The following is a 50,587-nucleotide window of genomic DNA, read 5'->3' as shown; positions in this document are numbered from 1 at the left end:
ATTGTGATCAGCAATGAGGTTTCTACGCTATCGAGAAAATCAGTGGCCGAAGTGTACAAAGGGGATCTGAAAATGAAAAACCAAAATGTGGCCGCGGTGAATTAATTAGGTTATTTTATAAAAAAAACAGTGCTTACTTCGAAACAAAAAAACAGCTCCTGTTTGGGGCTTTTTTTTGTTTGCAGGGAAACTAGATTTAATTTATAAGAACAAAAACCGTTCTGAAAACGTCTTTGCATGAGGGATGGGAATGGCATCCTTTTGCTTTCCTTTTTCAGGAAAGCAAAAGATACAATGGACAGCCCGACCCGTAGGGACATGCCATAAATACTTTTAAATTTTATAAATTCGGTTTAATAAAAAAGCCACCAAAACTTAATTCGGTGGCTGATTTAAAATAAGCTAATCAAAAATAATTTTCATTTTAATTTATTGTTTGATAAACTTCATGACTTTTATTTGATTTTCTTCGTTGTAGACCTTAACAAAATACATTCCGCTATCTAGATCACTTACGCTATATTGATGATCTTTGGATTGGCTTTTGTTGAAAGTTTTGACTAATTGACCTCTTACAGAATAAATTTGAACTTTCGCAGTAGCAGTATTTAATGTAAAATAACTAGAAGCCGGATTTGGATAAATATAGATATCTTTTAAAACTTCAAAATCTGTAGTCGCCAAAGTGGTTGCTTTATTTCCGTAAATTCTAAACTCACCGGGTTGCAATGTGATAGTCGCATTAGCATCGGTTACTGCGTATGGAGTATTATCCATTAAATTGTACCATGATCCAGTATATTGGAAACCAGTAGCTACATTTTGTGCGTTTACGTCAAAATTGGCAATGATAAGCACATCTTTAAGAGCAGTATTGGGCAAGCTACTATTTGTGATTTTAATGTTTGGGGTCAGAGTGGATCCTGATGCAATAGTTGCTGTTCCGGAAAATACAGTTTCGGTCGTCTTTAAACCAATCATTCTTGCCCAGTCATAATAAATTTTATTTCTTACGTTGTCTCCCAACCAATTATTAGCCCATTGAGGTTGTGGTTTTTTGTCTAATTTACAATCTCCAGAAGTAGCATCAGAAGAAGTATTTACAGTTCCGTCGTTGCAAGTATAAATAGAAGAATCCCATCCTAATTCACCAAAGTGCCATATCATTTTTGGACCAGGAATTAATAAGGAAACGGCTCCTATTGCTGACATTCTTGATAAAGCCACGTTAAGATTTTTTACATTATGGGAAGAGTTTGTACTGTTTCCGTTTTGTAAATTTTTATACATTAATCGCTCTTCATCATGACTTTCAGCATAACCCATAACTCTATTTCCTAGAAAACCACTGTGCTTTGGTCCATACATTCTTGAAATATCATTATTTGAATTATAACCCATTGATAATTGGTTGTAATTGTTGTTAAAATTCCCCCACATCATTACTCCTTTACTTGGTGTTTCAGCAAATCTGTAATTAGCCCATTCTTTTTCTTCGTTATCGTTACCTAAGTGTTCAAAAATAGTATAATGAGTTGGGTCTAATGCCCAAGAAGCATCAGCATATTCTTTTAAAATATCAACCCTGTCCTGTTGGTATTGTCCTGTACAAGTCTCGTCGCTAGCAGTACAGTTTTGTGTAAATCCTTTGGTTAAATCCCAACGGAAACCATCAATTTTATACTCTTCAATCCATTGTTTGACAACTCTTTTTACATAATTTTTAGTATAAGTTGATGAATGATTAAAATCCTCTCCTACACTATAAGCATGTTTAGCAACGGTATTGAAATAAGGATTTTCGCTTGTTGGAGAACCATATCCATCACCATCAGGATCATTCATCCACATACGAATCATTGGATTTCTTCCGAAAGCATGATTTAGGGCTACATCCAGAATAACTGCAATACCGTTTTGGTGGCATAGATCAATTAACTCTTTAAGTTTTGTTGAAGGACCGTAAAATTTATCTAATGCCATGTGAAAGGATGTATTATACCCCCAACTTTCATTGCCTTCAAATTCCATTACTGGCAGTAATTCAATAGCATTGATTTTTAAATTTTTAAAATAATCAATACGATTGATTATATCTTGGTAATTTCTGTTGGCATCAAAATCCCTTACCAAGAGTTCGTAAACTACGAGTTTATCTTTTTCTGGTTTTACAAAATTGGTTGTTGCTGTACTCCAAGCATAAGGAGTTTGCCCAGTTTGTAATACCGTTACTTCCTTATCTTGGCCTGCAGGATAAACTGGCATATTAGGATAAGTCGTTGCAGGAATTCCTAGATCTTCATTAGGCGACAGCACTAAAGTTGAATAAGGATCGGCTGCTTTTACAAGTGCCGGTGAATTTGCTATTGGAGTTGTCTCTCCAACCCAATATTGATATGTATAATTTGTTCCTGATACTAATCCTGTCAATTCTATCCAAAATTTTGTGGAACCAGCCGTTGCATCTTTTTTCATAGTATAGGATGTGCCAGGTTGCCAATTGTTAAAACTTCCTGCTACATAAACAAAATCTTTTAAAGGTGCGTCTAAAACTAAAGTCGCTTTGGTGGCATCAGTTGGATTGTAATTGATTCCGTCGACCATACCCGCAGGAATGGTTTCCGAAACTGTATTTGGATTTATAACTACGCTAAATTTTTTAATTATCGTAGTTGCGCCTTGAGTTACTTCCAATTCGTAGTTTTGATTGTCAGTAATGTTGGTGTGGGTGAATGAATAACTTGAAGTACTCACATTAGCATTGATACTAACTCCATTTGATTTTAAATTGTAACTCGCAGCACCATTGGTATTAGTCGCTGCAATTGAAAGACTTCCGCCAGAAGTTAAAATAGTGGTGCTATTTTGGGAAGGTGATGTGAGGGTAACTTGAAATGCACCAACTTCTGCAAATATATCTTGAGATTTTTTGTCTCCTGTTCCATTTTTTGCTTTAATCAAAAAACCAATTTTACCAATATTGGTAGTGTTATAATATGTGGTTGGAACAAATGTCTTAGTATAAGTGTCGCTTCCTGAATTGTAGGTAAATTTACTTGCTTCATCTGAGGCTTCCCATGTACCATTAAGAGGAGTTCCGTTATTTGTGGTATCATCAAGCCCGAAAGCCCATGCCCATAAATAGAGTGCATTACCTGTTACACCCCAAGTGCTTTCATTGATGCTGCTACCATTTATGGTAATTGTGATAGAAGTTGTTTCCTCAAAATTAGTAGGACTAATGGAATAGGTTGCTGTTTGTATCTGAGCAAAACTTCCCAATGACATAAAGAGGAATAATAAAAGTAAAATTTTTTTCATGGTTTTAAATTAAGTCAATTTATATTATTTAAAGATAAGGTTATTAGGTTGTTAAATAAAATTGGATACTCTTAAAGAGTAACGACAACGTTGTAGTGTTTAAAACTTTTTAACGAGGTTTTTAAAAAGTTTATTTTTCTTGTAAAAAAAAAGGGCTATCGATTAAAGATAGCCCTTTTTGAAATGAAACTAAAATTAGTTTTTAGTAATAGTGTATGTTTTAGCTGTAAAATCAATAACAATTGTATAGTTTCCTGCAGTAGTGATAGGAATATTTGCCCCACCAGGTTCTAGGGTTAGGTCGTTACCATCATCACCGTAGTTAACATCCCAGCCATTGTCTTTTCTGAATTTGTACTCACCAACGGCTAATGCACCGTTATATGTGTATTTTTTAGTCGCTAAATCATAATCTAAATCTGTGTCAGCATCCCATCCGCCTGGAGTAGCACTACCGATGATTCCCCAATCATCCCATGCTGGGTAAGGAGTAACTTTTATTTTAATCACATTAGAGTATTGAGGAATTCCACTCGTACCAATAACTGATTTGATACGGATTTCCGCTTCGTTCTCTACATTAGGTTTTAATCCTGAATCTAAAGCAGCCTGATTTAATTGAGCAACAGTTAGAGCTACAATACGTTCAGTAGTTTTTGAAATAACATTGATTACTTTAAAATCAGTACCGGCTTTTGCCATTTCAACTTCATAGTTAATTACTGTTTGAGTCCCTTCGTATTTAGCATAATCCCAAACAATTGTAGCTGCCTGGTTTTCTGGTTTAGATTTGTCTAGAATAAAAACTGAACCATCAACAGGAGCAAGTAATTCAGGAGTTTCAGATGGTACCATTACGGTTAAATCACTATCTTCAGTTGGCACACAAGACACAACTGTCATAAAAAGCATTGCTATTGCACTTTGTTTGAATATATTTTTCATTGTTTTTTAGTTTAAAATTAGTAACCTGGGTTTTGAGTTAAATTAGGATTTGATTGTAAGGCAGTTGTAGGAATTGGGTATAATTTGTATGTGTCAGGAATTGAAATACCGTTTTTGACCCCACCTTTCCAAGGCCATAAATAAGAACCTCCGGTAAATTTTCCAAAACGAATTAAATCCGTTCTTCTTTGTCCTTCAAAATTTAATTCTCTTGCTCTTTCATCAATGATAAAATTCAAGTTTAGTTGAGAAGCTAAAATCGCATCACCTTGGGATCTTGTGATTACTGCATTTACATAAGTTAAGGCTTGACCTATATTTCCACCTGTCGCACCTCTTAACACACATTCTGCATACATTAAATAAGCATCAGCCAATCTAAATAATGGAAAATCTGTATTTGAGAAACTTGTAGAACTACTTGTTCCACTATAATTAGAATTTCTAAACTTAACACTTGGAAATCCATCTGTCCAAGTTTTGTAATTATTCATTTCATAAGAATGACCAGAAGTCCAGAATAATTTGGCTCTTACATCATTTGAGGCTGCTAAATCTCCACCATTGAACAAACCATACCAAGCTTTCGTAGCTCTATGTCCACCCCAACCATCTTTTGCACCAAATAAATTTGGATCTAGGGTCTCGGTACTTAAACTTCCATTAACAATGTATGTTGTATTTCCATAGCTTTGACTCACGACAGCATCAGCAATTAAAGTGTAGATAATTTCAGGACTAGTATTATTATCTCCAGAAAATACACTTACATAATTTGGAGCTAATGAATATTGACTATCTGATAATACTTTATTTACATAAGTAAGAGCGTCATTGTATCTTGCAGTTCCTGTGAAAACTTCTGCATTGAGGTATAGTTTTGCAAGTAACATTTGAACCGCTGCTTTGTTTGCTTTACCATATGATTTTGTAGCAGTAATAGTTTGCTCTGCTTCCAACAAATCTTTTTCAACAAAATCAAACAATTCTTTTCTTGTTGATTCTTTTTTAGGAGTTGTTGTATTGATATCATCTTCAGTTACAAGAGGTCCTTTTCCAAAACAATCAATAACATAATAATAAGCCAAACATCTTAGAAAACGTAATTCCGCAATATGATTTTCTCTGTCTGGAATTTCAGTTTTAGTTTCTTTTAAAATTTTTATTAAGTTATTACTTTGAGGAATTGTATAATAAGCCCTGTCGAACAAGTATCTAAAGAATTTATTATTTGGGTTCCATCCACTAGTTGTGGTAAGTTGGTCTAGACCATCATCTCCCCAGCGGTTTTTTACCGCGTCTGCAGAAAAATCTTCAAGGTTAATGATTCCTCTCAAGAATGCCGCTTCACCAGCATCTTTTGTAACAACATCCGTAGACCCTGGTCCATCAGGTCCAGAAAGCGCAAATGTTCCGTAAATTTTAGAAACCAATCCCTCAACAGCTTGAGGATCTTGTTCCAATAATTTATCTAGTGTTAGTTCTACTTTTGGCTCAGTATTCAAATCATCAACGCATGAAGCGAAAAAGATTAGCATAACAGCAGCTCCTATAATTTTAAATTTATTCATTTTCTTTCTTTTTTGTATTAAAAATCTAGATTCATACCAAAACTAAACACTCTTGGTCTAGGATAGAAATTATTGTCAATTGCATTGAAATTTTCTGGGTCTGTACCAGAGTAGTCAGTTGCAAGAAATAGGTTGTTAACAGATGTATATAGTCTTAAAGATGCTCCTTTGATTACATTGTCCATTTTATAACCAATTGTTACATTTTGACAACGTAGGAAACTTGCGTCTTCTAAATAGTAGTCTGAAAATGGCACGTTACCATTAATAGTTTGAAATACGTATTCAGTATCCAACATATTGGTTAATGCATTTGAATTTGCAGGAAGCGCATGGTCAATAAATCCGGATTGCAATTTTCTGGCATTGTAGACTTTTCCTCCGATTTGACCATTGAATGTGGTAGATAAATCGAATTGTTTATAAGAAGCTGTTAGTCCAAAGCCGTATGTCCAATTTGGTCTTAATGCTACATAGTGACGATCTAGGTCAGTAATTTGACCATCTCCATTTTTGTCAACAAAGGCATTTTCGATAGGCTTTAAATTTGAATCATAAATTTGTTCAAAAACCCACGCTGAATAAGGCTGCTCTCCTACCGTATTGTAAGCGATTTTTTGCCCTGTTCCTACTGGAATTCCAGAATTATTATCAACATTTGTAGTTCTATTGTTTAGATCTGTAATTTCACCAAGATTAAAAGCCATGTTTCCATTAATCGCCAAATTGAAATCTTCAGTGCTTACAACTTTAACGTTTAAACTAGCTTCCATACCTTTGTTTTCCATCTCTCCAACATTCGAAACAAATTCATTTGTCAATGCTTGACCAGGCGCAGCAGATACCATAGAAAGTAAATCGGTAGTATAACGTTGGTAAGCATCGAAACTACCAGATACTATATTGTTTGCAAATAAGCTAAAATCTACTCCAATATTGTAAGTTGTAGTTTTCTCCCATGTTAAATCTGGGTTGTAAGGAAGGGCATAATATCCATTTACACCAGGAATATAAGTACTAGAAACACTTGTTGGAGCAAAAAGAGGAATATATGGATAAGAATTAGATACACCACTAATATCTTGTTGTCCAGTAATACCATATCCTAATCTAAGTTTTAAGTCGCTAAATGTATCTGAATCTTTTAGGAATGATTCGTCTTTAACTTTCCAAGCAAAACCTACTGCAGGGAAATAGCCCCATCTTTTACTTTCTTCAAATAAAGAAGATCCATCCGCTCTTAAAGTAAATGTAAATAGATACTTGCTTAATAAATCAACGTTTGCTCTTCCGAAAAATGATTGCAAGTTTCTTTCGTTGAAGTATCGGTTATTAGGATTTGATGGATTAGGAGTTTGTTCTCTTATACCAGTACTTGTATTATATCTGTAGATTTCTTTGTTGCCATCCACTTTAAAGTTTTGATAGTTATAACCAGCTTGGGCATCAAATTTAGATACAAAACCTGTCAATTCTTTAGTGTACTGTAAATAAGCATCAAATGTCTGGTTGTTGATTGTTTGATTTTCTGCATAATTTAATCCTGGATTAAACACATATGTAGGAGGAGTTGTTCCTGCAGAGTTGTCTATTTGATAAGTTGCTAATGAATTATCAGAATATATTTCTTCAATTTTAGATTTTGAAGATTCAATACCAAAATTAGTTACTGCTCTTAATTCTTCTAAAAATGGCATTTTATAGTCTAATTGAATGTTTGCTAAAACTTTTTGCACTTCTTCAGGACGAGTTCTTTGATTTAATAACGCCAACGGATTTGATTGTCCGTTTATAGAATTATTCGCATTTAAAGATTGGTAATATCCTCCAAATATATTGCTTGCTGAATTGTCATATGCTGGTTTAGTTGGGTCCATTCCTAAAGCCCCACCAATTACCCCTCCTTCATCAATTGCATTTTTCTTAGATGATATACCTTTTGCATTGATGTCAATTTTTAGATGATTTTCTAATAATACTGGAGAAAATTTAACAGATGCAGTATATCTATCTAAATCATTTGTTTTTACTACACCTTCATTTTTAGTGTATCCAACAGAAGCTCTAAAAGGAATTTGGCCGAATAAATTAGCTCTCGCACTAAATGAATTGTCCGTTGAGAAAGATTCTCTATATATTAAATCTTGCCAATTAGTATCTGATAAAATTCTACCTTCAATTTGAGGTGTTGATAAATCATCTGAAGTTCCAGAACCATCACTTACACCTAAAAGATTGGTATACCCAGGGTGGTATTTTTGAATGAACGAAGTAAATTCTTTACCACTTAACATATCAACGGGATTATTAACCTTCCCAATAGATACATTTGATGAGAAGTTAAATTGAGGTTTCCCAGAAGATCCTTTTTTAGTAGTTATGATTATAACACCATTAGAAGCTCTAGATCCATAGATTGCTGTAGCAGATGCATCCTTTAAAATAGTAAAGGAATCGATATCGTTTGGATTAATTAAAGTCAATGGATTTGAAACACCAGCAGGGTTTACATTATCCAATGGAACACCATCTACAATTATTAATGGGTTATTGCTTCCTGATAATGAAGCCCCTCCTCTAATTCTAATATTGGGATTAGAATCCGGTTGACCTCCGTCAGAAGTTATTCTAACTCCAGGAGCTCTACCAACTAATAATTGATCCGCTGAAGCAATTGGTCCTTTGTTAAAATCTTTTGCGGACAATACAGTAACGGCACCGGTAGCATCTTTTTTCTTAACGGAACCGTATCCTACTTGTACAACAACCTCTTTTAATTGATTAGAATCTTCTTGAAGTTTAATTGTTAATGAGGTTTGAGATCCAACAACAACAGTCCTAGTAGAGTACCCTACATAAGATATGCTTAGCACATCTGTAGGTTTTACATTGGTCAATTGAAATTTACCGTCAAAACCTGTTGAAGCACCTGTGGCACTTCCTTCTATTTTTACATTTACTCCCGGCATGGGTTGGCCTGATATATTATCAACCACCGTTCCCTCAACTTTGTTCTGGGCCATTGCACAAAACGGAAGTAGGAGTAATAAAAATAACAACTTTCTATAAATTGTTTTCATACTTTTTGTTTAAATTAATTGTTTTTTTGGTTAAGTTTTGTTTAAGTTTTTTTACTTCGAATTTCAAAATTAAGAATTAATTAACACGCCCGACATGACGGAAATCATACTACTCTACGAAAACGTGATAGTGTTGAAAACTTTGCTTTTTATATTTATTTTTATGCGAATATTTACAATAAATAAAAAATTATGTTACCTTTATTAAGAAATGATTAGTACAATATAGTAATGCCACATTTATGAAGAAAAAAATAACTCTAAAGCAAATTGCTAAAGAATTGGATGTTTCAATTTCTACTGTTTCAAAATCTCTTAGAAATAGCCCAGAAATAGGTGAAGAAACTAGATTAAAAGTTCAAGCATTTGCTAAATTTTACCATTATAAACCCAATAATATTGCCCTTAGCCTTAAAAACCGAAAAACCAAAACAATCGGTATCATAATCCCGGAAATTGTACACCATTTTTTTTCCACAGTTATTAATGGTATTGAGCAAATAGCTAATGAAAATGGATACAGCGTAGTTATCTGTTTGTCCGATGATTCTTTTGATAAAGAAGTATTGAATATGGAGCTTTTGGCTAATGGAAGTATTGATGGTTTCATTATGTCATTGTCTAAAGAGACTCAATTTAAAGGAGATTTTCACCATATTACTGAAGTAATAAATCAAGGGATGCCTGTAGTAATGTTTGATAGGGTTACCAATGAAGTATTGTGCGATAAAGTAATTATTGATGACAAACAAGCTGCCTATGAAGCAGTACAAAGTTTGATTGATAAAGGACGAAAAAAAATTGCACTGGTTACTACCGTTGATTATGTAAGTGTCGGAAAATTGAGAACTGACGGATATGTTAAAGCGTTATTGGATAATAATTTGCCGTTTGATGAAAGCTTAATCATTAAAATTGAAGATATTGATACTTGCGAAATCATTATTGGTAAATTACTGGAAGATGAGGCTATTGATGCTGTTTTTGCTGTAAATGAAATTTTTGCCGTAACCTGTATCAAAACTGCTAATAAAATTGGATTGAATGTGCCAAAGGACCTTGCAGTAATTGCTTTTACGGACGGTATGATTTCCAAATATTCAACTCCAACCATTACGACAGTGAGTCAAAGCGGTATAAAAATGGGAAATCGTGCCGCCAAAATTATTATCGACCGATTGGAATCTGAAGATGAAAATGAATCAGAGAATTACATAACTGAGGTGATTGAAACTTATTTGGTAGAAAGAGAATCTACAGGTTGATTTTTTAGAAAACCGAAAGTATTGTTTTTAATTACTTATCCTTTTAATAACTTTAAAATAAATCAGTATTTAATCATTTGCTTTTGCGATCGAATACAAGAATTTAAATCGAATGGATTCAACTCTGTTCGATTTTTTTGTTTTGTCAATTCTAAAATAATTTGCAAAAAAAATACGTATTTTATTAATTACTACAACCTTGTAGTTAAAAAAAATGATTATTTTTAGGTTTTATTGAATATATATAAAAAAGATTTTTATATATTTACTCCCCGTTTATAGCTTTTCTTTTACTTCGAAAATAAGATGAGTTTTTTTATAGCGATAATTTGGTCGTGTTTTATTTGTCCCAATATGATGAAATCTTAAAAAAAGAAATTCATAAATTGTATTGTGATTTAATGAATTTTTACAAGTGTATGGTTAATGAATTTTAAGAAAGTTTATCTATTAAGGATAAATCTCTTTAAGTATTCCATGTTATTATCAAAGCAATTTTTTAGAGAAACAATTAAATTCAGAAACGACTATTTTCAGTCATTTTTGAATTTAATACTAGATGTTAATTATTAAAAATAATAAACAGATTTGTTTCAATTTGGGAGTCAGTTTTGATAGCAATAATTTGAGCCAAACTTCATTTTGTATTATTTGTAAATTTTCATTATCAATTTTTGTTGATATAATCAAAAAAACTATAGAGTAAACAGTTTGTTTATCAAGTAAATAAGTAAATTTTTAATAATGGAAAAACCGAAATTAAGTTTTTGGCAGATATGGAATTTAAGTTTTGGATTCTTAGGGGTTCAGATAGGCTATTCTTTGCAAAATGGAAACACAAGTAGAATATTAGAAGCATTAGGTGCCGATGTTCATAGTATAGGTTATTTTTGGCTGGCAGCACCTTTGGCAGGTTTGATTGTCCAGCCCATTATTGGCCTTTCGAGTGATAAAACTTGGACCAAATTAGGAAGACGTATTCCTTTTATATTTTTTGGTGCGATTGTTTCTGCAATGGCAATGTTCTTTATGCCAAATGCAGAGTACTTCACATATCTATTGCCACCATTGGTTTTTGGAGCTGTAATGTTGTTGTTAATGGATACATCATTTAATGTTACCATGCAACCATTTAGAGCTCTTGTGGGAGATATGGTAAATGATGAGCAACGCAATCTTGGATATTCACTTCAAAGTGCTTTAATCAATTTTGGAGCAGTTTTCGGATCATTATTGCCTTGGATTTTAGTTAAAATAGGGATGTCTAATGTGCCTGCAGCCGGTGAAAAAGTAGCCGAATCAGTAATCTGGTCTTTTTATATTGGAGGTACCATATTATTAGGAACAGTGCTTTGGACTGTCTTAAGAACCAAAGAATATGCCCCAAAAGAGCATGCTGAATATAATAAAATTGACTTGAATGCTCCCGAAAAGAGTGAAAAAACAAGCATTTTTACTTTAATCGGAAATGCACCAAAAATCTTTTGGCAATTGGGAATTGTTCAATTTTTCTCTTGGTTTGCTTTGTTTTTAATGTGGGTTTACACCACAAGAGCAATCGCGAATCAAGTTTGGGGGCATGGTATTGCTCTGGATGCAAAATCAGTTGGTTTCAACGAAGCTGGGGATTGGACTGGAGTAATGTTTGCTTTCTATAGTGGAGTAGCAGCGGTGTTTTCCTTGCTGATTCCTTCGATTGCAAAATCAATTGGAAGAAAAAAAACCTACAGTTTTTCACTTGTATTAGGAGGATTAGGATTGATCTCTATGTTTTTAGTAGAGGACAAAAACATGCTGTTGCTTTCTATTTCTGGGGTAGGATTGGCTTGGGCCGCTATTTTGGCGATGCCTTATGCAATGTTATCAGGCTCATTGCCAGCAGATAAAATGGGAGTGTATATGGGACTTTTTAATGCAACAATAACAATACCTCAAATTGCAGCAGGTGTATTAGGGAGTACTTTGATTGCTCTTTTTGGAGGTAATCCAATGGCAATTATTGTAATTGCTGGAGCATCTATGTTGATTGCAGGAACTGCTGTATTTTTTGTAAAAGAAAAAGTGGCAACGATTAAATAATAAAGAAGTAGTATAATGGAAAAGAGAAAAGGATTTATTTTTGATTTAGATGGTGTCATTGTAGATACAGCCAAATATCATTTTTTAGCATGGAAAAAAATTGCGAATGGATTAGGAATTGAATTCACACTAGAGCATAATGAATTGTTAAAAGGTGTGAGCCGTGTTCGTTCCTTAGATATAATTTTAGAATTAGGAAAAGTTGAAGCATCCCAAGAGGATAAAGACAAATGGTTACTCCAAAAAAATGAAGATTATCTTTCGTATTTAGTAGATATGAATGAGACTGAGATTTTGCCTGGTGTCATGAAAGTTTTAAAATTTTTAAAAGAACACAATCAGCCTATTGCTTTGGGTTCAGCGAGTAAGAATGCTAAGCCTATTCTTGAAAAAACGGGTACCCTCGCTTTTTTTGACGTGATTGTTGATGGAAATGATGTTGTAAACGCTAAGCCAGATCCTGAAGTTTTTCTTCATGCTGCACGATTATTAAATGTGAACAATGAAGATGCAATTGTTTTTGAAGATTCAGTTGCTGGAGTTCAAGCTGCCAACATTGCCAAAATGATAAGTATTGGTATTGGTGAAGAAGAAACACTGCATGAAGCAGAATATATCTTCAAAGATTTTACTCAAATAAGCACCACATTTTTGGAATTATTAATAAACAACTAAAACAAAAAAATAAGGTTAAAGAGGAATGAAGCAAAGAGGTGTTTTATTCTTAAACTTCAAACCTTACCCTTAAATTTAAACAGAAAATGAATCAAGATTATATAAAACCAGATAATTGGTCTATCATTGAAGAAGGATTTGATAGAGAGAGTGTAAAATCATCTGAAAGTCTCTTTAGTATCGGAAATGGTGCTATGGGCCAAAGAGCTAATTTCGAAGAGAATTATTCGGGAGAAACTTTTCAGGGAAGCTATATTGCAGGAATTTATTATCCAGACAAAACCAAAGTGGGTTGGTGGAAAAATGGATATCCTAAATATTTCGCCAAAGTTTTGAATGCACCAAATTGGATCGGAATTAATATTGAAATCAATGGAGAAGATTTTGACTTGAATACCTGTATTGAAGTTAAAAACTTCCGACGTGAATTGAACATGAAAGAGGGTTGGTACCATCGTTCTTTTCAAGCCACTTTGAAAAACGGAACTGAGGTAGAGGTTGAAATCCGTCGTTTTCTTTCTCTAGATTTAGATGAAGTTGGGGTGATTAATTATGAAATTACGCCTTTGAACAAAGATGCCAAAATCATTTACAAGCCTTACATAGATGCAGGTGTAACGAATGAGGATGCCAACTGGGAAGAAAAATTTTGGGAACCATTGGATGTTAAAAAATCAGGGAATGAAGCTTTTGTTACGGCTCAAACCTTCAAAACGCATTTTAAAGTAACTACCTTTATGCAAAACACGATTTATGCAAAAGGAGAAAAACAAAATCTATCACCAACTTCTGTAGATACAATTGCTGATAAAATTTTATTTTACTATGATGTTATTGTAGCCAAGGGAGAAAAATCAGGAATTCAAAAAATAGGAGGTTACACGGTTTCGTTAAATCATACAGACACGATTTCGGCGGCTGAAAATGTTATCCAAAAAGCTTTGGCAAAAGGATACAATCAATTATTGCAAGATCAAATTGATGCTTGGGCAAAAATTTGGGAAATGTCGGACATCACTATTGATGGAGATGTAAAAGCACAACAAGGAATTCGGTTCAATATTTTTCAATTGAATCAAACCTACTTAGGAAAAGATTCTCGTTTGAATATTGGACCAAAAGGTTTTACCGGAGAAAAATATGGTGGATCTACTTATTGGGATACCGAGGCATATTGTATTCCATTTTATATGGCTACAAAAGACCAGCAAGTAGCCCGTAATTTATTGACCTACCGTTACAATCAATTGGACAAAGCCATTGAAAACGCTGAAGTAAACTTAGGTTTCAAAAATGGGGCAGCTTTGTACCCAATGGTTACCATGAATGGTGAGGAATGTCATAACGAATGGGAAATCACGCATGAAGAAATCCACAGAAATGGAGCAATTGCTTTTGCAATTTACAATTATCACCGTTTTACAGGTGATTACTCTTACATTCCTGAAAAAGGATTGGAAGTATTAATCGGGATTGCTCGTTTTTGGCACCAAAGAGCTTCGTTCTCCAAAAACAAAAATCAATATATGATTTTGGGGGTAACCGGGCCAAATGAATACGAAAACAACATTAACAATAATTTTTATACCAATTATATTGCAAAATGGTGTATTGATTATGCTTATGAGCAAATTCAAAAAGTTTCATTAGAATATCCTTCAGACCATAAACGTATTATGGAAAAAGTGAAATTATCCGAAACGGAGTTGCAGGAATGGAATAAAGTGGCAGGTAATATGTACTTTCCAAAATCAGAAGAGATGGGAATTTACTTGCAGCAAGATGGTTTCTTGGACAAAGAGTTAGTTCCTGTTAAAGATTTGGACCGTTCACAAAGACCAATCAATCAAAAATGGTCTTGGGACAGAGTATTGCGTTCACCTTATATTAAACAAGCGGACGTTTTGCAGTGTTTCTATTTCTTTGAAGATCATTTTTCTAAAGATGAATTGGAACGTAATTTTGATTTCTATGAATCATTTACGGTCCACGAAAGTTCACTTTCTCCTTGTGTACACTCGATTCAAGCTGCTTTGTTAGACAAAATGGATATGGCGTATGCCTTTTATTTAAGAACGTCTCGTTTGGATCTTGACGATTACAACAAAGAGGTTGAGGAAGGTTGCCACATCACATCGATGGCTGGGACTTGGATGAGTATTGTTGAAGGATTCGGGGGAATGAGAGTGAAAAATGATGCATTGCATTTCTCTCCAAAAATTCCAAAAGAATGGGGTGGCTATTCCTTTAAAATCAATTTTAGAAATCAGATTTTAAAAATTGCGGTAGACCATAAGGAAACCAAATTATCATTAGAAGGTAACAAAGAGTTAACTGTTTATGTAAACGGCACACCAGTTTTGGTTCAGCCAAAAAACTAAAATCAATCAATATCAAACCCTTTCAAAGTTTTACTTCGAAAGGGTTTTAAAATTATAGACGAAATGAAGAAAATAATCATCTTATTATTTTTTATCTCTACATCAATTTTTGCACAAATTGATAGAGTTGAACCACCTTTTTGGTATGCAGGAATGCACAATCCGGAATTGCAGATTATGTTTTACGGTAAAAATATTGCTGAAAATGAAGTGACAGTATCCAATAATATCGTGATCAAAGATGTTAAAAAAACAGAAAACCCGAATTACCTTTTTGTTACCATTGACACTAAAGATGTAAAGGCACAAGATTTTGTTTTTTCATTTTCTAAAAACAAAAAAGTTGCTTTTACCAAAAAATACAGTTTAAAACAGAGAAGGGAAAATTCAGCTTCCAGAAAAAGTTACGATGCTTCCGATTTGATTTATCTGGTGATGTCCGATCGTTTTGCTAATGGAAACCCTAAAAATGACAGTGATAAATCGGTTTTTGAAAAAGGAAACAGAACACTTCCAGGCGGAAGACACGGTGGAGATATTGCCGGAATGATTCAGTACTTGGATTATATCAAGGAATTGGGCGCCACGGCACTTTGGCCAACTCCTCTTTGCGAAGACAACGATAAAGCCTATTCATATCACACTTACGGACAATCTGACGTTTATAAAATAGATCCCCGCTTTGGAACCAATGAAGAGTATGTGCAACTTTCGTCCGAATTACACAAACGCGATATGAAACTCATTATGGATTATGTGACAAACCATTGGGGAGCTGAACACTGGATGATGAAGGACTTGCCAACGTATGAATGGATTCATCAATTTCCAGGTTATGCACAAACGAATTACAGAATGACAACACAGTTTGATCCAAATGCGTCCCAAATTGATGCCAAAATGTGTATGGACGGTTGGTTTGTAAAATCGATGCCGGATTTGAATCAGTCGAATCCATTGGTGAATACCTATTTGAAACAAAACGCCATTTGGTGGATTGAATATGCCAATTTAGATGGTTTCCGTGTGGATACCTATTCCTACTGCGACAAAAAAGGTATTGCCGAATGGACAAAAGCAATAACCGATGAATATCCAAATTTTAATATCGTTGGTGAAGTTTGGATGCACGATCAGGCACAAATGGCGTATTGGCAAAAAGACAGTAAAATAGCGGCTATAGAAAATTATAATTCGTATTTGCCATCTGTTATGGATTTTACATTGACAGAAACTCTAGCTAAAGTATTCAATGAAGATAATGGCAAGTGGAATGAAGGAATGGTAAATGTTTATGAGAATTTTACCAATGACTTTTTATATCCGAATATCAATAGTATTATGACTTTTGTTGAAAATCATGACACCAACCGATTCAATGAAATTTACCAAAAGGATTTTTCGAAATATAAAATGGCTATGACTTTGTTGGCAACCGTTCGCGGAATTCCCCAAGTTTATTATGGATCCGAAATTGGAATGGCAGGAAGTAAAGACAAAGATGGTGATGCTGCAATTAGACAGGATTTTCCAGGGGGTTGGGCTGGCGACAGTAATAATGCTTTTGCAAAGACAGGAAGAACTGCTGAACAACAACAATTTTTTGATTTTTCAGCTCAATTATTCAACTGGAGAAAAACCAATGATGCCGTACATTTTGGAAAAATGAAACATTATATTCCTGAGAACAATGTGTATGTCTATTTTAGATATACCGATTCGAAATCAGTAATGGTGGTCATTAATAATAATAAAGAATCTAAAACGTTTCCAACCAATCGTTTTCAGGAAAGTATTTTGAATTATAAAACAGGAAACGATGTCCTTTCTGGAAAAACTAATGATTTGAAAAATGATATTACTATCGAAGGAAAATCGGTTTTGCTTTTAGAATTGAAGTAAAATAAAATTTAAACATATAAGTAATGTAAGTTCATTTAAGAATATGTATTGAAAGAAATTCTGAAAATGCAAAAGTGAGTCAAATTTTTCGCTTCAATCTGAATAAAACGGAGGCCTTAAATGAACTTATATGCCTTAAATGGTTCAAAAAAAAAAACAGCTATGAAAAAAATAGTTCTATTTCTTTTAATTTCAAGTTTTTCCTTTGCCCAAAATGCGAACCGAAAATTTGAAAGTTATAAAGTAGTCCAAAACAACTTGGAAATTAAAACATCGGATGGGCAATATTTCATTAAACCCTATTCGGATAAAATAGTTGAAACCACTTTTTTGCCAACAAGCGAAAAATTGAATTCCAATTCGCATGCCGTTGTTTTAGCTCCTGCGAAATCGGTTTTTAAAATAAAGCAAAGCCAAAACGAGCTAGTGTTTTCTTCTAATGGAATTACGGTTTCTGTTGTGAAAAGTCCATTCCAAATTAGCTATTTGTACAAAAAAAAACCATTGATTTCTGAAAAAAATGGATATGTGCAACGAGAGAATGCTAGCAAAGAACAGCCAAAAGAAACGTTTGAGTTTAATCTGGAAGCAACCGAAGCGCTTTACGGTGCTGGAGCCCGTGCATTGGGGATGAACCGTCGCGGTAATCGTTTGGAACTGTACAACCAAGCAGACTATGGATATGGAACGCATTCGAAAAAAATGAATTTCTCTATTCCGTTGGTAATGTCTTCCAAAATTTATGCCGTTCATTTTGATAACGGAGCTATTGGTTATTTGGATTTAGACAGTAAAAAAAACAACACATTAGTTTATGAAACCATTTCGGGCAGAAAAACATATCAGGTAATAGCTGGTGATTCTTGGGCTGATTTGACTTCAAATTATACTTCATTAACTGGGAGACAGCCTCTAGTTCCTCGTTGGGCTTTGGGGAATTTTTCCAGTCGATTTGGATATCATTCCCAGGAAGAAGTAACCAAAACCATTGACAAATATATCAAAGATGAAATTCCTGTAGATGCCATAATATTGGATTTGTACTGGTTTGGAAAAACGGTTCAGGGAACAATGGGGAATTTGGATTGGGACAAAGACAATTTCTCCGATCCCAAAAAAATGATAACCGATTTGAACGGCAAAGGTGTTAAGACCATTCTGATTACGGAACCTTTTATTTTAACGACATCTAGCAAATGGCAAGAAGCAGTAGATAAAAAAGTACTGGCAACAGATCAAGCCGGAAACCCATTCAAATATGATTTTTATTTTGGAAATACTGGTTTAGTGGACGTCTTTAAACCCGAAGGAAAAACGTGGTTTTGGAATATTTATAAAAATTTAATCAACCAAGGTGTTGGTGGTTGGTGGGGCGATTTGGGAGAACCCGAAGTATTTCCATCGGCAGCATTTACAGCTCAAGGACCTGCCGATGAAGTGCATAATATCTATGGGCATAATTGGGCTAAAATGATTCGGGATGGTTATACAACCGATTTTCCAAGGGTGCGTCCATTTATTCTAATGCGTGCTGGATATTCTGGTTCTCAACACTACGGAATGATTCCGTGGTCTGGCGATGTAAGTAGATCTTGGGAAGGATTACAGTCACAACCTGAAATTGCATTGCAAATGGGAATGCAGGGAATGGCCTATATGCATTCAGATCTAGGCGGATTCGCAGGTGATTATTTTGACAATGAATTATATATTCGTTGGTTGCAATATGGTGTTTTTCAGCCTGTTTATCGTCCACATGCGCAGGAAGATGTACCGTCAGAACCTGTTTATAAAGATATCGTAACTAAGGCCAAAGTTAAAAAACAAATCGAGTTGCGTTACCAAATGTTACCGTACAATTATACATTGGCTTTTGAAAATAATAACAAAGGTTTACCTCTGATGCGTCCTTTGTTTTTTGAAGAACCAACGAACGAAAAGCTGTTGAATTCTTGTGATTCGTATTTGTGGGGGAATGATTTTTTGGTGACTCCAATTACTAAATCCGGAGTTATAAACACAACTATTTACTTTCCAAAAAGCAATAATTGGTATGATTTTTATACAGGAGAAAAACACCAAGCAGGCGTAACTGAAACAATTGCAGTTTCGGCGGATAATATTCCGGTGTTTGTTCGTGGAGGTGCTTTTATTCCGATGATTAAAACGATTCAAAATACAACCAAATATTCGTTGGCTAATTTTGATTTACATTTTTATTATGATGAAAAAACTACTTCAAGTACAGGTAAATTGTACAACGACGACGGAATAACACCCAATGATTTTGAAAAAGAAGCTTACGAAATATTAAATTTTTCGAGTAATGTAACGGCTAAAGTAATTACGGTAAAAATAAATACTAAAGTTGGGAAATCGTTTACTAGTACTGATAAAAATATTACTTTGTTAGTTCATAATATCGCTGAAAAATCAAGCAAAGTGATTGTAAACGGTGTAAATGTAGATTTTAAAACAAATGGTAATATTCTCGAAATTCCAATAGTGTTGAAAAAAGGTATAGATAACGAAATTAAAATACAATTATAATATGAGAAGTAGAAATATAACATTAACTCTGGTTTTTTTAGTAGCAACCACTTTTGTTAGTGCTCAAGTAAAAAAAGAATCAAAAATCAATTCAAACGTAAAAACAGAAAAAACTCCCTTTGTCTGGGAAGGAGCGAATTTGTATTTTTTGATGACCGACCGTTTTAATAATGGTAATAAATCGAATGATGTAAATTATAACAGAACCAAAACCACTGGGAAACTTCGTGGTTTTGAAGGTGGAGATATCAAAGGGATTACCCAAAAAGTAGATGAAGGTTATTTTACAAAATTAGGAATCAATGTGATCTGGTTCACACCAGTGGTTGAGCAAATTCACGATGGCGTAGATGAAGGAACAGGATTGAGTTATGGATTTCATGGCTATTGGGCGAGAGATTGGACGGCTTTAGATCCAAATTTTGGAACCAAAAAAGAATTGGCTGAATTAGTAAAGAAAGCCCATGCCAAAGGAATTCGTATTATGCTTGATGGCGTGATTAATCATACTGGGCCAGTTACAGAAGTAGATACTGTTTGGCCAGAAGGATGGGTACGTACAGGACCACAATGTCAATATAACAATTTTGAGAACACAACAGCCTGTACATTAGTGGCTAATTTGCCGGATGTAAAAACAGAAAGTAAAGAAGAAGTGGCATTGCCTCCTTTTTTGGTTGAAAAATGGAAAGCCGAAGGAAGATATGATAAAGAAGTGGCTTCACTGGATGCCTTTTTCAAAAGAACAGGCTACCCAAGAACACCTAAATATTACATTATAAAATGGTTGACGGATTATATTACGGAGTTTGGAATCGATGGTTACAGAGCAGATACCGTTAAACATACGGATGAAAGTGTTTGGGCCGATTTCAAAACACAATGTGATTATTCTTTTGCAGATTGGAAAAAAAAGAATCCAACCCAAGTTTTAGACAATAATCCATTTTACACTATAGCCGAAGTCTATAATTACAATATTAGTAATGGGCAACTATTCGATTTTGGAGACAAAAAAGTAAATTATTATGAGAACGGTTTTACAGGAATGATCAATTTTGAATTCAAAAGTGATGCCCAAAAAGACTATGCTACTTTATTTTCAAAATACTCAAATTTGTTAAACAATCAATTGAAAGAATACAGTGTATTAAATTATTTGTCTTCGCATGATGATGGTGGACCATTTGATGCCAATAGACAAAAGAGTTTTGAAAGTGGAACAAAATTACTCTTGACTCCTGGTATTTCACAAGTTTATTACGGCGACGAATCGGCTCGTTCCCTTGTGGTCGAAGGAACTCAAGGCGATGCAACATTGCGTTCGTTTATGAATTGGGATGCAATAAAAAACGATGCAAATACTCAAAAAGTGCAATCGCATTGGCAAAAATTGGGACAATTCAGAAGAAATCATCCTGCTGTGGGAGCTGGTGTGAATGTTGAAATTTCGGCCAAACCTTATGTTTGTTCTAGAACTTTTTCTAGAGGAAAATATTCAGATACCGTAGTTATTGGACTGGATTTAACTAAGGGTAAAAAAGGAATTCCAGTAGGTGCTGCATTCAAAGAAGGAGCAAAAGTAAGAGATTCCTATTCCGGTAAAATGGGGACGGTTGCAAATGGAAAAGTAGTAATCGATAGCGAGTTTGATATCGTATTATTAGAATTAAGAAAATAGTTAGTTAGTTGTTTATTAGTTTTGAATTGAAACGCCTTTAGAAATGAAGGCGTTTTTTATTTTCTTACTTTTGTATAATATGAATAAAGTACTTAAAATTGGACATCGCGGAGCCAATGGATACGAACCCGAAAATACACTGATTTCTTTTGAAAAAGCAATACAAATGGGTGCTGATGGAATTGAACTGGATGTACATCTCAGTTTAGACGGTCATTTGATTGTAATTCATGATGAAACCATTGATAGAACGACCAACGGTAAAGGTGTTGTAAATCAATTGACATTACAGGAAGTAAAGTCTTTTAGAATAAATGATGAGCAAGAGATTCCAACATTAGAAGAAGTTTTGGATTTGGTTAATAGAAGGTGTTTTGTAAATATTGAATTAAAAAATCAGGATACCGCAGAGAAAGTCGTTCAATTAATAGAGCATTATATTTTAGATAAAAATTGGAATCATGCTCACTTTTTGGTATCCAGTTTTGATTGGAATGCCCTGCAACAAGTCCGATTTTTAAATGAAAATATTCGAATTGGAGTTTTGACAGAAACCGATTTGGATCTTGCTATCTCTTTCGCCCGATTCTTGAAAGCCGAAGCGTTACACCCCGATTTTCAATTATTGACTAATGAATATACAACCAAAATTCAGGAGAAAGGTATTCAGGTTTTTCCTTGGACAGTAAATGAAAGAGAAGATATCCAAAGGATGAAATCATTCAAAGTAAATGGTATAATCACCGATTTTTTGGATCGAATTTAAAATAAATTTGACACAGATTCCAAAAATTTGCACAGATTAATTTGTGATAATTAGTGGAATCTGTGTCAAACAAATAATAATGACTTATAATAATTTATTTTTTTAACTTTTGCATTTGCCTTAGAGTTGAACTTACATTCTTTCAGAAACGAATGCTTACCTTTGCATTCCATTTTATTCCTTTTCACAATCATGAATCAAAATTTTGACATACTCGTTGTTGGCGGTGGCGCTGCCGGTTTTTTTACGGCTATCAATATCGTTGAGAAAAACCCAAAAACTAAAGTAGCCATACTCGAAAGAGGAGCCGAAGTATTAGGAAAAGTTCGTGTTTCTGGAGGAGGACGTTGCAATGTGACTCATGCTTGTTTTGAGCCCAATGAATTAGTGAAATTTTATCCGCGAGGCGAAAAAGAATTGCGCGGTCCTTTTCATCAGTTTTGTTCGGGAGATACTATTGAATGGTTTGAAAAACATGGTGTTGATCTTAAAATTGAAGAGGACGGGCGTATGTTTCCTGTTTCCAATTCATCACAAACCATTATTGATTGTTTTGTGAAAGCAACCCAAAAGCTTGGAATTGCTGTTCTCACAGGACAAAGTGTTCAGTCCATTTTCAAAAAAGACAATTTTTGGAAAGTTGAAACGCAAAACGATAATTATATTGTTGAGAAATTGGTTCTTGCCACTGGAAGTAATCCTAAAATTTGGGAAATGCTTCAACAGCAAGGTCATGCAATCGTAAGTCCAGTTCCTTCGTTATTTACTTTTAACATAAAAGATTCTCGAATCAAAGAATTGCCGGGTGTAGCGGCTCAAGTTACCGTAAAAGTAAAAGACACGAAATTAACTTCAACCGGGCCATTGCTAATCACACATTGGGGAATGAGCGGCCCAGCAATCTTGAAATTATCGGCTTGGGGAGCGCGAATTTTATTCGATAAAAACTATCAGTTTACTATTTATGTGAATTGGTTAAACGATATGGATACCGAAGATGCTGAGAAAATTCTAAAAACTTTAAAGCAGGAGCATGCCAAAAAAGCGATTTCCAAAAAATCACCTTTCGATTTTCCAAACCGTCTTTGGGAAAGTTTAGTTTTAGCATCAAATATTGAAGCCGAAACCAAATGGGCTGATTTATCCAAAATGCAATTACAAAATTTAGTTCAGCAATTGACTAATAGTACATTTCAAGTCAATGGCAAAAGCACTTTCAAAGAAGAGTTTGTTACTGCAGGTGGAATCGATTTAAAACAAATCAACTTCAAAACGATGGAAAGCAAACTGCATGAAAACCTCTATTTTGCTGGTGAAATTGTAAACATAGATGCCATTACAGGGGGGTTTAATTTTCAAAATGCCTGGACTAGCGGGTTTATTGTGGCGAATGCTATTTAATTAATTAACATAAATTTACACCAAATCTATGTTTTCTTTAGGAACTATTAGAATATATTTACTTTCAATAAATTCTTATAAATGAAAGTAAAATTACTCACTGCGTTATTCTTAATTGTATGCCAATTTAGCTTTTCACAAACTGAAAAACTTCTTAAAGGAGTCGTTACATCAGACAATTTATTGCTGCAAAATGTGGAGGTAATCAACAAAACATCTAAAAAAAGCACCACTACAAATGACAGAGGAGAGTTTTTAATTCAAGTTAAAGTCAATGACAGTCTGCTTTTTTATGCAAAAAATTTTAATTGGAAAAGGTTGAAAGTATCTAAAGAGCAGATTGAGTTAAATAATCTACAAGTTGTAATGTTTAAAAAAGCAGAAGAATTAGATGAGGTGGTAGTTGCAAAAAAGCAAAATTTAAAATTAAGCAAAGACAAAAAATACGAGCAAAGTAAACTAGATGAATATGCCACCGAAAAATTCGACAATAACGAGGGATATCAAGCGATGAGAAATGGGACGTTTGTTAACGGGTTAAATTTTGTTACAATTGGCAAAAAGCTTTTAGACTTATTCTCAAAAGAAAAAGAAACAGAAAAAGAATCTTCTCCAGAAATTGAATTTGCAATATTGGCAAAAAACACCTGTGATCAAAAATTCTATCTTGAAACTTTAAAATTGAAATCAGATGAGATTGACCTTTTCCTTCAATTTTGCGATACTGATCCTAAATCAAAAGCACTAATAAAAAATCACAATATACTCAGCATGATGGATTTTTTATCAGCCAAAAACATTGAATTTCAAGAGCTAAAAAAATTATAAAGTAATTTTTCAGTACAAAATCCAAACTGCAAACTACCTATTCAGCCACCAGATGCTTCCGTTCAAAATTGCAGCAAAACTTACCCAAAGTAAATAGGGAATAAATAAATAACCAGAAATTTTGTTGATTTTGGAAAATTGAATGTAAGTCTCATAAATCATTAACCATAAGATGATGATTTCCAAACCGGCTAGCATTGGGTTTTTTAGCCCAAAAAACAAATACGACCACAAGGCATTTAATGCCAATTGAATCGCGAAGAACTGCAACGCTTTTCTAACGCTTTCTTTTTCAAAATCAATTCTGTCCCAAACGAGTCCTGCTGCGAGTCCCATCATAATATAGAGCATACTCCAGACAGGGGCAAAAATCCAATTGGGCGGATTAAAACTTGGTTTAATCAAAGTAGGATACCATGTTGTAATTGCTGATCGAGTAACCATTCCGGAAAAATAACCCACAACAAGACAAGTAACAACAATCGATAATATTCGGGTGATCTTATTCATTTATTTGTTTTTAGAGAAGTCAAAAATACTTAAAAACTTTCGAAGGAATGCAAATAAAGAAATAAACGATTTAATCAAAAAAAGTATCTTTGCCGAAAACTATTATTTATGTTCGCAGTTAATGATTTTATACTATCCAAATATACTCATTCTATTGACCAAGGAAGTTTCAGTTGGAGTGCCCCCAGTAATATTGCCTTAGTAAAATATTGGGGTAAAAAAGACAAACAGATTCCTGCAAATCCATCTGTGAGTTTTACTTTAAGTAATTGCAAAACGATTACAACTTTGGCTTTCGCGCGAAAACAAAACAATGGCAATTTTTCTTTTGATTTTTTGTTTGAAGGGAAACCAAAAGAGGATTTCAAGCCAAAAATCCAAAATTTTTTGGAACGAGTAGAAGCATATTTGCCTTTTTTGAAAAACTATCATTTTACAATTGAAACCGTGAACACATTTCCTCATAGTTCTGGAATAGCTTCATCCGCATCGGGAATGGCGGCTTTGGCAATGAATTTCATGAGCTTGGAAAAAGTATTGTATCCGGACATGACCGAAGATTATTTCTTTAGCAAAGCTTCATTTTTGGCAAGATTAGGATCAGGAAGTGCCTGCAGAAGCGTAAAAGGACAAGTGGTCGTTTGGGGAAATCAGGCGAATATAAAAGGAAGTACCGATTTGTATGGTGTAGCATATCCGTATGCGATTCATGATACTTTCAAAAATTTTCAAGACACGATTCTGTTAGTGGACAAAGGCGAAAAACAAGTTTCCAGCACGATAGGACATGATTTGATGCACGAACACCCATTTGCCGAAAAGCGATTTGCTCAAGCGCATGAAAATCTTGATAAACTCATTCCTGTTTTTAAGAATGGAAACCTAGAAGAATTTATCAAGATTGTGGAAAGCGAAGCTTTGACTTTGCATGCAATGATGATGACTTCATTACCCTATTTCATTTTGATGAAACCCAATACTTTGCAAATTATAAATGCGATTTGGAAATTTAGGAATAAAACTAAAACACCTGTTTGTTTTACTCTGGATGCGGGTGCCAATGTACATGTTTTGTATCCAAATGAGGTAAAAGAAAAAGTGTTGCAATTTATTAAAACAGAATTAGTTGGCTATTGCCAAAATGGTCAGTACCTTTGCGACGAAATTGGAAATGGTGCATCGTTAGGTTAAAGCTTTTTTTTCGTATCTTTAGTTCTTAATTAATCGTGATTATGGACTTCAATGCCGAAAAATTGGAATTAATAAAGAAGATAGCGAAGACTAAGGATATAAATATTCTGAAGAAAATTAAGGCTATTTTTGAAGACAGAGAAAAAGAAGTTTGGAAAGAATTAACTCCCGAACAGCAGGAAGAAATAAACATAGCAATACAAAATGAAAATCGCGGTGATGTAGTCGATTTTTGAAATAAACAACACTAATTACCAACCCCAAATTGATAATTAAACAATAAATATCCCAAATGAAAGGACCTTTATTTTACTCAAAAATATTACTCTTTGGAGAATACGGAATTATTCGTGACTCGAAAGGCTTGTCAATTCCCTATAATTTTTACAATGGAGCTTTGAAGAAAGATGCTAATCCTTCTGCAGAAGCTATACAGTCAAATGGTCATTTGAAACGATTTGTTACTTATTTGGAACAATTACAAAAGAATCAACCTGATTTGGTGACTTTTGATTTAGAGACTTTAAATAATGATGTTCAAACTGGAATGTATTTTGATTCCAGTATTCCACAAGGATATGGAGTTGGTAGTAGCGGTGCACTGGTAGCGGCTATTTATGATAAATATGCACAACAAAAAATCACGGTTTTAGAGAACTTAACACGTGAAAAATTATTGACTCTTAAAACTATTTTTTCTCAAATGGAAAGTTTTTTCCACGGAAAAAGTTCGGGACTTGATCCATTGAACAGTTATTTGAGCATTCCGATTTTAATAAATTCAAAAGACAATATTGAAGCTACCGGAATTCCTACCCAAAGTTTTGACGGAAAAGGAGCAGTGTTTTTATTAGACTCTGGTATTGTGGGTGAAACTGCACCAATGGTTAATATTTTCATGGAAAATCTAAAAGACAAAGGCTTCCGTACGATGTTAAAAAACCAATTTGTAAAATATACGGACGCTTGTGTGGAGAATTTTTTGGGAGGAGACATTAAGTCTTTATTTGAAAATACTAAACAATTATCAAAAGTGGTCTTAAATAATTTTAAACCAATGATACCGGAACAGTTCCATGGTATTTGGCAAGAAGGAATAGATTCAAATGATTATTACTTGAAATTGTGTGGATCTGGTGGAGGTGGTTATATTTTGGGATTTACCGAAGATTTGGAACGAGCCAAAGCCTCTTTAAAAGATTTTAAATTGGAAGTTGTTTATCAGTTTTAATTTAAGATAGAACAATTAAGAATCCCTATTTATAAATTCTAAACAAACTCCATGTTAAGCAGGAAGCATAAACTATTTGTATTAAAAATTGTGAGTTTGTTCTCTGTGGTTAGAGGTTATAATATTCCTATTATTGCTTTAGCTCAATATTTGTCGGCTATTTTTATATTGGCACCAGAGAAAAGAGCTTTGTCTATTTTACTTGATTTTCAGATTTTTATAATCGTTTTGGCGTCAAGTTTGACTATAGCTTCTGGGTATATTATCAATAGTTTTTATGACAGTAAAAAGGATTTGATAAATCGCCCCAATAAATCACAATTGGATCGTTTGGTAAGTCAAAAAACGAAGCTCCAAGTCTATTTTAGCCTTAATTTTTTCGTGGCTTTAATAGCTTTTTTTGTTTCTTTTAGGGCCGTTATGTTCTTTTCAGTTTATATTTTCCTGATTTGGTTTTATTCCCATAAAATAAAAAGATACCCTCTTATTGGAAATTTGATGGCAGCATTTTTGGCAGTTCTTCCTTTTTTTGGAATTCTGCTGTACTTTTATTTAAAAATGCCATTGTATGAAATTGAAAATAATAGTGGTAAACTCGCTGTTATTGTTTCGCATGCCGCTTTCTTGTTTTTGTTAATTCTAATTCGGGAGATGATAAAAGATCTTGAAAACTTAAAAGGAGATTTAGCTAATGATTACAAAACAATCCCTATTATTTACGGCGAAGGTGTTTCTAAGAAAATAATTACTGGATTGACGCTGCTAACCGTAATTCCCGTTTATTTTTTGATTAATGTTTATGATGTTGGGTATATGGATATTTATTTTTATTGTGGTTTTATAATCATGATTTTTTTCTTGCTTTATTTGTGGAAATGGCAAACAAAAGAAGGATATGTAAAGCTTCACAATGTATTGAAGTTTCTCATAGTACTAGGCGTTTTTTGTATCGTTTTGATTAATCCAAGTGTTCTGTGGCATGGTAAAAAAGTATTGATGACTATTTAATTTTTTTCAGGTGATTAAATACTATTTACTAATCTTGTTGTGATTAACATTCGTTTAATTAAGCAGTTAGCTTTTTCTAATTACCAAAAATCGTTTCCCAATGATATAAATAGTATCTTTGCAGCAAATTATAGAATATTATGAACAATAAGGAAGGCAATAATAAAAGAAGTGGTGCTAGACCAACAAGCTCTAGACCAAGTTCGAATAAGCCAAAACCTGCGATGCAAAAAAGGGCACAAGGGCCAAAAAAAGTAAAAACAATTGTAAAAGTTGCCGATACTACTGATAAAGTAGAGAAAAAACCAAATCAAGCGCCTAAAAGACCTAAAGTAAAAGATGAAATTCGTTTGAATAAATACATCTCAAATTCAGGGACTTGCTCTAGACGTGATGCTGATATTTACATTCAATCAGGAAATGTAAAAGTTAATGGTATTCCTGTTACCGAAATGGGTTATATGGTAAAACCAGGTGATGTGGTTAATTTTGACGGAGTGGTTTTGACACCGGAGAAAAAAGTGTACATCTTATTAAATAAGCCTAAAAATTTCACCACAGCACTTGATGAAGGTCAAGAATATCGTAATGTTTTAGAACTGGTTAAGGGTTCTACCAATGCGAAAATTGGACCAATAGGTAGAATGGATAAAAATACAACGGGACTTTTGTTGTTTACCAATGATACGGACATGATTCGTAAATTTACATTACCGAATCAAAAATCTTCCAAAATCTATCAGGTTTCTTTAGATAAAAATTTAAAATTTGAAGATTTAGAAAAAATAAACAAAGGACTTGTTCTTGATGGACACCGCGTTTATGTAGAGGATGTCAGCTATATTGAAGGAGAAGCAAAGAGTGAAATTGGACTTCAATTGAGATCTGCAAATGTAAAAGTAGTGCGTTCCATTTTTGAACATTTCAATTATGATGTTCTTAGAATTGACCGTGTGGCTTTTGCAGGATTAACCAAGAAAAATTTACCTCGAGGGAATTGGAGACTACTGACAGAACAGGAAATTATCAATTTGAAGAACGTATAATTTTTTATAAAATAACTTCAAAATCCCTTGCATAACAAAATGTAAAGGGATTTTTTAATTTTAAAAACAAACAGAATGACAGCAGAAAAATTGCAATCCATAGCTTTTAAATGGTTTGAAGCTTTTAACAATCATAATTTGGAACAATTATTATCACTTTATGATGATGAAGCAGAACATTTCAGTCCAAAATTAAAAATTCGTAAGCCAGAAACGCAAGGGTTAGTAGTTGGAAAAGAGTCTTTAAGAGCTTGGTGGCACGACGCTTTTGATCGTTTACCAAGTTTGCACTATAAAGTGACGTCTTTAACGGCTAATGCTGATCGTGTTTTTATGGAATACATTCGCACAGTTGACGGTGAAGAAGACATGCTTGTTGCTGAGGTTCTTGTGGTAAAAGAAGACAAAATTGTTGCTTCGAGAGTTTATCATGGATAGTAATTGAAACAATTTTTACTATTTAAAAATCCCATTTCGCTAAAAAAGTGAAATGGGATTTTTTTTGAAAAAAGAGTAAAAAGAAAAAGAAAAATTAAGGTGTTAGTACCTAATTATAAAATTACGAAAACGTTAAACCTATGAAAAACAACTAAATTAGTTCCTTAAAAAACAGTTCTTTAATAAATATAATTACTTTTAAAATTCATTAATAATTTAAGCAATTATTAAAAAGTCTAAGTTTAAAAGGTAAATAATAAAAAAATGAGATTAAAAATTGCACTACTGCTATTTTTGAGTTTTCTGACTTTTGGAGTTAGAAGTCAAAATACGAACTCTGAAATAGATAAGAAAGTCTCCGAACTACTTTCCAAAATGAGTACCGAAGAAAAAATTGGCCAAATGACACAAATTACCATTACTTCTTTGGAGGCCAAAGGAAAACCAGGAGAATTTGATCTGCCAAAATTAAATGAGGCGATTCAAAAATATCATGTTGGATCTATTTTAAATGTGCCAAATCCAGGGGCGCCTACTATTAAAAAATGGAATGAAGTAATTACAACCATCAGTAGTGAGGCAAATAAAACGAGATTGAAAATTCCGGTATTGTATGGGATAGACGCTATTCACGGTTCGAGTTATACGGCTGGTGCAACATTGTTTCCGCAGCAAATTGGAATGGCAGCAACATTCAATACTGATATTGTAAAGAAAGGTGCTGAAATCTCGGCCTATGAAACAAGAGCTTCTTCCATTCCTTGGGTTTTCTCACCCGATTTGGATTTGCCAAGAAATCCAGCCTGGTCAAGAATGTGGGAGTCTTTTGGTGAAGACGCCTATTTGTCAAGCCGAATGGGCGAAGCGATGGTAAAAGGTTTTGAAGGGAATGATGTTGGGTCAAAATATAATGTGGCTTCCTGTATGAAACATTATATAGGATACGGTAGCACAACAACTGGAAAAGACAGAACTCCAAGTATTATTCCTGAGCGAGTTTTGAGACAGTTTGATTTGACTATTTATCAAGCAGCTATTAAAGCGGGTGCCAAAAGTGTAATGGTTAGCTCAGGTGAAATTAATGGAACTCCAGTTCATGCCAGCAAATACTTAATTACTGATGTTTTGAAAAAAGAATTGGGTTTTCAAGGAGTTGTAGTTACCGATTGGAAAGACATTATTTATCTCTATACCAGACATAAAGTTGCCGAGAACAATCGTGAAGCGGTCAAATTATCTGTTTTGGCAGGAATAGATATGAGTATGGTTCCCGAAGATTATAGTTTTTATGTTGATTTGTTGGATTTGGTGAACAAGGGAGAAGTGCCAATGTCAAGAATTGACGATGCTGTAACCAGAATTTTGAAAATGAAATTTGAATTGAATTTGTTTCAAACCACAGTTGCCAATTTGAAGGATTATCCAAAGTTTGGCTCTCAAGAGTTTATAGATGCTTCATACGATGCAGCGGCTGAGTCAATCACATTGTTAAAAAACAACAATGCAGTATTACCATTAAATAAAAGCGAAAAAGTATTGCTAACTGGACCTACAGCCAATAGTATGAAGTATTTGAATGGCGGTTGGTCTTACAACTGGCAGGGAGAAAATTCAGATACTTATGCTGCAGACAAAATGACGATCCTTGAAGCATTACAAAATAAAATTGGCAAAGAAAATGTGTTGTATACGCATGGGGCAGATTTAGCAAATTTTGATGATGCAGAAATTGCAAAAACGATTGAAATGGCCAAGGGAGTATCTAAAATCATTCTATGTCTTGGTGAGAAAAACTATACTGAAACACCCGGCGATATTAGTAATTTGTACATTACCGCTTCACAATCCAAGTTGGCTTTAGCGTTGTCTAAATTAAATATACCAATTGTTTTGGTGTTGACCGAAGGAAGACCAAGATTGATAAGTGATTTTGAAGAAAACATGAGTGCCGTAGTACAGTGTTATTTGCCTGGAAATGAAGGAGCAAGAGCATTAGCGGATATATTGTACGGGGAGGTGAATCCTAGTGGAAAGTTGCCGTATAATTATCCTAGATATCCTAATTCATTAGAAAAATACAATCGAAAATACACAGAAAGTTTAGGAGATGATGAGCAAAATAATGATGCCAAATATGAAAAAAGTTATTCGCCTCAATTTGAATTTGGAACAGGTTTATCTTATACAACTTTTGCATATTCGAACCTTAAAATTGATAAACCCGAAGTAAGTAATTCGGATGACTTAAAGGTTTCTGTTGAAGTAAAAAACACTGGAAAAGTAAGTGGAAAAGTGTCTGTTTTGCTCTATTTGTCAGATAAAGTGGCAAGTATTACACCTGAAGTTAAGGCGTTGAAACGATTTGAAAAAATTAATTTGGCTTCTGGCGAAAGCAAAACAGTAAGTTTTACTTTGAATCAAAAAGATCTTCAATTTGTAAACAATGATTTGAAGTGGATTTCGGAAAAAGGAACTTTCAAAATTCAAATAGAGGGACTCACACAAGAGTTTACATTAAAATAGGTTTAATTAGTTAGAAGAAAAATGGTAACGGTCTTAGGATTGTTGCCATTTTTTATTTTATAAAAACCTTGTGAACTTCTGTAGCTAGAATTTGAAAATTTTATTTAAGAAATGAGGTTTTGAATTGGTTTTTATCGATGCATTTGAATCGGCGTGAGCATCTTCATATTCAAAATTTGAATATCCAAGAAGCACCCTGATACCTTCGGGAACATTGTGCAGTATTATTTTTTTTTGTGAATTTAAATCGTTTTGGATAATGGTCGATTTTTGTTTTTCATTTACAAAATGAGATAATATTATCATTACTGCAAAATTTAGAATAGCTCCCGCTGTTTCACTTTTAATGCCAACCTCGTTTGATATCATTTCTGAGATACGTCCTTTTTTGGATGAGAAAATCAAATTCAATGGAACAAAACCTTCTTGTTCAAAAGAGTAATTTATTGAAGAAATTTTTCCGTTTTCAAATTCAGTGGTTTTATAAAATTCAGTAAAAGTTATAGAATCAATGATTTTATCATATAAAATGGAGTTCTCCATTATATTCTCGAGGCCAATAAGAACGGTGCAAATACTGGTGTCAATAGATTTTCTCAATAATATTTCATTTTCTTCAAATTTTTTGCAAAATATTGAAATTAATGGAGAAGTGATAATGCTTCGTAGTTGAAGAAGTAAAATGGGGGTCATATTCTATCTTTTATCAAGCAATTTTATTTATATTGGTTTTAAATAACCGACAAAACGATTTATTTTTCCGATTATCTGATAAATATATAAAAAATATAACAAAAGACAAGAAAAACATTTTTTTTTGTAAAAAAAATGTTTTATACAACAATAACCAGTGCTATTGGTCATTATTTTTTATAGTAACGGTTTATTATAAATTGATTCTTTGGATAATATAATGATGAAATTAATCTAGATGATCAGGGAAAAAAGTATTCATAATAGAGGTGAGTCCCTCTGAAGTAAGAACCTTATTTTGGAAACCTGAAATTGCAGGAAGTTTTGCTGCTTTTTCTTTGTCATCAGGGTTAAGCGAACTGGTGAGCATTACAATTACAATCTTTTCTTTTTGATTTTTATCCAATTTTGAAAAGGCTTCGGCAAATTCCCATCCATCCATTACGGGCATATTGATGTCGAGTAAAATCAACATGGGTTGTGGAAAGATACTATCTGATTTTTCATATTTTCCAGTGTTCGTCAAGTAATCTAATGCTTGTCGACCATTTAAAGCAGTTTCGATATGGTCCGTTATTCCTGCTTTTTTAATTAACATTTTACTGATGAAATTGGTTGCCACATCGTCATCGACCAGCAAAACAGAATTTAATTTTTTCATATTAGCGATTATTTGTTTTTTAAGGGCGGGATGCTGTTTTTATTTCGGGATGGTAAAATAAACAATTGTACCTTGACCAAATATTGATTCGACCCAAATAGAACCTCTATGCAAGGCTACAATTTTTTTGCAAATTGCAAGACCAATTCCTATTCCAGGATATTCATCCCGGTTATTGAGACGTTTAAAAATGATAAAGACTTTTTCTTTGTTTTGTTCCTCAATTCCGATTCCATTATCTTCTAGAGCAAACTGCCAATTGTTTCCAACTTGTTTTGCAGTTATATTGATGGTTAAATGGATTTCTTTTTTTCTAAATTTTATTGCATTTTCTATTAAGTTTTGAAACAGCTGAATCAATTCTACATAACAACCTTGTACTTGAGGTAAATCATCAAATGTGATTTGTGTTTCTGTTTTTTGAATGATATCCGATAAAGTTGAAATAGCCTCATTTACTATTTCTTTGCAGTCTACTTTTGTTAATTCAATTTGGCTTCCAATTCTGGAATAGTCCAATAATCCTTTAACAAGTTTTTGCATTCTATTAGAGGACTCCAAAATAAAATCCAGATATTGATTGATGTTTTCATTGGTGTTCTTTGGGAAATCTGCTTTGATGAGTTCTGAAAAATATTTTAGCGTAAGCAAAGGCTCTTGTAAATCATGTGATGTGATATAGGCAAATTGTTCCAGCTCTTTGTTTTGAATTTGTAATTTTTGGTTTTGATTTGCAATCTCTTTTTCATGTTCCTTTCTTTGTGTGATGTCTTGTACAATGGCGTCTATGTGATGTTTGTTTCCATTATTGTCAAAAATCATCTTGCCGCTTAGAGAAATATGTTTTATTGCTCCTGATTTTGTTTTAATTAATTTTTCATAATTATTTAAAATGAATTGTTTATTTATAAGCTTGATAGCAGCATCTGGCTCCTCGTCATCTGTTTGTAGCACTTTTGTTGGCCTCCCTATTAGTTCTTCTGGAGTATAACCTGTAATGTCTTTGATAGAGGGACTTATGTTCCAAAAAATGCCATTGGGATTAGTTTGAATAATTACATCCGGGATATTTTCAAATATGTTTCGATATTTTTCTTCACTTTTTATCAAAGCTTCCTCAGCTTTTATTTTATCAGTAATATTAGTTGAAATAACTGTGGCTCCTATAATCTCATTGTTTTGATTAACAATAGGACTAGTCCTTAACTCCCAATAACTGTTATTGACATCAAAATTTCTTATTGTGGTAATACTCTCTCCCAGAAAAACTTTGTTTAAGACAGTTACTGCTTCATCAAGTTCTTCTTTGTTAATCAGGCAATCCTGAAGTTTCATTCCCAAAATAATGTCTATACCATTCATGATTTTCATGTTATGGCGATGTAGATTATTAAAACTTAAATATTCATAATTTAGACCTATAGAGTAAATACTAATATCTTTAGGGCTTTCAAGGGTAGATTCAAGTAAAGTTTGATTTTCACGAAGATTTTTTTCGCTTTTTTTAATTGAATCTTCAGCCTTTTTTCGTTCAGCGATAATTCCTGCTAAAAAAAGACTGCAAATGGTTATTACACTCAAAAACAGATCCAAAAATAAAATTGAATCGTTAACGTATTCTTCATTAAAGGGTCCAATCCCTTGAACTGTTGTTATAATGGCAAACAGCGATATTATTATGATAATGAGCGTAGTGATTTGAATTTCAAAGCGATAGGCAGACCAGAACAATAAGGGTAAGATGAGGTATTTTAAATCGTGATATTGAAAGAATACGCCGAAACATAATAAAATGGTTGCTAGCCCATAGAGTGTTAATTCTAAGAAATTAAAATTATTTTTATCGAAAGAATCTTTTAAAAACCAGGATAGCATCAAAGGAGTAATTAAAATGATACCAATTGCATCACCAAGCCACCATGTTTTATAAGTGTACCAAAATTGTTCTACAGAAATTGAACCGTAAAGTCTCAAGCTAATGACTCCAATAAGAGATGTAATCGTAGAATAAACGATTGGTCCTAAAATAAGTAATGCCAATACATTTTGTCCATTTTTTAATGGATGCTCTTTTTGACACAAACTAGTGACGATAATTGTTCCTGTAATTGAAGCCACTACAGTTCCTATTGAAATAAAAAAACCTAGAGGAAGGTGATTTAGAAAATGTGTTTTATCCAGATTTGCAATGTCTATATTAAGGAATATATTTGAATAAAGTGAGCCAATCCAGATACCGATCAGTGCTTTGTGTCCCAAAATCAATACCGAGGCAAAAGCAAAGCCTGCAGCAAAAAATATTGGACTAACAGTTCCAGAGTTGATTGTTATTAAAAAGCTTGTTTTAGAAAGTAGAATATATAATGTGGCAACCACAAGAACAGCAATTGGAGTTGACCTTAGTATTGAAGGTTTTGTATATAAAGAAGTTAATGAATTAATTGATTTCATTATGTTTTCTATTAATATCAGCTACTCAAAATTAATAAGATTTGTCGTAATATGTTGATAATAAGGGTAATTATTTTATAAAAAAAATAATTTATATTTCTAAAATGTAAGTTTGTTGGTATGAATTTATGAAATTTCGATCTAAATTTCATAAATGGGAGCGTTTTTTTATTAATGTCTTTGTAGTAATTTTTTCTGTTTTTTGGAATTCAATAAAGAATTACTACTGTATGAATTTGAATTTAACGTTTTTGTTTTCAGTTAAATAAATGAAAATTGGACGTTTTTGGAAAGATGTGAAAAACAAAAAACCCACTCGTTTGAGTGGGTTTTGTGGTACCTCCAGGGATCGAACCAGGGACACATGGATTTTCAGTCCATTGCTCTACCATCTGAGCTAAGGTACCGTACTTATTTTTTCACTTTGCTGCTATTTGTGTAGGAGTTCTGTGAACTTGTTTGCGGGTGCAAATATAGAATCTTTTTTAAATTAAACAATACATTTTTAAAAAAAAATCTATTCGTACCTTAGCATTTTTAAAAAGGATACTATGGTTTTAACTATTGATATAGGAAATACAAGAATAAAAGGTGCTGTTTTTGAGGGTTATAACACGGTAGAGTTTTTCGTTTTTTCTAAAGACGAAATTCAGGAAAAAATTGAGGCTATTTTAAAAAAATATAAAAAAGTCATGTATTTGGTTGTGGCTTCTGTCGGAAATGTAGATAAAAATTCGTTTTTGTATTTTCAAAAAAAACTTCATGTATGGTTTGTTTCCCATGAAGATGGTTTTCCTTTTGTTAATAATTATGCTACTCCAAAAACTTTGGGAATAGACAGGATGGTACTGGCGGCCGGTGCAACCTTACAGTTTCAAGGCAAAAATCGATTAATTATAGACGCGGGAACTTGTGTGACCTACGATTTTGTAGATGAAATGGATGTATATCATGGAGGAGCTATTTCCCCAGGTTTGCGTTTGCGATACGAATCGTTGCACAATTTCACCGAAAAACTACCTTTGCTTACTGTAGAGAGTCCTAAAAATTTCGTTGGAGATTCAACGGCGGAAGCAATCCATTCTGGAGTTGTAAATGGATTGGTCTATGAGATTAATGGTTTTGTCGATGAATATCAATCAAAATACTCAAATTTTATAATAATTTTAACGGGTGGGGACACAGAATTTTTGGCTAAACGATTAAAAAATACCATATTTGCCAATTCAAATTTTCTATTAGAGAGTTTGAACCAAATTTTTCAATATAAAATAGAAAATGATTAAAAAAATTATTGTTATTGCATGTTTCTTTTTTTCACTAATGTCTAATGCTCAAAGTGGATCTGCCTCTCCTTATTCTTTTTTCGGAATTGGTGAATCCAGATTTAAAGGAAATCTTGAAAATCGTTCCATGGGAGGTTTAAATATTGAGCAAGACAGTCTTCATATTAATATTTTGAATCCTGCTAGTTTCGCGAGTATTAGGTTCACTACTTTTACGATAGGAGGAAATTATACCTCTACTAGTCTGAAAACTGATTCTAAAAAGGAAAATGCACAAAGAACAACATTGGATTATTTGGCTGTTGCTTTGCCGTTAGGGAAAATTGGTGTTGGATTTGGATTATTGCCTTATACTTCGGTAGGATACAATATTCAATCGACAAGTTCAGATCCAAATGGAGCAAATAATGTAATGAAGGGAACAGGTGGTTTAAACAAAGCTTTTTTTTCATTGGGGTATACAATTATTCCCAATTTAGTGATTGGTGCCGATATGCAGTATAATTTTGGAAGGATTAATAATTCAAATTTAGAATATATTACAGGTGTTGCAATAGGGACTCAGGAGGTGAATAAAGCTGATTTGAATGGTTTTACTGCTAATTTTGGAGCAATGTATAAGTACAAAATCTATAAAAAAACAAATTTGTATAGTAGTTTTACATACACTCCTCAAAGTAAATTGTCTTCTAGCAATAAGAGAACTATTTCTACGGTAAATTATAATTCTAATTTTGACGTAGGTGTTATTGATGCCGTGGATGAAAGAGAGATTAGAACGGATTTGACCATTCCTGAAAAAATCTCTTTTGGTTTTGGTGCCGGTCAAACTAAAAAATGGATGATAGGAACACAAATGGTTTTTCAAAACGTTGGGAAACTAGCGTCTGATTATAATACTTCAAGTAATACAACTTATGGAAAATATTCAAGTTACAGCTTGGGAGGTTATTATGTTCCGAACTATAATGTTTTTTCTAAATACTATCAAAAAGTGGTATACAGAGCTGGTTTGAAATTTACAAAAACCGGAACTATTGTCAATTCAGAAGAAATAAACGATAAAGGAATAACCTTAGGTTTTGGATTGCCAATTTCAGGTAGTTTGTCCAATATGAATGTTGGTTTAGAATATGGACAAAGAGGTACAACTGCTAAAGGATTAGTTCAAGAAAATTATTTTACTTTTGCAGTGAGTTTCTCTCTTAATGACAAATGGTTTGGACACAGAAAAATTGACTAACTTATAGGTCAAATAAATCTGTTTCCCTAATTGACATTCTATTATGACTTTCTATTATGACTTTCTATAAAAAATATATTCTGTTTTTTTTGCTGCTAATTATTGTTATTAGTATGGTTTTGGGGTGTGAGAGTAATTTTAAGGAAGTTCAAAAAAATGATTATTCCGAATTTGTTCCCAGTGGTGATGCTGACAATGTGAATTTAAAATACACTGATTCCGGAAAAATAAAATCCATATTGGTGAGTCCCAAAATGTTTGATTATGCCAATGTTGATTTTGCATTTACAGAATTCCCTAAAGGTGTTGACGTAACAATTTATGATGAGAAAGGCAAAAGAACTTTCATTAAATCTAATTATGCAGTTTCCTATAAACAAACCAATATTATAGATTTACAAGGAAAAGTAAAAATCACTTCGGAAGCAGGGCAAATGCTCGAAACAGAACAATTGTATTTTGATCAAAAAAACCAATGGTTTTATACTGAGAAAAAATTTAAATTGACAGATGCGAAAGGTGGTTCGACTGGGCAGGGAATTGATTTCAGTAAAGACTTTAAAGTCGTGAACTCGCAAAGAATAGAAGGAGAGATTGAATCTTCAGAATAATAAAAAATAAAAACAACATGAATTTCTTAAAATATACCTCATACCTTTACTTAGCTTTTGGAATCTATTTTCTTTATGAAGGATATTCAAAATGGAATACTAATGAATCTCCTGTATTGTATTTGATTATTGGATGTCTTGCCATTTTTATGTTTTTCTTTAGAAGAAACTTTGCCAAAAAATTTGAAGATAGAAATAAACAATCCTAAATACTATGGAAGTAAGTATCATAATATTGTGTTTAATACTATGTGCTTTTTTTTCAGGAATGGAGATAGCCTTTATCTCATCGAATAAAATATATTTAGAATTAGAGAAAAAACAAGACAGTTTTCTTTCCAAAACTCTTACCAAGCTTACCGAGAAACCTTCAAAATTTATCGCTGCAATGCTAATTGGAAACAATATTGCACTTGTGGTTTATGGTTTTTTTATGGGCGAATTGTTAATGGAATGGTTGTTGCTTTTTGATTTGCATTTTTCCAATTTTACAAGTCTTTTGATCCAAACTGTAATTTCAACGTTTATTGTTTTAATAACGGCTGAATTTCTTCCAAAGGTGTTTTTTCAAATTTATGCCAATTCACTGATTAAGTTTTTCGCGATTCCGGCCTATGTTTTCTATAGATTGTTCTATTTTATTTCTACTTTTTTGATATGGATTTCCGATTTTGTTTTAAAAAGATTTTTTAAAACGGATGGAGACCAAGTACAGCTTTATTTTAGTAAAGTAGAATTGGGAAACTATATCAACGAACAAATGAGTACGGTTGAGGACCACGAAGAAGTAGATTCAGAAATACAGATATTTCGTAATGCGCTGGATTTTTCGGGAGTAAAGGCTCGGGATGTTATGACGCCAAGAACCGAAATTGCCGCGCTAGAGGTGGATGAATCGCTGGAGAATCTCAAAGAATTGTTTATAGAAACGGGGTATTCAAAAATGGTAATTTATCAAAATTCACTTGACGATATCATTGGTTATGTTCATTCTTTTGATTTGTTCAAAAAACCTTCAAGTATTAAGGAGATTGTTATTCCAGTAGAGTTTATTCCAGAAGCTATCTATGTAAAAGATGCTATGAGTTTGCTGACCAAAAAACGAAAAAGCGTTGCGGTGGTTTTGGATGAGTATGGCGGTACATCAGGAATTCTGACTATTGAAGATATAGTGGAAGAGCTATTTGGTGAGATAGAGGATGAGCATGATTTGGATGAAGAATTGACAGAAAAAGAGCTTGAAGAAGGTGTTTTTTTATTCTCTGCCCGTTTTGATGTCGAATATTTGAACCAGACTTACAAACTGGCCATCCCAGAAAGTGATTCCTATGGTACGCTTGGGGGATTCATTGTCAATTTTACTAAGGAAATTCCTGAAAAAGGAGATGAGATTACCATCGAAAACTATCATTTTGTAATAGAGGAAGCCACAAATAAGAAGATTGAATTGGTTAAAATGACTATCAAAGACTGAGATTTTTTTTTTAATTTAAAAAAAAACAAAAAAAAAACAGTAGTTCTATAATTATTAATTAGATAATTGTATTTTCGCAAACAAAATTTTAAAATAAACAATAATATACAATGGCAGTTTTATCAAAAATTAGACAACATTCCGCGATAATGATTGGAGTTATTGCTCTAGCATTATTCTCATTTATAATCCAAGATCTTTTTACGAAAGGAAATTTTGGTAAGAGTTCAAAGGATGTTGGAAGCATCAATGGAAAGGATATCGCATTTGAAGACTTTAGAGTAAAAGTAAGCAATGTAGAAAAAAGTGGGCAAGGAATTTCTTCAACAGAAGCGTCTAAACAAGTGTGGGATCAAGAAGTGACTGTCGCTTTGCTTTCTGCCGAATTTGATAAATTAGGATTAAGAGTAGGTGAGAAACATATTCTGGATATCCTTAAAGCAGATCAAAATATTGGTAAAAACCCAATGTTTTTGAATGCTGCCGGTATGTTTGATGTTGTGAAATTTAAAGAATATTTCAAGTCAAATCCAGAGCAAGCACAATATTTAAAAGAAAGAGAGAAAAGCGCTGAATTGAATGCTAAATTTCAAATCTATAATACCTTAGTTAAAGCAGGTATTTATACTACTGAAAGTGAAGGAAAATTCAATTACGAAATGGGAGCTAACAAAGTAAACTTTGCTTATGTTGCCGGTTTGTTTTCTACAATAAAAGATAGTGAAGTAAAAGTTACTGATGCTGATATTTTGGATTACATGAAAGCGAGTCCAAAAAAATTCAAATCTGAAGAAACTCGTAAAGTAGAATATGTTCTAATTGAAGATAAAGCATCTCCAGCAGATGTGAATGAAGTTAAAACAAAAGTTAATTCATTATTGACAGGAAGTGTGGTTTACAATCAAGCAACTGGTAAAAATGATACTTTAGCTGGTTTTAAAAATACTAAAAATGTGATTGAATTTGTAAATTCAAATTCTGATGTTCCTTACGATTCTTCATATGTTGCCAAAAAAGATCTTCCTGCAGTTGATGCTGATAAATTGTACAACTTAGCTCCAGGAGAAGTTTACGGACCTTATGTTTTTGGAAAATACTACTGTATTTCTAAGTCTTTAGGAAGAAAAGCTGGAGTAAATGCAAAAGCTAGTCATATCCTTATTAGTTATGAAGGAACTCAAGTTCCTAATAAAAGAGAGAAAAGAACTAAAGAAGAAGCTAAAGCTAAAGCTGAAGAAATTTTAGCTCAAGTAACTGCAAATCCAGATAGTTTCTTGATGTTGGCTTTCACTAGTTCAGATGATTCATCTGCTCAACAAGGTGGAGATTTAGGATATTTTGGACAAGGTCAAATGGTAAAACCTTTCAATGATTTCGTTTTCAATAATGGTATCGGAAAAGTAGGTTTGGTAGAAACTCCATTTGGTTACCATATCATTAAAATCACTGACAAACAGGACGGAATTCGTTTGGCGACTGTAGCTCAAAAAATTGAAGCCTCTGAAGCTACTTCTGACAAAGTGTTTACACAGGCAACTAAATTTGAAATGGATGTTGCTGATAAAGATTTTAATAAAGTAGCAAAAGAGATGGCTCTTACTGTGTCACCAGCTGTTTCAGTGAAAGCAATGGATGAGAATTTTGGTCCTTTAGGAAACCAAAGAACGATCGTTAGATGGGCTTTTGAAAAAGATACTAAAGAGGGTGCTGTAAAAAGATTTGAAGTAGCTAATTTAGGACACGTAATTGCAAAAGTTAAAACTATTGATAATTCTGGATTAGTTCCAGTTGATCAAGCTAGACCTTATGTAGAGCAAATTCTTAAAAACAAGAAAAAAGCGGAATTATTAAAAGCTAAAATGAGCGGAAGTTCATTGGAAGCTATCGCAAAAGCTATTGGTACAACTGTACAGCAAGCTACTGATGTTACTTTGGAAAATCCAGTTTTAACAGGTGGTGTTGGTCAAGAGCCAAAGGTGGTAGGAAATGCATTTGCATTGGCTGCTAATAAAGTATCAGCTCCAATTGAAGGAGTTACTGGAGTTTATGTAGTGAAAAACATAAGCACTGTTAAAGCGCCAGCTTTAAAAAGCTACGCTGACAATGTAAATAAATTAAAAGCTCAAAGTGCTTCTGAAATAAACAGAGTATTACCTGCTTTAAAAGAAGGTGCTGATATTAAAGACAACAGAAAAGATTTTAATTACTAAGAAGTAATTTTCAAACATAAAAAACCCGATACTTATAAACTGCAAGTATCGGGTTTTTTGTTTTATGGATTTTTGGCTTAGAATTGGTAGTTGATTTCTAATGCTGAATTTTAGTCAAATATTATAATATCATTTCACTATAAGGAATAATAGTCTCAAATCCTTTGTCTATAAAATAAGAACTAGGATTTTCTTTTGAAATGACCATTACAAAATCACCTCCCCATGCTCCAAGACTTTTTATGGTTCCGTTAAAATCGGGGAACAAGGATTCTTTTACGGTTTTTGTTTCAAGAATGGAACTCAGCTCTTTTTCATGATTTTCCAACGCTTGTGCAAAAGTGTTTTCGTCTTTTGCGTTCAAAACGATTTCGGTAAGTTGATTGATAATTTTTTTGGTGTCTTCTAAATTGTTTTTTTTCTCTTTATAAGAAGCAATGGCGTTTTTGCTATTTTGTTTTTGGTTGAGGTAGACAAAGTATAGATTTTCTGAGAATGCTGGTTTAAACTTTACTTTTTCAACAATTGGTTTGCCTTGTTCAAGATGATATAGAATAGGGCAATCGTTTTGTGCACAGGCAATATCATAACCACTGCCTCCAAAACTGTTTTTAAGCAACGTGAAGGCATTAATATTAAACCACTGAGCAATATTATTTATTAATGTTGAAGAGGTTCCTAATCCCCATTTTTTTGGAAAATCCAATTGTGTAGAAACAGTATATCCCTCCGAATTTATAATTGTATTTGGATTTAATTGATAGGCAGATCGCAAAATGGTAATTAAAGTATTTTTTACAGATTCTTTTTCAAAAGGAGTGTTAGAAATAATTGCCGAAAACGGAATGATGTCTTCAAACCAAACACTTTCATCTGCATCATGACTTTTCCATTTTATTTCTTGGTTATCAGTTTTTTCCACAATAAGGTTTTGTCCAAATTTTGTGGGTAAGGCCAATGCTTTTGCACCATCAAGAACGAGATACTCCGCTGTTAACAAAAGTTTTCCGTTGCTGTAAAAAGTTTTTTTCATTGTTTCTTGGCTCATATAACTTTGTCAAAGTTTAAGGCGAATTATTTTCTTAAATATTCAATAAAATCAACTACAGCGCTATGAGAAACAACATGGTGCTTAAAGTGTTTTTTGATCAAATGACGTTCTTCATCATTGGCTTCAAACTGATTCAGGATGTTGTTCAAATGCATTTTCATGTGCCCTTCCTGAATTCCGGTTGTAGTCAATGATCGCAATGCGGCAAAATTCTGTGCCAATCCGGCAACCGCGACAATTTGCATTAATTCTTTGGCTGATGGTTTTTCAAGCATTTCCAATGATAATTTCACCAAAGGATGAAGTGATGTCAATCCACCAACCGTCCCTAAAGCCAAAGGAATTTCCAACCAAAAACTAAAGACTCCGTTTTCTGTTTTGGCATGAGATAAACTCGAATATTGTCCGTCTCGCGAAGCATAGGCATGAACACCTGCTTCTACGGCTCTAAAATCGTTTCCTGTTGCGAGAACAACAGCATCGATTCCGTTCATGATTCCTTTGTTATGGGTCACAGCACGGAAAGGCTCCACTTCGGCAATTTGAACAGCCTGTATAAATTTGGCGGTAAACTCGTGTGGATTTTCAATATGTTTCTCAGCCAAATCTTCTATTGGGCAGGAAACTTCTGCTCTTACGATACAATTTGGGACATAATTGGAAAGAATACTCATCACCACCTGCAAGTTTTTTTCTTCTTCCGAAAATAATGCACAGGATAGCGCCTCTTCCTGCAGTGTTTGTGCAAATTGTTCCAGGCAGGAGTTAATGAAATTAGCGCCCATACTGTCGACCGTTTCAAAAGTAACGTGGAGCTGATGGTAGTTCGGGAGTAAATCGGTTTTGTCTTTTAGAACTATATCCAAAATTCCCCCACCTCTTTTCTGCATATTTTTGGTCAAATGTTCTGTTATTGTAAACAATTTGGATTTTAATTGAGCAAAGAATGAAGTCAGTTTGGATTCATCGCCTTTGTAGATAAAATGTACCTGTCCAATTTTTTCTGTATTGATAACAGTTGTCTTAAATCCGCCTCGCGTGGACCAAAATTTAGCCGCTTTCGATGCTGCTGCAACAACAGAGCTTTCTTCAATGGCCATTGGAATGGTGCTATATTTGCCATTAATAAGGAAATTGGGGGCAACACCCAGGGGAATATAAAAATTTGAAATTGTATTTTCTATGAATTCATCATGTAGCTTTTGAATTTTTTCGTCAGAATTCCAGTAGTTTTTAAGCAGTGCTATGGCTTCACTTGGAGTTGAAAAATAGTGATTGGCAATCCAGTTTATTTTTTCTTCTTTGGATAATTTAGAAAATCCAGCAACAGCGTTGTTCATAGGTATAAATTATAATTGTCGCAAAGATACACATTCCATTTTATTGCTTTTTTCAAAATGAGTCTGTATTTCGAATTCGATTCATTTATAGAGAATTGACTTTTTGAGATTTAATATAGAATGGAGTTATACAATAAGAAATTTTGTATTTGTTGTAAAGTATTAAATACTACAAAATCAATGGAAAGAATGATTGTGCTTTGCTTGATTACTGTAAAAATATTCAATAAAATTGTTAAAAATAATTTTTTATAACATTTAACAAGGCAAAAGTGTTTTATTTATAAAATTTTCACTAAAATTGTCGCTTTTATAACTTAATCCATATTATGTAACGGGTATGACATTAAATTAGTAGAAATACTAATTATGATATATAAATTACATGTTCCAAAAGGAAATAAATTTACCTAAATATGAATTCGAATAAGATTACTGCCTTACTTTTCTTTTTGTGTGTTACTGTATTTGGACAACAAAAAATAACCGTTGATGAAATTTATACAGGCGCTTTTCGTGCCAAAGGAATGGACGAATTGCAATCAATGAAAAATACCAATCAATACACGGTATTAAATTCTGACAGAGCAACTAAAAGCATGCAAATCGACCTTTATGATTTTGCAACCCTAAAAAAAGTGTCTAACCTTATCGATACTAAGAATTATAAAGAACTTGCAGACGGAATTGATAGTTATACTTTTGATGATTCAGAAAAAGAGATATTAATTGCATGTCATTCAAACAAAATTTTCCGCCACTCTTTTACAGCGGATTATTTTTTATATGATATAGCTGCCAAAACCCTAACAAAACTTTTTGATTTCCAGGTTCAAGAGCCGACTTTTTCTCCAGATGGGACAAAAATAGCTTATGCTAAAGAAAACAATTTATATGTTTATGACATAGCTTCAAAAAAATCAACTGCAGTTACTACCGATGGAAAAAAGAATGCTATAATTAATGGAATAACGGATTGGGTTTATGAAGAAGAATTTGCTTTTGTTCGTGCTTTCGACTGGAGTAAAGACAGCAAAAAATTAGCCTATATCCGTTTTGATGAAAGTGCAGTGCCGGAATTTTCAATGTCGATTTTTCAAAAAAGTTTATATCCAACAGTTGAGACTTTTAAATACCCTAAAGCAGGAGAAAAAAATTCTTTGGTTTCATTGCATTTGTATAATGTAGATTCTAAAGCTTTAATAAATGTGGATTTAGGAAAATATAATGATTTTTATATCCCTAGAATAGAATGGACAAATGATGCCAATGTTTTATCTGCAAAAGTTGTAAATCGTCATCAGGATAATCTGGATTTATTATTCGTTGATGGAACTACTGGCGCTGCCAAAGTTGTTTTTAATGAAACAGAAAAAGGATATATCGATTATATTGACACAGATAATCTAACTTTCCTGAAAGATAATAGTTTTATTTGGACAAGTGAAAAAGACGGTTTCAACCATATTTACCTTTATGATAAAACCGGAAAACTGAAAACTCAAATTACAAAAGGAAACTGGGAGGTTACTTCATATTACGGTTTCGACGAAAAAACAAAAACCATTTTTTACCAATCTACTGAAAATGGATCTATTAACAGAGATGTTTATCGTATAGGATTAGACGGAAAAAACAAAGTTCGTTTGTCTAAAAACACTGGAACAAATGCGGCGACTTTTAGTCCTAATTTCCAATTCTTCATTAATACTTTTTCAAGTGCTTCTCAGCCTACTATCTATACTCTAAACGAGTCAAAAACAGGGAAAGAAATTCAGGTTATCGAAAATAATCAGGCTCTTGCAGCAAAATTAGGAGGTTACAATTTGCCGTCTAAAGAGTTTTTTGTTTTAAAAACCGCTAAAGGAAACGAATTGAATGCTTGGATGATTAAACCAAAAGATTTTGATGCTTCAAAAAAATATCCTGTTTTTATGTACCAATATTCAGGTCCAGGATCTCAACAAGTTAATAACGATTGGAACGGAGCCGATGATTATTGGTTTATGATGTTAGCACAACAAGGATACATTGTAGCTTGTATCGATGGAAGAGGAACTGGTTTTAAAGGTGCCGATTTCAAAAAAGTAACTCAAAAAGAATTAGGAAAATACGAAGTTGAAGATCAAATCGATGCTGCAAAAGTTATAGGGTCTTATCCTTATGTAGATGCTTCAAGAATTGGAATTTTTGGTTGGTCTTATGGAGGGTTTATGGCATCTAACTGTATTTTTCAAGGAGCCGATGTTTTCAAAATGGCAATTGCAGTGGCACCGGTAACAAATTGGCGTTTTTATGATAGTATTTACACAGAAAGATATATGCAAACTCCACAAGAAAATGCAAGCGGATATGATACTAATTCACCAATTAATCATGTTGAGAAATTAAAAGGAAAATTCCTTTTGATTCACGGTTCTGGGGACGATAATGTGCATGTGCAGAATTCTATGCAAATGATGGAAGCTTTAATTCAGGCCAATAAACAATTTGATTCTCAGATATATCCAGATAAAAATCACGGTATTTACGGAGGAAAAACTAGAATTCAGCTGTATACCAAAATGACTAATTTTATCAAGGAAAATTTATAAACCAAATCACAAAACAAATACCAAAAACAAAAATGACAGAAACTCAATCGAAAACAGCACATCCAAAAGGACTTTGGGTGTTATTTGGAACCGAAATGTGGGAACGTTTCAACTTTTATGGAATGCGGGCTTTATTAACCTTATTTTTAGTAAACTCTTTGCTAATGAAAGAGGAAGAAGCTTCATTAATCTATGGAGGTTTTCTTGGTCTTTGTTATTTAACTCCCATGCTTGGTGGCTTTGTAGCCGATCGTTTTTTAGGCAACAGAAATTGTATTTTATTAGGAGGGTTATTAATGGCAATTGGACAATTGCTATTGTTTACCAGCGGAAGTATTTTTGACGCTAATTTGGGTTTAGCAAAATCCGTAATGTATTGCGGATTGGCAGTTATTGTTTTTGGTAACGGATTTTTCAAGCCAAATATTTCAAGTATGGTGGGAAGTTTGTATCCTAAACAAGAAAAAACAAAACTGGATACGGCATTTACTATTTTTTATATGGGGATTAATATTGGAGCTTTTTTAGGTCAATCAATTTGCCCATTGTTGGGAGATGTTGTTGATACAGGAGGAGTGAGAGATGTTCATGCTTTTAAATGGGGATTCTTGGCAGCTTCGATTGCAATGCTTTTAGGAACAATTCTTTTTTATGTTTTAAAAAATAAATATGTTGTATCTCCAGAGGGAAGACCATTAGGTGGTTTACCATCTAAAAATATTGCATCTGATTTTGAAGAAGGAGAAGCTCAAACGGCGAGTTTTTCTAAAAAAGCTTTAATTACTGCAGCTATTTCATTTTTGGTTTTAGGTGCAGTCGTTCATTATGTTTTTGATCAAAATTTAATTTATACTCTAATCTATTCAAGTGGATTGGCATTGGCTGGTTTAATTATTTCAGATTCGTCTTTAACTAAAATTGAAAGAGACAGGATTATTGTAATCTATATTGTTTCATTTTTTATAATTTTCTTCTGGGCTGCTTTTGAGCAGGCAGGTTCATCGTTGACTTTTATTGCCAATAACCAAACCGACAGAAATTTCTTTGGATGGCAAATGCCGCCTTCGATGGTTCAGATTTTCAATGGAATGTTTGTTGTTTTTCTTGCCGTTCCGTTTAGTGTATTATGGGATTATTTGAGATCAAAAGATAAAGAACCAATATCACCAGTAAAATTAGCGATGGGCTTAGTACTGATTACTGTAAGCTTTTTTATGATTGCTACTCAAGTTTCATATATCGGAACTTCTGGTTTATTATTGGTAAAGTGGCTTATCTTGTTATACTTTTTAAACACTTGTGCAGAGTTGTGCTTGTCTCCTATAGGATTATCATTAGTTGGTAAGCTATCTCCAAAACGTTTCGCATCTTTACTATATGGTGTGTTTTTTCTATCAAATGCATCAGGTTATGCTTTAGGTGGAACATTAGGTTCTATTTTGCCGGCTACTGGTGACAAATTTAATAAAGCAAAAGAACTAGGTATTGATTTACAGGCCGTATTGGATAAGAAAATTGTACTTACGACAGAACAAGCTCAATTATTAGACGCTAACCAAATCATGGATCATAATCCAATTTTCGTTGGTTTCGAAATTCACAATTTATATGAATTTTTTATGGTATTTGTTGTGTTAACTGGGATTGCAGCAATTGTTTTATTTGCACTAACTCCATTTTTGAAAAAAATGATGCACGGTGTTAGATAATTTACTAAAATAAAATAAACTAAAAACATCATCTTTTTGATTCAGTCAAGGAGATGATGTTTTTTTATTTAAACTCTTTTTAATATATTTTATAATGGAACAAAACTTAAGTTTAGAACAAATACAAAATTTTAAAGGGAAGTACCCTAGGCAATTGTGGTATTTGTTTTTTAGTGAAATGTGGGAGCGTTTTTGTTTCTATGGAATGCGTGGGATGTTGGTTGTGTTTATGGTAGGTCAGTTGGGGATGAACGACAGGATTGCCAATTTGCAATATGGTGCTACCCAAGCTTGGGTGTATGCATTTACATTCATTGGAGGATTGTTCGCTGACAAAATTTTGGGTCTGCGAAAATCTTTGTTTTGGGGTGGAATATTGATGATTATTGGAAGTGTCATTCTTTCGATAGACCCGAAAAACTTCTTTTTTATTGGGATTGGATTTACCATTGTCGGAACCGGATTTTTTAAACCCAATATTTCATCAATGGTGGGACAACTTTATCAAGATGGTGATCCGAGAAGGGATGCCGGTTTTTCATTCTTTTATATGGGAGTGAACCTTGGAGCATTAATTGGAGGATATATTTGTATTGCTGTTGCCGAGGGTTCGATGTGGCAATCTTTGGTTCCTGAACATCTTCGTTGGAACGTAGGTTTTGGCTTTGCTGCAATTGTAATGATTATTAGTCTCTTGACATTTACGCAAACTCAAAAAAAGCTTGGAACTATTGGAATTTCACCTTTGTTGGAAATTGAAAGTTCCAAAAGGAAAAGAATGGAAACACTTACTTATGTTGGTTCATTATTGATTATTCCGGTAATTATTGTCATGGTTGCCAATACAGTTTACACGGACTATTTTATGATGT

General features: G+C 33.3%; 36 protein-coding genes and 1 tRNA gene (1 of these 37 running past the window's edge). 26 read left to right on the top strand and 11 right to left on the bottom strand.

What is annotated here, in order from left to right; all coding sequences use genetic code 11:
* Window positions 1-429: 429 nt before the first annotated feature.
* The 4 genes from DOS84_RS16450 to DOS84_RS16435 form a co-directional block, all read right to left on the bottom strand.
* Entirely contained in the window at window positions 430-3,321 is a 2,892-nt protein-coding gene (locus tag DOS84_RS16450; protein WP_111411198.1) for an alpha-amylase family glycosyl hydrolase, read from the bottom strand.
* 195 nt (window positions 3,322-3,516) lie between these two features.
* Entirely contained in the window at window positions 3,517-4,266 is a 750-nt protein-coding gene (locus DOS84_RS16445) for a SusE domain-containing protein (RefSeq protein WP_111411197.1), read from the bottom strand.
* 17 nt (window positions 4,267-4,283) lie between these two features.
* Window positions 4,284-5,837 carry a RagB/SusD family nutrient uptake outer membrane protein gene (locus tag DOS84_RS16440; RefSeq protein ID WP_111411196.1) on the bottom strand — a complete coding sequence of 518 codons (1,554 nt, stop codon included), beginning with the start codon at window positions 5,835-5,837 and terminating at the stop codon, window positions 4,284-4,286.
* 17 nt (window positions 5,838-5,854) lie between these two features.
* Complete coding sequence (locus tag DOS84_RS16435) at window positions 5,855-8,917, bottom strand: SusC/RagA family TonB-linked outer membrane protein (protein ID WP_111411195.1); 3,063 nt, start codon at window positions 8,915-8,917, stop codon at window positions 5,855-5,857.
* 242 nt (window positions 8,918-9,159) lie between these two features.
* On the opposite strand from DOS84_RS16435, the gene DOS84_RS16430 reads away from it, so the two are divergent.
* The 10 genes from DOS84_RS16430 (at window position 9,160) to DOS84_RS16385 (ending at window position 24,445) form a co-directional block, all read left to right on the top strand.
* A complete protein-coding gene (locus DOS84_RS16430) occupies window positions 9,160-10,182 on the top strand; it encodes a LacI family DNA-binding transcriptional regulator (RefSeq protein WP_111411194.1) in 1,023 nt (340 codons plus the stop codon).
* A gap of 744 nt (window positions 10,183-10,926) precedes the next feature.
* Complete coding sequence (locus tag DOS84_RS16425; RefSeq protein WP_207802071.1) at window positions 10,927-12,261, top strand: MFS transporter; 1,335 nt, start codon at window positions 10,927-10,929, stop codon at window positions 12,259-12,261.
* A gap of 15 nt (window positions 12,262-12,276) precedes the next feature.
* Window positions 12,277-12,936, top strand: a complete 660-nt coding sequence (pgmB, locus tag DOS84_RS16420; RefSeq protein WP_111411192.1) for a beta-phosphoglucomutase — start codon at window positions 12,277-12,279, stop codon at window positions 12,934-12,936.
* Window positions 12,937-13,022: 86 nt separating this feature from the next.
* Window positions 13,023-15,317 (top strand): glycoside hydrolase family 65 protein, encoded by a 2,295-nt coding sequence (locus DOS84_RS16415; protein WP_111411191.1) that lies wholly within the window; start codon window positions 13,023-13,025, stop codon window positions 15,315-15,317.
* A gap of 63 nt (window positions 15,318-15,380) precedes the next feature.
* Entirely contained in the window at window positions 15,381-17,219 is a 1,839-nt protein-coding gene (locus DOS84_RS16410) for a glycoside hydrolase family 13 protein (RefSeq protein ID WP_111411190.1), read from the top strand.
* 162 nt (window positions 17,220-17,381) lie between these two features.
* Complete coding sequence (locus DOS84_RS16405; RefSeq protein WP_111411206.1) at window positions 17,382-19,769, top strand: glycoside hydrolase family 31 protein; 2,388 nt, start codon at window positions 17,382-17,384, stop codon at window positions 19,767-19,769.
* 1 nt (window position 19,770) lies between these two features.
* Complete coding sequence (locus DOS84_RS16400; protein ID WP_111411189.1) at window positions 19,771-21,450, top strand: alpha-amylase family glycosyl hydrolase; 1,680 nt, start codon at window positions 19,771-19,773, stop codon at window positions 21,448-21,450.
* A 79-nt stretch (window positions 21,451-21,529) separates the two neighbouring features.
* Complete coding sequence (locus tag DOS84_RS16395; protein WP_111411188.1) at window positions 21,530-22,216, top strand: glycerophosphodiester phosphodiesterase; 687 nt, start codon at window positions 21,530-21,532, stop codon at window positions 22,214-22,216.
* A 192-nt stretch (window positions 22,217-22,408) separates the two neighbouring features.
* Window positions 22,409-23,617, top strand: coding sequence for a BaiN/RdsA family NAD(P)/FAD-dependent oxidoreductase (locus tag DOS84_RS16390; protein ID WP_111411187.1), 1,209 nt, complete (start codon window positions 22,409-22,411; stop codon window positions 23,615-23,617).
* 81 nt (window positions 23,618-23,698) lie between these two features.
* Window positions 23,699-24,445, top strand: coding sequence for a hypothetical protein (locus tag DOS84_RS16385; RefSeq protein WP_111411186.1), 747 nt, complete (start codon window positions 23,699-23,701; stop codon window positions 24,443-24,445).
* Between the two features lie 33 nt (window positions 24,446-24,478).
* Here DOS84_RS16385 and DOS84_RS16380 read toward each other — a convergent pair whose 3' ends face one another.
* Window positions 24,479-24,955, bottom strand: coding sequence for a TspO/MBR family protein (locus tag DOS84_RS16380; protein ID WP_111411185.1), 477 nt, complete (start codon window positions 24,953-24,955; stop codon window positions 24,479-24,481).
* 108 nt (window positions 24,956-25,063) lie between these two features.
* Here DOS84_RS16380 and DOS84_RS16375 point away from each other — a divergent pair, with 108 nt between their 5' ends.
* The 7 genes from DOS84_RS16375 (at window position 25,064) to DOS84_RS16345 (ending at window position 32,392) form a co-directional block, all read left to right on the top strand.
* Window positions 25,064-26,146, top strand: a complete 1,083-nt coding sequence (locus DOS84_RS16375) for a diphosphomevalonate decarboxylase (protein WP_111411184.1) — start codon at window positions 25,064-25,066, stop codon at window positions 26,144-26,146.
* Window positions 26,147-26,187: 41 nt separating this feature from the next.
* Complete coding sequence (locus DOS84_RS16370; RefSeq protein ID WP_111411183.1) at window positions 26,188-26,382, top strand: hypothetical protein; 195 nt, start codon at window positions 26,188-26,190, stop codon at window positions 26,380-26,382.
* 56 nt (window positions 26,383-26,438) lie between these two features.
* Window positions 26,439-27,377 (top strand): mevalonate kinase family protein, encoded by a 939-nt coding sequence (locus DOS84_RS16365; protein WP_111411182.1) that lies wholly within the window; start codon window positions 26,439-26,441, stop codon window positions 27,375-27,377.
* A 51-nt stretch (window positions 27,378-27,428) separates the two neighbouring features.
* Window positions 27,429-28,385 carry a geranylgeranylglycerol-phosphate geranylgeranyltransferase gene (locus tag DOS84_RS16360; protein ID WP_111411181.1) on the top strand — a complete coding sequence of 319 codons (957 nt, stop codon included), beginning with the start codon at window positions 27,429-27,431 and terminating at the stop codon, window positions 28,383-28,385.
* A 140-nt stretch (window positions 28,386-28,525) separates the two neighbouring features.
* Entirely contained in the window at window positions 28,526-29,431 is a 906-nt protein-coding gene (locus DOS84_RS16355) for a pseudouridine synthase (protein ID WP_111411180.1), read from the top strand.
* A gap of 75 nt (window positions 29,432-29,506) precedes the next feature.
* On the top strand, window positions 29,507-29,869 hold the full coding sequence (locus tag DOS84_RS16350; RefSeq protein WP_111411179.1) for a nuclear transport factor 2 family protein: 363 nt from the start codon (window positions 29,507-29,509) through the stop codon (window positions 29,867-29,869).
* A 264-nt stretch (window positions 29,870-30,133) separates the two neighbouring features.
* Window positions 30,134-32,392, top strand: coding sequence for a glycoside hydrolase family 3 N-terminal domain-containing protein (locus DOS84_RS16345; RefSeq protein WP_111411178.1), 2,259 nt, complete (start codon window positions 30,134-30,136; stop codon window positions 32,390-32,392).
* Between the two features lie 84 nt (window positions 32,393-32,476).
* Here DOS84_RS16345 and DOS84_RS16340 read toward each other — a convergent pair whose 3' ends face one another.
* From DOS84_RS16340 to DOS84_RS16325, 4 genes are all read right to left on the bottom strand, one after another.
* Window positions 32,477-33,085 (bottom strand): hypothetical protein, encoded by a 609-nt coding sequence (locus DOS84_RS16340; RefSeq protein ID WP_124020656.1) that lies wholly within the window; start codon window positions 33,083-33,085, stop codon window positions 32,477-32,479.
* 229 nt (window positions 33,086-33,314) lie between these two features.
* Complete coding sequence (locus DOS84_RS16335) at window positions 33,315-33,746, bottom strand: response regulator (protein WP_111411176.1); 432 nt, start codon at window positions 33,744-33,746, stop codon at window positions 33,315-33,317.
* Window positions 33,747-33,785: 39 nt separating this feature from the next.
* Window positions 33,786-36,197, bottom strand: a complete 2,412-nt coding sequence (locus DOS84_RS16330; protein WP_111411175.1) for an MASE1 domain-containing protein — start codon at window positions 36,195-36,197, stop codon at window positions 33,786-33,788.
* A 334-nt stretch (window positions 36,198-36,531) separates the two neighbouring features.
* Window positions 36,532-36,604, bottom strand: a tRNA-Phe gene (locus DOS84_RS16325).
* 144 nt (window positions 36,605-36,748) lie between these two features.
* On the opposite strand from DOS84_RS16325, the gene DOS84_RS16320 reads away from it, so the two are divergent.
* From DOS84_RS16320 to DOS84_RS16295, 6 genes are all read left to right on the top strand, one after another.
* Window positions 36,749-37,483 carry a type III pantothenate kinase gene (locus DOS84_RS16320; RefSeq protein WP_111411174.1) on the top strand — a complete coding sequence of 245 codons (735 nt, stop codon included), beginning with the start codon at window positions 36,749-36,751 and terminating at the stop codon, window positions 37,481-37,483.
* Entirely contained in the window at window positions 37,476-38,726 is a 1,251-nt protein-coding gene (bamG, locus tag DOS84_RS16315) for a BamG family beta-barrel-assembly machinery protein (RefSeq protein WP_111411173.1), read from the top strand. Before DOS84_RS16320 ends, bamG begins: the two co-directional genes overlap by 8 nt.
* A gap of 56 nt (window positions 38,727-38,782) precedes the next feature.
* Window positions 38,783-39,337, top strand: coding sequence for an LPS export ABC transporter periplasmic protein LptC (gene lptC, locus DOS84_RS16310; protein ID WP_111411172.1), 555 nt, complete (start codon window positions 38,783-38,785; stop codon window positions 39,335-39,337).
* 17 nt (window positions 39,338-39,354) lie between these two features.
* Entirely contained in the window at window positions 39,355-39,546 is a 192-nt protein-coding gene (locus tag DOS84_RS16305; RefSeq protein ID WP_111411171.1) for a hypothetical protein, read from the top strand.
* Between the two features lie 5 nt (window positions 39,547-39,551).
* The gene (locus DOS84_RS16300; protein WP_111411170.1) at window positions 39,552-40,811 is read left to right on the top strand and encodes a hemolysin family protein; all 1,260 of its coding nucleotides are present in this window, start codon (window positions 39,552-39,554) and stop codon (window positions 40,809-40,811) included.
* A gap of 110 nt (window positions 40,812-40,921) precedes the next feature.
* Window positions 40,922-43,021 (top strand): peptidylprolyl isomerase, encoded by a 2,100-nt coding sequence (locus DOS84_RS16295; RefSeq protein ID WP_111411169.1) that lies wholly within the window; start codon window positions 40,922-40,924, stop codon window positions 43,019-43,021.
* A 121-nt stretch (window positions 43,022-43,142) separates the two neighbouring features.
* Here DOS84_RS16295 and DOS84_RS16290 read toward each other — a convergent pair whose 3' ends face one another.
* On the bottom strand, window positions 43,143-44,054 hold the full coding sequence (locus DOS84_RS16290) for a GYDIA family GHMP kinase (RefSeq protein ID WP_111411205.1): 912 nt from the start codon (window positions 44,052-44,054) through the stop codon (window positions 43,143-43,145).
* A gap of 41 nt (window positions 44,055-44,095) precedes the next feature.
* A complete protein-coding gene (locus DOS84_RS16285; RefSeq protein ID WP_111411168.1) occupies window positions 44,096-45,412 on the bottom strand; it encodes a hydroxymethylglutaryl-CoA reductase, degradative in 1,317 nt (438 codons plus the stop codon).
* A 416-nt stretch (window positions 45,413-45,828) separates the two neighbouring features.
* Between DOS84_RS16285 and DOS84_RS16280 the strand changes: the two genes are divergently transcribed.
* From DOS84_RS16280 to DOS84_RS16270, 3 genes are all read left to right on the top strand, one after another.
* Window positions 45,829-48,006, top strand: coding sequence for a S9 family peptidase (locus DOS84_RS16280; RefSeq protein ID WP_111411167.1), 2,178 nt, complete (start codon window positions 45,829-45,831; stop codon window positions 48,004-48,006).
* Between the two features lie 32 nt (window positions 48,007-48,038).
* Window positions 48,039-49,715, top strand: a complete 1,677-nt coding sequence (locus DOS84_RS16275) for a peptide MFS transporter (RefSeq protein ID WP_111411166.1) — start codon at window positions 48,039-48,041, stop codon at window positions 49,713-49,715.
* A 94-nt stretch (window positions 49,716-49,809) separates the two neighbouring features.
* Window positions 49,810-50,587, top strand: partial view of a peptide MFS transporter gene (locus DOS84_RS16270; RefSeq protein ID WP_111411165.1) — the 5' portion only. The gene runs 734 nt beyond the window's last position; the window shows 778 of its 1,512 coding nt (coding positions 1-778); it begins with the start codon at window positions 49,810-49,812; the stop codon falls past the right edge of the window.

The organism is Flavobacterium aquariorum (assembly GCF_003254745.1).
GTDB classification, from domain to species: domain Bacteria; phylum Bacteroidota; class Bacteroidia; order Flavobacteriales; family Flavobacteriaceae; genus Flavobacterium; species Flavobacterium aquariorum.
This window is presented reverse-complemented; position numbering and strand designations above follow the sequence as displayed.

Coding starts and splice junctions, on each gene's coding strand:
- DOS84_RS16450 (WP_111411198.1), bottom strand. CDS start 3,321: ATGAAAAAAATTTTACTTTTATTATTCCTCTTTATGTCATTGGGAAGT.
- DOS84_RS16445 (WP_111411197.1), bottom strand. CDS start 4,266: ATGAAAAATATATTCAAACAAAGTGCAATAGCAATGCTTTTTATGACA.
- DOS84_RS16440 (WP_111411196.1), bottom strand. CDS start 5,837: ATGAATAAATTTAAAATTATAGGAGCTGCTGTTATGCTAATCTTTTTC.
- DOS84_RS16435 (WP_111411195.1), bottom strand. CDS start 8,917: ATGAAAACAATTTATAGAAAGTTGTTATTTTTATTACTCCTACTTCCG.
- DOS84_RS16430 (WP_111411194.1), top strand. CDS start 9,160: ATGAAGAAAAAAATAACTCTAAAGCAAATTGCTAAAGAATTGGATGTT.
- DOS84_RS16425 (WP_207802071.1), top strand. CDS start 10,927: ATGGAAAAACCGAAATTAAGTTTTTGGCAGATATGGAATTTAAGTTTT.
- pgmB (WP_111411192.1), top strand. CDS start 12,277: ATGGAAAAGAGAAAAGGATTTATTTTTGATTTAGATGGTGTCATTGTA.
- DOS84_RS16415 (WP_111411191.1), top strand. CDS start 13,023: ATGAATCAAGATTATATAAAACCAGATAATTGGTCTATCATTGAAGAA.
- DOS84_RS16410 (WP_111411190.1), top strand. CDS start 15,381: ATGAAGAAAATAATCATCTTATTATTTTTTATCTCTACATCAATTTTT.
- DOS84_RS16405 (WP_111411206.1), top strand. CDS start 17,382: ATGAAAAAAATAGTTCTATTTCTTTTAATTTCAAGTTTTTCCTTTGCC.
- DOS84_RS16400 (WP_111411189.1), top strand. CDS start 19,771: ATGAGAAGTAGAAATATAACATTAACTCTGGTTTTTTTAGTAGCAACC.
- DOS84_RS16395 (WP_111411188.1), top strand. CDS start 21,530: ATGAATAAAGTACTTAAAATTGGACATCGCGGAGCCAATGGATACGAA.
- DOS84_RS16390 (WP_111411187.1), top strand. CDS start 22,409: ATGAATCAAAATTTTGACATACTCGTTGTTGGCGGTGGCGCTGCCGGT.
- DOS84_RS16385 (WP_111411186.1), top strand. CDS start 23,699: ATGAAAGTAAAATTACTCACTGCGTTATTCTTAATTGTATGCCAATTT.
- DOS84_RS16380 (WP_111411185.1), bottom strand. CDS start 24,955: ATGAATAAGATCACCCGAATATTATCGATTGTTGTTACTTGTCTTGTT.
- DOS84_RS16375 (WP_111411184.1), top strand. CDS start 25,064: ATGTTCGCAGTTAATGATTTTATACTATCCAAATATACTCATTCTATT.
- DOS84_RS16370 (WP_111411183.1), top strand. CDS start 26,188: ATGGACTTCAATGCCGAAAAATTGGAATTAATAAAGAAGATAGCGAAG.
- DOS84_RS16365 (WP_111411182.1), top strand. CDS start 26,439: ATGAAAGGACCTTTATTTTACTCAAAAATATTACTCTTTGGAGAATAC.
- DOS84_RS16360 (WP_111411181.1), top strand. CDS start 27,429: ATGTTAAGCAGGAAGCATAAACTATTTGTATTAAAAATTGTGAGTTTG.
- DOS84_RS16355 (WP_111411180.1), top strand. CDS start 28,526: ATGAACAATAAGGAAGGCAATAATAAAAGAAGTGGTGCTAGACCAACA.
- DOS84_RS16350 (WP_111411179.1), top strand. CDS start 29,507: ATGACAGCAGAAAAATTGCAATCCATAGCTTTTAAATGGTTTGAAGCT.
- DOS84_RS16345 (WP_111411178.1), top strand. CDS start 30,134: ATGAGATTAAAAATTGCACTACTGCTATTTTTGAGTTTTCTGACTTTT.
- DOS84_RS16340 (WP_124020656.1), bottom strand. CDS start 33,085: ATGACCCCCATTTTACTTCTTCAACTACGAAGCATTATCACTTCTCCA.
- DOS84_RS16335 (WP_111411176.1), bottom strand. CDS start 33,746: ATGAAAAAATTAAATTCTGTTTTGCTGGTCGATGACGATGTGGCAACC.
- DOS84_RS16330 (WP_111411175.1), bottom strand. CDS start 36,197: ATGAAATCAATTAATTCATTAACTTCTTTATATACAAAACCTTCAATA.
- DOS84_RS16320 (WP_111411174.1), top strand. CDS start 36,749: ATGGTTTTAACTATTGATATAGGAAATACAAGAATAAAAGGTGCTGTT.
- bamG (WP_111411173.1), top strand. CDS start 37,476: ATGATTAAAAAAATTATTGTTATTGCATGTTTCTTTTTTTCACTAATG.
- lptC (WP_111411172.1), top strand. CDS start 38,783: ATGACTTTCTATAAAAAATATATTCTGTTTTTTTTGCTGCTAATTATT.
- DOS84_RS16305 (WP_111411171.1), top strand. CDS start 39,355: ATGAATTTCTTAAAATATACCTCATACCTTTACTTAGCTTTTGGAATC.
- DOS84_RS16300 (WP_111411170.1), top strand. CDS start 39,552: ATGGAAGTAAGTATCATAATATTGTGTTTAATACTATGTGCTTTTTTT.
- DOS84_RS16295 (WP_111411169.1), top strand. CDS start 40,922: ATGGCAGTTTTATCAAAAATTAGACAACATTCCGCGATAATGATTGGA.
- DOS84_RS16290 (WP_111411205.1), bottom strand. CDS start 44,054: ATGAAAAAAACTTTTTACAGCAACGGAAAACTTTTGTTAACAGCGGAG.
- DOS84_RS16285 (WP_111411168.1), bottom strand. CDS start 45,412: ATGAACAACGCTGTTGCTGGATTTTCTAAATTATCCAAAGAAGAAAAA.
- DOS84_RS16280 (WP_111411167.1), top strand. CDS start 45,829: ATGAATTCGAATAAGATTACTGCCTTACTTTTCTTTTTGTGTGTTACT.
- DOS84_RS16275 (WP_111411166.1), top strand. CDS start 48,039: ATGACAGAAACTCAATCGAAAACAGCACATCCAAAAGGACTTTGGGTG.